Origin of the sequence: Campylobacter parajejuni, from assembly GCF_046764905.1 — a bacterium.
GTDB lineage: Bacteria > Campylobacterota > Campylobacteria > Campylobacterales > Campylobacteraceae > Campylobacter_D.
On the sequence record NZ_JBKORB010000002.1, the window covers coordinates 230,138 to 287,502 of the forward strand.

The 57,365-nt window shown below is 34.8% G+C and carries 55 protein-coding genes, 6 tRNA genes, 3 pseudogenes and 1 riboswitch (2 of these 65 running past the window's edge); of the genes and pseudogenes, 14 read left to right on the top strand and 50 right to left on the bottom strand.

Annotated features, from left to right (window positions below; all coding sequences use genetic code 11):
* The 19 genes and pseudogenes from trpC to ACLL8X_RS02930 form a co-directional block, all read right to left on the bottom strand.
* Nucleotides 1-378 carry the 5' end (the start) of an indole-3-glycerol phosphate synthase TrpC gene (gene trpC, locus ACLL8X_RS02840; protein ID WP_411989445.1) on the bottom strand. 399 nt of this gene lie to the left of the window's left edge, so only the first 378 of its 777 coding nucleotides appear in the window; its start codon is at nt 376-378; its stop codon lies off the left edge, out of view.
* Nucleotides 375-1,652 carry a tetratricopeptide repeat protein gene (locus ACLL8X_RS02845; RefSeq protein WP_411989446.1) on the bottom strand — a complete coding sequence of 426 codons (1,278 nt, stop codon included), beginning with the start codon at nt 1,650-1,652 and terminating at the stop codon, nt 375-377. The genes trpC and ACLL8X_RS02845 overlap by 4 nt, the downstream gene beginning before the upstream one ends.
* A pseudogene (locus ACLL8X_RS02850) lies at nt 1,625-1,998 on the bottom strand (YkgJ family cysteine cluster protein). Before ACLL8X_RS02850 ends, ACLL8X_RS02845 begins: the two are co-directional and overlap by 28 nt.
* Nucleotides 1,988-2,689, bottom strand: a complete 702-nt coding sequence (locus ACLL8X_RS02855) for a tRNA1(Val) (adenine(37)-N6)-methyltransferase (protein ID WP_411989447.1) — start codon at nt 2,687-2,689, stop codon at nt 1,988-1,990. The pseudogene ACLL8X_RS02850 and the gene ACLL8X_RS02855 overlap by 11 nt, the downstream one beginning before the upstream one ends.
* A gap of 2 nt (nt 2,690-2,691) precedes the next feature.
* Nucleotides 2,692-2,841 carry a hypothetical protein gene (locus ACLL8X_RS02860; protein ID WP_411989448.1) on the bottom strand — a complete coding sequence of 50 codons (150 nt, stop codon included), beginning with the start codon at nt 2,839-2,841 and terminating at the stop codon, nt 2,692-2,694.
* A gap of 16 nt (nt 2,842-2,857) precedes the next feature.
* Nucleotides 2,858-2,934 (bottom strand) — tRNA-Arg (locus ACLL8X_RS02865).
* Between the two features lie 28 nt (nt 2,935-2,962).
* Nucleotides 2,963-5,038, bottom strand: a complete 2,076-nt coding sequence (gene fusA, locus ACLL8X_RS02870; protein ID WP_411989449.1) for an elongation factor G — start codon at nt 5,036-5,038, stop codon at nt 2,963-2,965.
* 12 nt (nt 5,039-5,050) lie between these two features.
* Nucleotides 5,051-5,521 carry a 30S ribosomal protein S7 gene (rpsG, locus tag ACLL8X_RS02875; protein WP_411989450.1) on the bottom strand — a complete coding sequence of 157 codons (471 nt, stop codon included), beginning with the start codon at nt 5,519-5,521 and terminating at the stop codon, nt 5,051-5,053.
* 68 nt (nt 5,522-5,589) lie between these two features.
* A complete protein-coding gene (rpsL, locus tag ACLL8X_RS02880) occupies nt 5,590-5,976 on the bottom strand; it encodes a 30S ribosomal protein S12 (RefSeq protein ID WP_002782934.1) in 387 nt (128 codons plus the stop codon).
* A 230-nt stretch (nt 5,977-6,206) separates the two neighbouring features.
* A complete protein-coding gene (locus ACLL8X_RS02885) occupies nt 6,207-7,433 on the bottom strand; it encodes a Cj0814 family flagellar-dependent secreted protein (protein WP_411989451.1) in 1,227 nt (408 codons plus the stop codon).
* Nucleotides 7,434-7,532: 99 nt separating this feature from the next.
* The gene (gene aldA / locus ACLL8X_RS02890; protein ID WP_411989452.1) at nt 7,533-8,972 is read right to left on the bottom strand and encodes an aldehyde dehydrogenase; all 1,440 of its coding nucleotides are present in this window, start codon (nt 8,970-8,972) and stop codon (nt 7,533-7,535) included.
* A 12-nt stretch (nt 8,973-8,984) separates the two neighbouring features.
* Complete coding sequence (locus ACLL8X_RS02895) at nt 8,985-9,302, bottom strand: L-rhamnose mutarotase (protein ID WP_411989453.1); 318 nt, start codon at nt 9,300-9,302, stop codon at nt 8,985-8,987.
* Entirely contained in the window at nt 9,303-10,052 is a 750-nt protein-coding gene (locus tag ACLL8X_RS02900; protein WP_411989454.1) for an amidohydrolase family protein, read from the bottom strand. It abuts the gene before it with no gap.
* Between the two features lies 1 nt (nt 10,053).
* Nucleotides 10,054-11,295, bottom strand: a complete 1,242-nt coding sequence (gene fucP / locus ACLL8X_RS02905; protein ID WP_411989455.1) for an L-fucose:H+ symporter permease — start codon at nt 11,293-11,295, stop codon at nt 10,054-10,056.
* A gap of 11 nt (nt 11,296-11,306) precedes the next feature.
* Nucleotides 11,307-12,092 (bottom strand): SDR family oxidoreductase, encoded by a 786-nt coding sequence (locus ACLL8X_RS02910; RefSeq protein ID WP_411989456.1) that lies wholly within the window; start codon nt 12,090-12,092, stop codon nt 11,307-11,309.
* Nucleotides 12,076-13,380, bottom strand: a complete 1,305-nt coding sequence (locus ACLL8X_RS02915) for an MFS transporter (RefSeq protein WP_411989457.1) — start codon at nt 13,378-13,380, stop codon at nt 12,076-12,078. The genes ACLL8X_RS02910 and ACLL8X_RS02915 overlap by 17 nt, the downstream gene beginning before the upstream one ends.
* Nucleotides 13,381-13,389: 9 nt before the next feature.
* Nucleotides 13,390-14,556 (bottom strand): UxaA family hydrolase, encoded by a 1,167-nt coding sequence (locus ACLL8X_RS02920; RefSeq protein ID WP_411989458.1) that lies wholly within the window; start codon nt 14,554-14,556, stop codon nt 13,390-13,392.
* A 3-nt stretch (nt 14,557-14,559) separates the two neighbouring features.
* Complete coding sequence (locus tag ACLL8X_RS02925; RefSeq protein WP_411989459.1) at nt 14,560-14,823, bottom strand: UxaA family hydrolase; 264 nt, start codon at nt 14,821-14,823, stop codon at nt 14,560-14,562.
* Nucleotides 14,820-15,725, bottom strand: a complete 906-nt coding sequence (locus ACLL8X_RS02930; RefSeq protein WP_411989460.1) for a dihydrodipicolinate synthase family protein — start codon at nt 15,723-15,725, stop codon at nt 14,820-14,822. Before ACLL8X_RS02930 ends, ACLL8X_RS02925 begins: the two co-directional genes overlap by 4 nt.
* A gap of 528 nt (nt 15,726-16,253) precedes the next feature.
* Here ACLL8X_RS02930 and ACLL8X_RS02935 point away from each other — a divergent pair.
* Together ACLL8X_RS02935 and ACLL8X_RS02940 are read left to right on the top strand one after the other, a co-directional pair.
* Nucleotides 16,254-17,405, top strand: a complete 1,152-nt coding sequence (locus ACLL8X_RS02935; protein WP_411989461.1) for an MFS transporter — start codon at nt 16,254-16,256, stop codon at nt 17,403-17,405.
* Complete coding sequence (locus tag ACLL8X_RS02940) at nt 17,384-18,139, top strand: IclR family transcriptional regulator (protein ID WP_411989462.1); 756 nt, start codon at nt 17,384-17,386, stop codon at nt 18,137-18,139. Before ACLL8X_RS02935 ends, ACLL8X_RS02940 begins: the two co-directional genes overlap by 22 nt.
* Nucleotides 18,140-18,152: 13 nt before the next feature.
* On the opposite strand, the gene rpoC is transcribed toward ACLL8X_RS02940, so the two are convergent.
* The 15 genes from rpoC to ACLL8X_RS03015 form a co-directional block, all read right to left on the bottom strand.
* Nucleotides 18,153-22,706 (bottom strand): DNA-directed RNA polymerase subunit beta', encoded by a 4,554-nt coding sequence (gene rpoC / locus ACLL8X_RS02945; RefSeq protein ID WP_411989463.1) that lies wholly within the window; start codon nt 22,704-22,706, stop codon nt 18,153-18,155.
* Complete coding sequence (gene rpoB / locus ACLL8X_RS02950) at nt 22,699-26,826, bottom strand: DNA-directed RNA polymerase subunit beta (RefSeq protein WP_489671746.1); 4,128 nt, start codon at nt 26,824-26,826, stop codon at nt 22,699-22,701. The genes rpoC and rpoB overlap by 8 nt, the downstream gene beginning before the upstream one ends.
* A gap of 110 nt (nt 26,827-26,936) precedes the next feature.
* Entirely contained in the window at nt 26,937-27,314 is a 378-nt protein-coding gene (rplL, locus tag ACLL8X_RS02955; protein WP_411989465.1) for a 50S ribosomal protein L7/L12, read from the bottom strand.
* Between the two features lie 19 nt (nt 27,315-27,333).
* Nucleotides 27,334-27,813, bottom strand: a complete 480-nt coding sequence (rplJ, locus tag ACLL8X_RS02960; RefSeq protein WP_411989466.1) for a 50S ribosomal protein L10 — start codon at nt 27,811-27,813, stop codon at nt 27,334-27,336.
* A 152-nt stretch (nt 27,814-27,965) separates the two neighbouring features.
* Entirely contained in the window at nt 27,966-28,667 is a 702-nt protein-coding gene (gene rplA, locus ACLL8X_RS02965; protein ID WP_411989467.1) for a 50S ribosomal protein L1, read from the bottom strand.
* Nucleotides 28,668-28,721: 54 nt separating this feature from the next.
* A complete protein-coding gene (gene rplK, locus ACLL8X_RS02970) occupies nt 28,722-29,147 on the bottom strand; it encodes a 50S ribosomal protein L11 (protein WP_002779452.1) in 426 nt (141 codons plus the stop codon).
* A 26-nt stretch (nt 29,148-29,173) separates the two neighbouring features.
* Complete coding sequence (gene nusG, locus ACLL8X_RS02975; RefSeq protein ID WP_411989468.1) at nt 29,174-29,707, bottom strand: transcription termination/antitermination protein NusG; 534 nt, start codon at nt 29,705-29,707, stop codon at nt 29,174-29,176.
* 9 nt (nt 29,708-29,716) lie between these two features.
* Entirely contained in the window at nt 29,717-29,896 is a 180-nt protein-coding gene (gene secE, locus ACLL8X_RS02980; RefSeq protein WP_002780792.1) for a preprotein translocase subunit SecE, read from the bottom strand.
* Between the two features lie 18 nt (nt 29,897-29,914).
* Nucleotides 29,915-29,990, bottom strand: a tRNA-Trp gene (locus ACLL8X_RS02985).
* Between the two features lie 11 nt (nt 29,991-30,001).
* Nucleotides 30,002-30,160 carry a 50S ribosomal protein L33 gene (gene rpmG, locus ACLL8X_RS02990; RefSeq protein WP_002793551.1) on the bottom strand — a complete coding sequence of 53 codons (159 nt, stop codon included), beginning with the start codon at nt 30,158-30,160 and terminating at the stop codon, nt 30,002-30,004.
* A 51-nt stretch (nt 30,161-30,211) separates the two neighbouring features.
* A complete protein-coding gene (gene tuf, locus ACLL8X_RS02995) occupies nt 30,212-31,411 on the bottom strand; it encodes an elongation factor Tu (RefSeq protein ID WP_066777275.1) in 1,200 nt (399 codons plus the stop codon).
* A 67-nt stretch (nt 31,412-31,478) separates the two neighbouring features.
* Nucleotides 31,479-31,553: transfer RNA gene (locus ACLL8X_RS03000), tRNA-Thr, on the bottom strand.
* A gap of 101 nt (nt 31,554-31,654) precedes the next feature.
* Nucleotides 31,655-31,731: transfer RNA gene (locus ACLL8X_RS03005), tRNA-Gly, on the bottom strand.
* A 6-nt stretch (nt 31,732-31,737) separates the two neighbouring features.
* Nucleotides 31,738-31,823, bottom strand: a tRNA-Tyr gene (locus ACLL8X_RS03010).
* A 48-nt stretch (nt 31,824-31,871) separates the two neighbouring features.
* A tRNA-Thr gene (locus ACLL8X_RS03015) sits at nt 31,872-31,947 on the bottom strand.
* 189 nt (nt 31,948-32,136) lie between these two features.
* Here ACLL8X_RS03015 and ACLL8X_RS03020 point away from each other — a divergent pair.
* Nucleotides 32,137-32,865, top strand: a complete 729-nt coding sequence (locus ACLL8X_RS03020) for a glycosyltransferase family 25 protein (protein ID WP_411989507.1) — start codon at nt 32,137-32,139, stop codon at nt 32,863-32,865.
* Here the strand turns inward: ACLL8X_RS03020 and ACLL8X_RS03025 are convergent.
* From ACLL8X_RS03025 to nssR, 5 genes are read right to left on the bottom strand one after another with little or no spacing between them, the layout of a single operon-like run.
* Complete coding sequence (locus tag ACLL8X_RS03025; RefSeq protein ID WP_411989469.1) at nt 32,840-33,622, bottom strand: glycosyltransferase family 25 protein; 783 nt, start codon at nt 33,620-33,622, stop codon at nt 32,840-32,842. The two genes, ACLL8X_RS03020 and ACLL8X_RS03025, sit on opposite strands and share 26 nt — an antisense overlap.
* Before the next feature lie 13 nt (nt 33,623-33,635).
* A complete protein-coding gene (locus ACLL8X_RS03030; RefSeq protein WP_411989470.1) occupies nt 33,636-34,373 on the bottom strand; it encodes an amino acid ABC transporter ATP-binding protein in 738 nt (245 codons plus the stop codon).
* 1 nt (nt 34,374) lies between these two features.
* Entirely contained in the window at nt 34,375-35,031 is a 657-nt protein-coding gene (locus ACLL8X_RS03035) for an amino acid ABC transporter permease (RefSeq protein WP_411989471.1), read from the bottom strand.
* Nucleotides 35,024-35,725: an amino acid ABC transporter permease gene (locus ACLL8X_RS03040; RefSeq protein ID WP_411989472.1), complete on the bottom strand. Its 702-nt coding sequence runs from the start codon at nt 35,723-35,725 to the stop codon at nt 35,024-35,026. Before ACLL8X_RS03040 ends, ACLL8X_RS03035 begins: the two co-directional genes overlap by 8 nt.
* A gap of 15 nt (nt 35,726-35,740) precedes the next feature.
* Nucleotides 35,741-36,337, bottom strand: a complete 597-nt coding sequence (nssR, locus tag ACLL8X_RS03045; RefSeq protein ID WP_411989473.1) for a nitrosative stress-sensitive transcriptional regulator NssR — start codon at nt 36,335-36,337, stop codon at nt 35,741-35,743.
* Nucleotides 36,338-36,431: 94 nt separating this feature from the next.
* Here nssR and ctb point away from each other — a divergent pair, with 94 nt between their 5' ends.
* Entirely contained in the window at nt 36,432-36,815 is a 384-nt protein-coding gene (ctb, locus tag ACLL8X_RS03050) for a truncated hemoglobin Ctb (protein ID WP_411989474.1), read from the top strand.
* On the opposite strand, the gene recG is transcribed toward ctb, so the two are convergent.
* From recG to ACLL8X_RS03065, 3 genes are read right to left on the bottom strand one after another with little or no spacing between them, the layout of a single operon-like run.
* The gene (gene recG / locus ACLL8X_RS03055) at nt 36,812-38,635 is read right to left on the bottom strand and encodes an ATP-dependent DNA helicase RecG (RefSeq protein ID WP_411989475.1); all 1,824 of its coding nucleotides are present in this window, start codon (nt 38,633-38,635) and stop codon (nt 36,812-36,814) included. The two genes, ctb and recG, sit on opposite strands and share 4 nt — an antisense overlap.
* Entirely contained in the window at nt 38,625-39,845 is a 1,221-nt protein-coding gene (locus tag ACLL8X_RS03060; RefSeq protein WP_411989476.1) for a M16 family metallopeptidase, read from the bottom strand. The genes recG and ACLL8X_RS03060 overlap by 11 nt, the downstream gene beginning before the upstream one ends.
* The gene (locus tag ACLL8X_RS03065; protein ID WP_411989477.1) at nt 39,845-40,891 is read right to left on the bottom strand and encodes a dehypoxanthine futalosine cyclase; all 1,047 of its coding nucleotides are present in this window, start codon (nt 40,889-40,891) and stop codon (nt 39,845-39,847) included. Before ACLL8X_RS03065 ends, ACLL8X_RS03060 begins: the two co-directional genes overlap by 1 nt.
* Before the next feature lie 67 nt (nt 40,892-40,958).
* On the opposite strand from ACLL8X_RS03065, the gene ACLL8X_RS03070 reads away from it, so the two are divergent.
* Nucleotides 40,959-42,146, top strand: a complete 1,188-nt coding sequence (locus tag ACLL8X_RS03070; protein WP_411989478.1) for an MFS transporter — start codon at nt 40,959-40,961, stop codon at nt 42,144-42,146.
* Between the two features lie 15 nt (nt 42,147-42,161).
* On the opposite strand, the gene nusA is transcribed toward ACLL8X_RS03070, so the two are convergent.
* Nucleotides 42,162-43,244 carry a transcription termination factor NusA gene (gene nusA / locus ACLL8X_RS03075; RefSeq protein ID WP_411989479.1) on the bottom strand — a complete coding sequence of 361 codons (1,083 nt, stop codon included), beginning with the start codon at nt 43,242-43,244 and terminating at the stop codon, nt 42,162-42,164.
* 128 nt (nt 43,245-43,372) lie between these two features.
* Here nusA and ACLL8X_RS03080 point away from each other — a divergent pair, with 128 nt between their 5' ends.
* The 6 genes and pseudogenes from ACLL8X_RS03080 to ACLL8X_RS03105 all read left to right on the top strand — a co-directional run bounded on the left by ACLL8X_RS03080 (nt 43,373) and on the right by ACLL8X_RS03105 (nt 47,502).
* Entirely contained in the window at nt 43,373-43,615 is a 243-nt protein-coding gene (locus tag ACLL8X_RS03080; RefSeq protein ID WP_411989480.1) for an HP0268 family nuclease, read from the top strand.
* Entirely contained in the window at nt 43,612-44,913 is a 1,302-nt protein-coding gene (miaB, locus tag ACLL8X_RS03085) for a tRNA (N6-isopentenyl adenosine(37)-C2)-methylthiotransferase MiaB (protein WP_411989481.1), read from the top strand. Before ACLL8X_RS03080 ends, miaB begins: the two co-directional genes overlap by 4 nt.
* Nucleotides 44,897-45,527 (top strand): annotated as a pseudogene (locus ACLL8X_RS03090) (lysophospholipid acyltransferase family protein). The gene miaB and the pseudogene ACLL8X_RS03090 overlap by 17 nt, the downstream one beginning before the upstream one ends.
* Before the next feature lies 1 nt (nt 45,528).
* On the top strand, nt 45,529-46,470 hold the full coding sequence (locus tag ACLL8X_RS03095) for a clan AA aspartic protease (RefSeq protein ID WP_411989482.1): 942 nt from the start codon (nt 45,529-45,531) through the stop codon (nt 46,468-46,470).
* Nucleotides 46,467-46,994 carry a hypothetical protein gene (locus ACLL8X_RS03100; RefSeq protein WP_411989483.1) on the top strand — a complete coding sequence of 176 codons (528 nt, stop codon included), beginning with the start codon at nt 46,467-46,469 and terminating at the stop codon, nt 46,992-46,994. Before ACLL8X_RS03095 ends, ACLL8X_RS03100 begins: the two co-directional genes overlap by 4 nt.
* Nucleotides 46,984-47,502: a hypothetical protein gene (locus tag ACLL8X_RS03105; protein ID WP_411989484.1), complete on the top strand. Its 519-nt coding sequence runs from the start codon at nt 46,984-46,986 to the stop codon at nt 47,500-47,502. The genes ACLL8X_RS03100 and ACLL8X_RS03105 overlap by 11 nt, the downstream gene beginning before the upstream one ends.
* A 245-nt stretch (nt 47,503-47,747) precedes the next feature.
* Here the strand turns inward: ACLL8X_RS03105 and ACLL8X_RS09340 are convergent.
* The 4 genes and pseudogenes from ACLL8X_RS09340 to rpe form a co-directional block, all read right to left on the bottom strand.
* Nucleotides 47,748-48,862, bottom strand: a pseudogene (locus tag ACLL8X_RS09340) (Cj0814 family flagellar-dependent secreted protein).
* A 140-nt stretch (nt 48,863-49,002) separates the two neighbouring features.
* The gene (thiC, locus tag ACLL8X_RS03120; protein WP_411989487.1) at nt 49,003-50,301 is read right to left on the bottom strand and encodes a phosphomethylpyrimidine synthase ThiC; all 1,299 of its coding nucleotides are present in this window, start codon (nt 50,299-50,301) and stop codon (nt 49,003-49,005) included.
* A gap of 38 nt (nt 50,302-50,339) precedes the next feature.
* Nucleotides 50,340-50,444: riboswitch (TPP riboswitch) on the bottom strand.
* Between the two features lie 22 nt (nt 50,445-50,466).
* Nucleotides 50,467-51,231: a 3'-5' exonuclease gene (locus ACLL8X_RS03125; RefSeq protein ID WP_411989488.1), complete on the bottom strand. Its 765-nt coding sequence runs from the start codon at nt 51,229-51,231 to the stop codon at nt 50,467-50,469.
* Nucleotides 51,228-51,875, bottom strand: a complete 648-nt coding sequence (gene rpe, locus ACLL8X_RS03130; RefSeq protein WP_411989489.1) for a ribulose-phosphate 3-epimerase — start codon at nt 51,873-51,875, stop codon at nt 51,228-51,230. The genes ACLL8X_RS03125 and rpe overlap by 4 nt, the downstream gene beginning before the upstream one ends.
* Before the next feature lie 131 nt (nt 51,876-52,006).
* On the opposite strand from rpe, the gene rpmB reads away from it, so the two are divergent.
* The 3 genes from rpmB (at nt 52,007) to ACLL8X_RS03145 (ending at nt 53,732) form a co-directional block, all read left to right on the top strand.
* Nucleotides 52,007-52,201 (top strand): 50S ribosomal protein L28, encoded by a 195-nt coding sequence (rpmB, locus tag ACLL8X_RS03135; RefSeq protein ID WP_411989490.1) that lies wholly within the window; start codon nt 52,007-52,009, stop codon nt 52,199-52,201.
* A gap of 196 nt (nt 52,202-52,397) precedes the next feature.
* Complete coding sequence (locus ACLL8X_RS03140) at nt 52,398-52,613, top strand: HP1242/YdcH family protein (protein ID WP_411989491.1); 216 nt, start codon at nt 52,398-52,400, stop codon at nt 52,611-52,613.
* Between the two features lie 9 nt (nt 52,614-52,622).
* Entirely contained in the window at nt 52,623-53,732 is a 1,110-nt protein-coding gene (locus tag ACLL8X_RS03145; RefSeq protein ID WP_411989492.1) for a methyl-accepting chemotaxis protein, read from the top strand.
* Between the two features lie 32 nt (nt 53,733-53,764).
* On the opposite strand, the gene ACLL8X_RS03150 is transcribed toward ACLL8X_RS03145, so the two are convergent.
* The 3 genes from ACLL8X_RS03150 to accA all read right to left on the bottom strand — a co-directional run.
* Nucleotides 53,765-54,349, bottom strand: a complete 585-nt coding sequence (locus tag ACLL8X_RS03150; protein ID WP_411989493.1) for an NUDIX domain-containing protein — start codon at nt 54,347-54,349, stop codon at nt 53,765-53,767.
* Between the two features lie 52 nt (nt 54,350-54,401).
* Nucleotides 54,402-56,429: a TonB-dependent receptor domain-containing protein gene (locus ACLL8X_RS03155; protein ID WP_411989508.1), complete on the bottom strand. Its 2,028-nt coding sequence runs from the start codon at nt 56,427-56,429 to the stop codon at nt 54,402-54,404.
* A gap of 376 nt (nt 56,430-56,805) precedes the next feature.
* Nucleotides 56,806-57,365 carry the 3' portion of an acetyl-CoA carboxylase carboxyl transferase subunit alpha gene (accA, locus tag ACLL8X_RS03160; RefSeq protein ID WP_411989494.1) on the bottom strand. The gene runs 379 nt beyond the window's last position, so only the last 560 of its 939 coding nucleotides appear in the window; its start codon lies beyond the right edge, outside the window; its stop codon occupies nt 56,806-56,808.

Genomic DNA, 57,365 nt, shown 5'->3' on the forward strand with positions numbered 1-57,365 from the left:
TTGATACTCATCAAAAATAAAATCCTTCCTTAACAAAGGAATTTGCGTATAGCGGCGTATCAGACTTAGGTATTCTAAAGAACCTTGAAAAAAATGCGGCTCTGTTAAAACAGAAATCGCCACAGCTTTGTTTTTTTCATAATTTAAAGCGATATTTAAAGGCTCAAAATCCTTTCTAATCACACCCTTACTAGGACTTGCTTTTTTCACTTCTGCGATGATTTTAACTTCTTTTTCCACTCTTTTTAAAGCCCCTATCACATCCTTAGGAAAAAAAGGATTTGAAGCCAAAGAACGCCCTAGCATATCGTAAGGGAGTTTTATTTTGCGTTCTTTTAAATCTTCTTTTGTTTTTTGAAAAATTTTCTCTAATATCATAGTTTCAAACACGCCTTTATCGCTTTTATATGAGCCTTACTTTCATCAGAATTTGCAAATTCTTTATCCTTTAGCGTTTGTTTTAAAACTTCCCACGCTTGATTACAAGAGCCTAATTTATAATATCCCCAAGCCAAAGAATCCAAATAATACAAATTTTGCGGTTCTTTTTCTAGGGCAAGTTCAACTAGCTTTATACCCTTTTTCACATCCAAATCATAATCAATAAGTAAATATCCATAATAATTTAAATACAAAGCATTGCTGTCTTTATCAATGCCAAGTTCAAATTTCTCCTTAATCGAATTAAGAATTTTTGGGCTTATTTTTTTAGCTGCGTTTGCGGCTTCAAATTCGAAAATTGCAGCTTTTAAAAGGTATTCTTTATTTTTTGTTTTATCAAAAAGCGTTAAACTCATTTTTTTAGCTTCATCAAAGCGTTTTAAATTTTGATACAAAGCAAGTTTAATATCAGGGTCTAAATCATACTCTAAAGCGATTTTTAAAGCTTCTTCAAATTGACCTTGAGAATTAAAAAGCTCTATTAAAGCCAGTGCGAAAGTTTTATCCCCACTAAGCTTATAAAGTTCTTCATATAGGCTTTTTAACGCTTCTATATCTTTCTCATCAAAATAAATTTTAGCAAGTAAAACACAAGTTTTAAGGGTGCAGCCATTTGTCTTTCTTGAAAATTCTAAAATATTTTTGATATTTAAAGTATCATTTAAAATCGCATAAACTCCTATAAGCTTAAATAAAATTTCTTCATTTTGCACTTGATAATAAGCGGATTTATAGTATTTTACAGCTTCTTTTAAATCATTTTTTTTCACTAAAATATCCCCATAAAGCTCTAAATTTCTGGGGTCATCATCTTTTTTTGCCAAAAGCTCTTTAATGAGTTTTTGGGCATCGTTAATATTGTCTGAATTTAAAGCATAAAGAGCACTAAGCCGCTTAAGATTGTCATTGCTATTTAAATAAGGCTTTGCCAAATCATTTAACTCTGTTTGCTCATCAAGATTATTAATCAAGGCAAGTAAAAAAGCATTTTCTAAAAAATGGCTATTATTGTAGTCTTTATAAAGCTCTAAAAACGCAACTGTGGCTTCTTTATATTGTCTATAATACTCGTAATTATAAGCCTTCATTACTCTTAAATCAAAATCATTACTCTTGTATTTGGTATAATCAGCATAAACAATAGTGTTTTTTGAATTTCCACAAGCAACCAAAAAACAAGCCACTAAGACAAATAACAAATTCCTATACATTCTTTTTCTAATTCCTTTTGATGTGTCTTAAAATATTCCCAAAACGGAAAGGTCCTGCACTGCCTTGGGCGAAAATCATAAATGCTACAATTTCTTTTTTGAGTGTCGAAAAAAATACAAGCAAAACCCTCTTCAAACGCAAGCTCTTTAAAACTCATTCTAAAACCCATTTTTTTAAATACTTCTTAGCAAATTCCTTGCTTTGCAAATTTAAATGTTTTCTTAACGCTTCTAATTCTTCCCTACTCGCAAAAATATTACCACTTTCTCCAGTGCAACACTTTCCACCGCATTTTTCACAAGCATTTTCATCAAAAGCATAAGAAAAATTTTTATCAAATATCATAACTTTTTAACCTAAATCTTAAGTGAATTTCTTGCATTTGTTTGCTTAAAATTTCATTTTCATATACAAAAAAAGGGGGCAAAATCTCACAGGGCGATTTTGAACCTTTTTTTAGCTGTATTAAAACAAGCCTTGCTTTTTTGTTTTGATGAGTATGGACAAAACAAAGTTTTGTCATTTTCATCTTCATATCTTTTAAAATAAAACAAAGCTCATCTAAAGCCAAAACTTCATAGCAAAAATACAAAGTTCCATTGGGCTTAAGTATGGAATTTGCTTTAGTTAAAAAGCTATGCAAGGGTAAAAACTCCTGAAATTTGCTAATATTTTTATGCCTATTCTCACTCTTGCAGGCTTCTTGTCTATAAAATGGGGGATTGCAAACTATAAAATCAAATTTTTCCATACTTTCAAACTCGGCAAAATCGCTATGAAAAACATCGGCTTGTATTTGATTGGATTTTAAATTTTTGTTGATTAATTCTATATTTTCTTTTTGAATATCAATCAAAGATAAACTTAAATTTGTAATATTTTTTTTAAGCAAAATGCCTATAATCCCACAACCTGCACCCACATCAAGAATATTATTTCTAACGCCTTGTTTTAAAATAAAATCAGCTAGAAGCAAAGAATCACTATTATAACGATACCCCTTGGCTAATTGAGTTAGCGTAATCAAATCTGACATATTTAATGCGTTGGAATTTTAATGCGTTTTGGAGGCTGTTCTTTAAATATATTTTGTTCTTTTGTTATATTATCATCTTCTTTAAAATTTGTCGGGCTTTGTGCCACCAAAAAAGAAATTACAAAAGTCATAAAAAAAATAGTTTTTATCATATAAAGCCTTATAAACTGGTGTCCACGGCGAGATTCGAACTCACGGCCTCAAAATTAGGAATTTTGCGCTCTATCCTGCTGAGCTACGAGGACGCAAAGCGGGAAAAATCCCGCTTAAAAATCAACCATTTCTTTTTTTGATGATTTCATCAGCAACATTCTTAGGGACTTCATCATAATGGTCAAATTCCATAGAATAAGTCGCACGACCCTGAGTTTGGCTTCTAAGGTCTGTGGAGTATCCAAACATTTCAGCCAAAGGACAAAATGCTGTGATGATTTTATTTCCACCTCTTTCATCCATAGAATTAACCTGACCACGACGCTTATTTAAATCCCCTATCACATCACCCATATAATCTTCAGGAGTTTCCACTTCAACCTTCATCATAGGCTCTAAGATTACAGCACCTGCTTTTCTAGCACCTTCTTTAAAGCCCATAGAAGCAGCAAGTTTAAAAGCCATCTCAGAAGAATCCACTTCGTGATAACTTCCATCATACACGCTTACTTTCACATCTTCTACTGGATAACCTGCTAAAACCCCATTTTGCAAGGCTTCTTGTATGCCCTTATCCACAGCAGGAATGTATTCTTTAGGAATTACCCCACCCTTGATGTCATTAACAAATTCATAGCCACTGCCCGGCTCAAGTGGTTCAAGGCGTAAGAATACATGTCCGTATTGTCCGCGACCACCTGATTGTTTAGCGTATTTGTATTCTTGCTCAACAACTTTACGAATGGTTTCTCTATAAGCAACTTGAGGTTGTCCTACTTCGGCTTCAACCTTAAATTCACGAAGCATTCTATCAACGATAATTTCAAGGTGCAATTCACCCATACCCGAAATGATAGTTTGACCGCTTTCTTCATCTGTAGAAACTCTAAAACTAGGGTCCTCTTGGGCAAGTTTATTTAAAGCAATAGACATTTTTTCTTGGTCTGCTTTAGTTTTTGGTTCAACTGCAACAGAAATAACTGGATCTGGAAAATCCATTCTTTCTAAGATAACTTTATCTTTTTCACTCGCAAGTGTATCACCTGTAAGCGTATCTTTTAATCCTACAACAGCACCGATTTCACCCGCATAAAGCACCTTAATCTCTTCTCTTTTATTAGAGTGCATTTTCAAAAGACGACCTATTCTTTCTTTTTTATCCTTAGTTGAGTTATAAGCATAAGAACCGCTCTCCAAACAACCACGATAAACACGCACGAAAGTAAGCTGTCCTACAAAAGGGTCAGTCATAATCTTGAAGGCAAGTCCTGCAAATTCACCATCATCAGTTGATTTCACAGAAACTTCCGTGCCGTCTTCGTATTCACCCTTGATATTAGCCACTTCATCAGGAGCTGGCAAATAAGCCACAACAGCATCAAGTAAAGGCTGAACGCCCTTATTTTTAAAGGCTGTGCCACAAAGCATAGGAACGATAGAAAGGCTTAAACATCCCGCTTTAATCCCTGTTTTAATTTCTTCAAGGCTTAATTCTTCTCCGCCTAAATACTTCTCCATAAGCTCATCACTCGTTTCGCTTACAGCTTCTATCATCTTAGTGCGATATTCTTCTGCTTTTTCCTTAAGTTCGGCTGGAATTTCTTTTTCCACATAATCAGTTGGCTTAGTATCATCTTCCCAAACTAAGGCTTTCATCGTTACAAGATCAATCACGCCCTTAAAATTATCTTCAGCACCAATTGGAATTTGAAGTGGGACTGGATTAGCTTTCAAGCGGTTACGAATTTGCTCTTCTACATTGTAGAAATTTGCACCGATTCTATCCATTTTATTGACAAAAACTATTCTTGGAACGCCGTATTTATTAGCCTGTCTCCACACGGTTTCACTTTGAGGCTGAACCCCACCTACTGAGCAAAATACCGCCACAGCCCCATCTAAAACACGCATAGATCTTTCAACTTCGATTGTAAAATCCACATGTCCGGGAGTGTCTATAAGATTGATTTGATGGTCTTTCCAAAAACAAGTAGTCGCCGCAGAAGTGATGGTAATCCCACGCTCTTTTTCTTGTTCCATCCAGTCCATAGTCGCAGCCCCATCATGCACCTCGCCGATTTTATGACTCATACCCGTAAAGAAAAGAATTCTCTCACTTGTAGTCGTTTTACCCGCGTCAATGTGAGCGGCAATACCGATATTTCTAACTTTTTTTAAAGGAGTATTTCTAGACATTTTTTCTCCTTTTTACCAGCGATAGTGAGCAAAAGCTTTATTTGCTTCAGCCATTTTATAAGTATCTTCTTTCTTCTTAAATGAAGCACCTTTACTATTAGCCGCATCCAAAAGTTCAGCCGCTAATTTTTCAATCATAGTTCTTTCGCTTCTTTTTCTAGCATATGAAATAATCCAACGAATCGCCAAAGCTTGCTGTCTAGCAGGACGCACTTCCACTGGAACTTGATAGGTTGCCCCACCTACACGGCGAGATTTTACTTCTAATAAAGGCTTAATGTTTTCAATCGCATCGTTGAAAATATCAATACCTTTTTTCTCGCCACCTTTTTTATCAATAGCCTCTAAAGCACCATACATAATAGTTGTAGCTGTGCTTTTTTTGCCATCATACATTAAAGAATTAATGAATTTTGTGATTATTTTATTACCATAAATCGGGTCTGGCAAGACTTCTCTTACCGGAGCTTTTCTTCTTCTCATTTTTTTCCTTCAAATTTAAAATTTTACTCAAACAAAATCAAATCTAATGGATTTGTCTGTCTTATTTTTTACTTCGCAGCACCTGCTTTAGGACGCTTCGCACCATATTTAGAACGAGAAACCGTTCTTTTAGCAACGCCGGCTGTATCTAAAGCACCGCGGACAATGTGATATTTCACACCCGGTAAGTCTTTTACCCTACCCCCACGCACTAAAACAATGCTGTGTTCTTGTAGATTATGACCTTCACCGCCTATGTAACTAATCACTTCAAAGCCACTTGTAAGTCTTACTTTGGCAACTTTTCTTAACGCTGAGTTTGGTTTTTTAGGTGTTGTAGTATAAACCCTAGTGCAAACTCCCCTTCTTTGCGGACAATTTTTAAGCGCTGGAGATTTAGATTTTTCTAAAACTTTTTTACGCTCTTTTCTAACCAATTGATTTATGGTTGGCACATTCATTCCTTTCTTTAAAAATAATAAACTTAGGATTTTATCTCAATTTTACTTACAAAAATATAAACTAGAAATTATTTAAATCTTTTTGTGAAATTTCCAAAAATAAGGCAAATGCTAAAGAAAAGCTCTTAAAAATTTACCTAAGAAATAGCTGCAATATTAAAAGAATTTTTGACACTCTTTTTTTGCAAAGATTGATTTTATTTTAAACTAAAGTTTTTAATGTCTCACACTCTTATATCCACACTTTTATTTTGCAAATTCTTTTTTAAAAGGAAGTTGTTAAAGTTCTCTGTGTCTTCATCGCTTATTTTTATACCCAAAAGAAGTTCTAATTCTTTAGCCTTATTAAAGCTATTTTCTAAAAGCTTTTTTAGGAATTCATTTCTTATATCATTATCTTTATAAGTTTCTTTGTTTTTGCTTTCTGCTTGAATGGCTTTGAAGGGTTTTTCATCTGGGTTTTTATCGTTTTCAGCATAGACTAGCTTTTGCTCTGCTATTTCAGCTTTATATTTATCCCCCATAGCATCGCTTTTAGCCTTCATTTCTAGCCATCGTTTTTTAAATTCATTTATATCACTAATATTGCTTTTAAGTTTTAAAATATTTGTAAAATCCGTTCCTATATCTCCTGTTATACCATAATTAATGGGATTTTGTTTTATAAATTCATTCAAGTCCTCTATTTGACTTTGACCCATATTTTTATCATAGCCATTAAGTTTTCCTGATATGGTTGTTTCGCCTTCTATAAGAGGGTTTTGACCTGACATGCCTGCAAAGAATGCCATTAAAACGCCACCCTTGCCTATAAAGCCATTATCATTTTTATAGATTGATTGTCCTATATCTATGTGAGAGCTTGGAGCAAATATATCATCGTTCTTTTTGATATAATCACTAGGAGCTTTTTCGTTCCAACTAGGAAAGCTTAATGCCAACTGTTTAGAATTTTGATAGATTTGCAAATCATTGTTGGCACTTAAAGCATTTTCGAACTCTTTTTGAGTTTGAAAAATATTAGTTACTTGAAAACTTTTTTTATCATAATAAAATCCTAAAGGGATTTTATTTAAATCTTCAATAGTAAAATTTCCATTCGGTTCATCAATAAGTTGTGAAAAAACTTTATAGGCATTTCCTATGCTTTTAGCAATATCTATACTGGTAAAAGATTTAAAATTAAGGTTGGTTATATAACTAGCTAAATTTTCCACACCTTTAGCATAAATTTTATAATCCTTTGGTATCCCTGCTGCTTCATTAAAATCACTTGTGAAAAAGCCATCTTTATCCACTGAGTAGCCTAAGATTTTACTGACTGCTTGAGTTTTATCGCTTACAAGGTTTAAGTTATCGTTTGCAATATTAGATGATTTTGTATTTGAAGTATTGTTATTTAAAGCGTTTGTGTAATTATAATTTGAATAAGAATTTATACCATTAATCATCTTTGCCATCCTATAAATGAAATTTTTATAGGGTAAATCGGCAAATAAAAAATATTATGTATAAGCAAAATCCTATCTAAATTTAGATAGGATTAAGGATTATTGTTTATTTGTGTTGTATTGTAAATACACCATATGAGTGGCTAAATACTCTTCTAAGCCGTGTTTGCCATCAGCTCCGCCTATGCCGCTTTTTCTAAAACCTGCGTGAAAGCCCTGCATGGCTTCAAAATTTTCTCTATTGATATAAGTTTCACCAAATTTAAGCTCCCTGCTCGCTCTCATCGCTATGTCTAAATTTTGCGTATAAATAGAGCTTGTAAGCCCATATTCACAATCATTTGCCTTAGCAATAACCTCATCAAGCGTGTCAAATTTAGCAATAGGCAAAATAGGGGCAAAAATCTCTTTTTGCATAAGCTCATCTTCGTGCTTAACATTAGTAACAACACTCGCAGGAAAATAATACCCACTCGTATCCGTAACTTTTCCCCCACATTCTACAACCGCTCCTTTAGCAACAGCACGCTCAAGCATAGCTAGGGCATTATCAAGTCCAGCTTGATTGACAAGGGGTCCCATATCAAAATCACCCTTTAAGGTATTTCCCACGCTTACCTTACTCATCGCTTTTACAAATTTATCTACAAATTCATCATAAACACTTGTATGCACATAGGCTCTCTCAGCACAATTGCAAACTTGCCCGTTATTACAAATCCTACTTGCCTTAATCGCTTCTACGGCTAAATCAATATCCGCATCCTTACACACTATGGCAGGTGCCTTACCCCCAAGTTCTAAAGAAACCTTGATGATATTTTTAGCAGCCGCTTCCATCACCTTAACCCCCGCTTCAACGCTTCCTGTAAGGCTTACCATACCTATATTTTCATTGCTAGATAGTTCGTGTCCTACCACACTACCCTTACCAGCGACTAGGTTAAACACGCCTTTTGGCAACGAACTTTGTGAAACAAGCTTGGCAAATTCAAAGGCATTATTAGGTGTTTGGCTACTTGGCTTTATGACTATGGTATTGCCTGTAAGTAGAGCAGGTGCCATCTTTCTAGCGATGAGAAAGAAAGGGAAATTCCAAGGCAAAATTCCACCAATAACCCCAATAGCACTCTTATACAAATAAATATGCTCATTAGCCCTATCACTTTGTATGATTTCGCCCTCATACCTCCTAGCCCACTCTGCTGTATAATCAAAATAATCCGCCGTAAAATGAATCTCCACACTAGCCAAAGCTCTTACTTTGCCCTGCTCTTGCATCAAAACATCGGTTAAAAAATCAGCATTCTTGCGTATTAAATTCGCTATTTCTCTCAAATAAGAAGCTCTTTCAATCGCCGCTTTTGCTTCCCAAGCCTTTTGTGCTTTTTTAGCCGCATCAATGGCTCTTTGTGTATCTTCTAAAGAAGCACTTGCCACCCTAGAAATCACTTCCTTAGTCGCAGGATTTAAAACCTCGATAAATTCCCCATTATGTGGCACAAATTCCCCGTCGATAAAATTATAATAAGTCGTCATTTTCTCTCCTTTTTAGTCTAAATGAAACACTTCTTCCATATCCAGCCATTTTTGTCCAGCAAAACCTAGCGAAATTTGGCAAGGGTCCGTTACTTTCCACCATTTTTGCGTAGTCTCATCCCTTGCCATCTTAGCCATATCCGCTTCAAAATCAGCACCCACATACTCAAAATATGCAAACAAATATTCCCCAAATAAATAGATGGAATAATTTTGTATATTGCATTCTTTAATCATCTTACAAACCCCATCATAAGGCTTTGCGTGAAGCTCTTTATACTCTTTTATTTTTTCTTTTTTGATTTTTATGATTTGTCCAAATCTTTGCACTCAACCTCCTTTGTAAAAAGTTAAAGCATTTTGATAAAAAATGCCGTCTAAATTTTCAAATACTTCACTTTGCAAAATGCACTCCACCCACTGCTTAGGACTTAAATTTGCCACAGGAAAATTACTGCCAAAAAGCAATTTATGCTCACTAAAATTCTCCTTTAAAAAGGCAAAAACTTCTTTGGCAAATTGAGTATCAAACACATCAGGAGCACTGAGTTTTATCCATAAATTCTCATACTGACTTAAATTTTTTAAATCCTTTTTATAAGAATTAAATGTCGAAATTTTAGGACTTGCAAAATGATTTAAAACAATCTTAAACTCTTTATTATCCCTTAAGCTTTGCTCTAAAAGGCTCAAATCTTCGCTTTTCACACAAGCTTCAAAAGGCAATTTTCTTTTTTCAAGCTCTTTCAAAAGCTCTTTAAATTCACGCAGCTGGAGCCTTTTAGCTCCCTTTTCATCAGCGTGTAAAACCTGTCTAAAAGAACTTATTCCTTGCTCTAAACTTCCCAAGCAAAGCTTTAAACCCTGCTTTTGCAACTCAAAGGCAAAACGAGCTTCGGCTTCTTTATCATCACAATTTGTCTCCACATAAAGCCCACCTAAGAATTCAAAGCCTTCATAAGCATCTTGTAAATCCTTTAAGCAAAAATTGCGTTTAAGGCTAGGCATATTCTCAAGCCAAGTTAAATTAAGTCTTTGCAAATCCCACAAATGCAAGTGTGAATCAAAAATCTTTTGCATACTAAGCCCTTATTTTTGAACCCAAAAAGCCATACCAAGCCACATATAAAAATAAAGGTGCCATTGCCAAATAGCCCACACCGGTGCCAAAATTATCATTAATCGCACCTATAATCATAGGAGAAATCGCCCCGCCTACTATACTCATTACCAAAAGTGAGCCGCCTAGCTTGACCTGATTAAGGGGTAAATTCTTAGTCGATACAGCAAAAATAGTAGGAAAGGATATACTCATAAAGAAAAACAAGGCTATGAGTAAAAGCACAGAGAAAAAGCCACTAGCAAAATAAAGCCCTACGCATACTAGCACATTGATAAAAGAATACAAGCCTAAAATATGCTCTGCCTTAATGAATTTCATCAAAGGCGTGGTTAAAATTCTACCCAGCATAAAGGCTATTAAGGCTACGCTAAAATAATACGCCCCTTGCTTATCGCTTAATCCTGCAAAATGTTCCACAGCATAATTGATAAAAAACGCCCCCGCTGCGACTTGATTGGCAATATATAAAAACTGCGCTAAAAGCCCGTAATTAAAATGTGCGTGTTTAAAAACTCCGCTTGGCTTACTCTTATCATCCTTAGCAAAGTCCTTGCTTACTGCTTCACCTTCTGGAATTTTATTCAACACAAAAAGCACTAAAATCAGCCCAACAACAGCCGCTATACCCACATAAACAAGCTGAACATTACCCATATTGGCTAACAATGCACTTTCAATTTGCTCAGCACTGGCTCCTTCTTCTTGCTTGGTAATAGATAAAAACAAAGCCCCGCCTATTAAAGGACCTACAAATTGCCCAAAGCCATTAAAGCTTTGAGCCGCATTGATACGAAAACTCGCATTTTTCTCATCGCCTAGCTTAACCATATAAGGATTGGCATTGGTTTCTAAGCAACCTATGCCACAAGCTAATATAAAAAAAGCAAATAAAAAAAGACTAAAAGAAGCCGCATTGGTCGCAGGTATGATGAGTAAGCACCCCAAAGCATAAAGAAAAAGTCCGCAAATAATACCCATTTTATAAGAATAACGACTCGCTATCCACCCCGCTGGCAAGGCTATCACAAAATACGCCCCAAAATAAGCCAACTGCAAAAAGCCACTTTCGTGCTGAGTGATGTGAAGATGGTTTTGAAAATTCTTATTCATCACATCAATAAGTCCATAACTCACTCCCCATAAAAAGAAAAGCGAAGTAACCAAAATAATAGCAATTTTAATATTTTTTGAACTTGTCATTTTTTCTCCTTTTATTCATCCCAGTTTAATGCCCTATCTAAATGCACATAGCCCCCATCAGGAAATAAAATTTGCCCTGTGGTATGCGAAGCTAAAGGACTAAGCGTAAAAACAGCCGTGTAAGCTATCTCTTCAATAGTCGTAAAGCGGTGACCTAGTGGGATAGCCTTAGCGATTTTTTCATACTGCTCTTTAGGATTGGCAAAATTATTCAGCCATTTTTCATAAAGTGGGGTCATCACTTCAGCAGGAGCTAAAGCATTAACCCTGACATTATCCTTAGCAAAGGCACAAGCCCACTCCCTTGTAAAGCCTATTTGAGCTGCCTTAGCTGAGGCATAGGCTGAAGTTCTACCCTGTCCTGTGAGTCCTGTTTTGCTGACTATATTGAGTATGCTACCTTGCTCTTTTTTGATATAAGGCAAAGCGGCTTTTGCACAAGTATAATAATGAAAAAGATTGTTTTCGTAAGACTTGATTAAATCCTTTGTGCTGGTGTTTTCAATATGTAAATTATCATTAGCCCCTGCATTATTAACCAGTGCGTAAATAGAGCCGTATTTCTTAGCCACCTCATCCACTAAGCCTTCTATGCTTTCAAAATCCTTTAAATCAATAGCATAAAAGCTAAAATTCTCATTTAAAGCTTTCAATTCTTGCAAAGTTTTCTCACTCATAGAACGCGAAAAAACCACAGGAATGCCTCCTTCTAAAGCCCAAAGTTTGGCAATGCCTAGCCCAATACCCTTAGCACCCCCTGTAATGATGCAAATTTTGTTTTTAATTTTTAAATCCATTATTTTCTCCCTTATCAAGTTGTAAAGTTCTTTTTAAATATAAAAGCATAAAAACGCCCAAAAAGGCTATTAAGGCTAGGATAATCAGCCCCCATTCCTGACCTAAGTTCGCTTCTATGTAATTTTTAAGATTTGGCGCTACAAAGCCACCTAAATTTCCCAAAGAGCCTATTAATGCAATAGCTGTGGCAGCTGATTTGCCCTTTAAAACCTGAGTGGGTAAATTCCAAAAAATAGGCTGGATAACTATAAATCCCACCGCTGCTAAACTAATGCAAAACAAAAAACTAATGAGATTAGGCATAAGGCTTGAAAGCAAAAGAAACAAAGCTCCTAAAAAAAGTAAAATCAAAGCAAAAAGATTCCACAAACGCCTTTTATCCGCTTGAGCGGTTAAAAAAGGCAAGGCAAAGAAGACCACCACCCAAGGAAGAGCATTCAAAAGCCCCACTTCAAAGCCTATACTAATGCCTAAAAACTCAGCTATTTTACTAGGCAGATAAAAAAGCACTCCATAAATACTTAGCTGTATGCAAAAATACACAAAAACAAAGCACCACACCAAAGGATTTAAAAAAGTAGCTCCCACAGAATGCTCTTGTGCTTTGGTATTAGCAAATTCTAAGTGCGTTAAAAGAAGTTTTTTCTCTTCCACACTCAGCCATTTAGCGTCCTTTGGATGTGAGCTTAAATAACAAAAGGCAAAAATACCTACAAGCACAGTAAAACCACCCTGCCAAATAAACATCCACTGCCAAGATTTAAAATAAATTTCAGGCATATACTCTAAAATAGCTCCTGTGAGTATGGAACCAAAAACGAAGGCTATGGGAACGCCCATTTGATAAATTCCATAAGCCTTAGAGCGAAACTGGGGCGGAAAAAAATAGCTAAGATACAAAATCACGCCCGGACTAAAACCCGCTTCGCTAAGTCCTAACAAAAAACGCAAAAAATAAAAGCTCTTTTCTCCTTGTATGAAAATCATCGCCATAGTAACCAAGCCCCAAGTTATCATAATGCGTGAAAGCCAAATTTTAGCCCCAAATTTATGCAAAAGCAAATTTGAAGGCACTTCAAAAAGAGCATAGCCTATGAAAAAAATCCCCGCTCCCAAAGCATAGGCTGCATTGCTAATACCCACATCAATTTCTATGTGGCTTTTGACAAAGCTGATATTGGTTCTATCAAGCATAGCCAGACAAAACATCAAAACAATCAAAGGCAAAATACGCCACGAAATTTTTTTACAAACTAGCTCTAATTCTTTGGAAGTTAAGGCTCTCATCTTTCATCCTTAGCAAGTAGTGGCAAGTCTCCACACTGAAAAATCGTTTTGCTCATTAAGCTCTGCTTTGACAAGTTCGCCCTGTGAAATTCTTACTATCAAAGCAATAAGCTCATCTCTAATGTCTTCTTTGCTCTTTAGCCCATCGATAATGGCTCCTGCGTTAATGTCTATGCAATCTTGCATATTTTCATAGCAAAAGCTATTAGAACTTAGCTTAATCGTAGGCACTATGGCTGAACCTGTGGGTGTGCCGCGTCCTGTGGTAAAAACACACACATTAGCCCCGCCAGCTACCATGGCGCTTAGCTGTTCTATATCATTGCCCGGAGTATTCATAAAGGTAAGTCCCTTAGAAAGCACAGGTTTAGCATAATCAATCACATCCATTAGCTCTCTTGTGCCTGCCTTATACACACAGCCTAAGCTTTTCTCTTCTATGGAGCTTAGACCCCCTGCTATATTTCCGGGACTTGGGTTTGCCCCACGAATATCGGCGTGAAAGGACTTAACTAAATCTTCAAAGCCCAAAATTTTCTCATAGACCTTTTTAGCCACTTCTTCGTTTTTAGCCCTCTTAGCCAAAATAGCCTCACAGCCTATGAGTTCAGTCGTTTCAGCCAAAATCACAGCCCCGCCCTCATCGATGACAAAATCACTCAAACTGCCTAAGGCTGGATTAGCACTAAGCCCACTATAACTATCGCTTCCTCCGCATTCCGTGCCTAAAATAAGGTCTGAAAAATCGCCCTCGCTCATAGGCATTTTAGCCGCTTCTTCTAACATAGCCTTAACTAGCTCTATGCCTTTTTGAGTGGTTTTGAGTGTGCCACCTTCTTCTTGTATGACTAAAAATTCCACTCTTTTATAGGGTGTGGCTTCTTTGATTTTCTCAGCCACAGCCTTAGCTTGAATGACTTCACAACCTAGCCCTACGATTAAAATCCCATAGACATTAGCATTAGTGCCGTGTCCTATTAAAACATCTCTTGTTTGCAAGGCATCAAATTCAAGCTGGGAGCAGCCGTGCTGATGATTGATATACACAGCACCCTGACATTTTCTAGCAATATTTTCGCATACTTTATTAGCACAATGCACACTAGGCACTACAATAACCTTGTTGCGTAAGCCAAATTTATTATCTTTTCTTCTGTAACCTTGTAATTTTATCATTCCTTACTCCTTATCCCCGCGACCGCGAATTCCTGCGGTATTGTGTATATGCACCCACTGCCCTGCTTTTATGGCTTTACTGGCTAAGGCTATGGGTTCTGCGTATTTGATAATCTTTTCTCCTTCTTCTATGTCCTTAAGAGCAAATTTATGTCCGCTTTTAAGCTCTTCTTGTATGCTTATACCCGCTAGCACTTCATTTTTTTTAATATCTCTTAAAGCTGTGGCGACATTGTCTTTTTCGCTTACTATGATATAACCTTTCATAAGCTCACACCTGTTTCTTTTTCTATAAGCTTAATGAGTTCTTTAGCTTCATTAAGACGGGTGTTTAATTCTTCTTTTGTGATGGAAGATAAAGGATGGATGCTAGTATTTGCAAATTCAAATCCCCTAGCCTTTAAAAGCAGAGCAAAACCCATAGGAAAAGCCATACTCATACCAAATCTTATAGCCTTTAATAAGCTTTTTTGAATGAGCAAGGCTCTATCGTAATTTTTTTCATTCATTGCCCTATAAATTTCACTCATTAATTCAGGAAAAACACCACCAATAGCCGTCATAGAGCCTTTTGCACCCGCAAATAAGCCTCCTGCATAAAATTCTTCCCTTCCCACAAAAACAGCAAAATCGCTTGGCACCACATCTAAAATATGATTTAAAAGCAAGGCATCCCCACTACTATCTTTTATACCTACAATCTTATCAAGCTTGGCTACTCTTTCAATAAATTTAAGGCTTAGTGCGGGGGCAAAAAGCGGGATATTATAAACATATAGGGGAAGTTTTATTTTAGAAGCTAAGTCTTTTACATATTCAAAAAGTGCATCTTCGTTTAATTTATAATAATAAGGCATAGCAAGCAATAAGGCATCAAGCCCTAATTCATAGGCTTTTTGGGCTAAAATAAAAGTGTTTTGATAAATCGTTGAAGCAATGCCTGTAATAACAGGCACATCGTTTTTTGCAGCTTCTTTTGTGAGTTTCATAAGCCTTATTTGCTCTTCTAGCCCTAAAGCTTGAGAATCCCCCGCACTTCCGTTGCAAAATAAGCCATCTAAGCCCTTAGAAATCCCAAATTCACAATAACGCATAAATTCTTTTTCATTAACACTTCCATCGTTATTATAGGGCGTAAGTAAAGCAGGTAAGGTCCCTTTTAAAATCATTTTTTCTCCTTTTTCGTATATACAAAAATATATTTATATACGAAAAATATAACAAAAATATACTAATTTTTATGCTTAAATTTTAAGTTTATTCTAAGTAAAAATAAAACAAATCCCAGCAAAGCCCTAAATTTTCACAAAAAAATAAAAGCACTTTTTTACACAGGAAGTAACTTTTTGTAACAAAAATTTCTAAGCTTGATTAAAATTTTAAGTTAAAAAAGATGAAATTTTAGTAAAAATGTAAAAAATAAAGAAAAATTATATAGTATAGTCCTTATGAGTTTTAACGCAGTTAAAATGTGATAATCTAGTCTCAGGTAGATTATTTATTTCACTCACAATGACAAATAAAATCTTCTTAGAATGATGGCTAAAGATGAAAATCGAAATTTCAAGAAAAATCAAAAAAATAAATCTTAAATTCCTTAAAATTCTTAAGACTTTACAACACCCAACTCCATATTCAACTCATTTTTAAGCAAAAAACTTTATAATTTTTTCTTAAAATAAATTTAGGGTAAATAAATGCTTTTAAAACGCAATCTTAGACTTTTTTATGGGGCGAATTTTTTACTCATTTTAGCCCAAAGTCTGCCCCATTCCATACTAACCGTTTTGCTTTTAGCTAAGGGTTTGAGCTTAAGTCAAATTATGTTTTTAGCGGGAGCTTTTAGCTTGGCTGTCTTGCTTTTTGAGCTGCCTAGTGGGATTTGGGCGGATTTATATAGCCGTAAAATGCTTTATTTTTTAAGCGGGTTTTTATTAATCATTGATTGTGCTTTTATTTTATTTTTTGATAATTTTTATATTTTAGCCCTTGCTTGGTTTATTTATGGTATAGGCATAGCCTTATCTAGCGATACTCTAGAAACAGCACTCATCAACGCATTTAAAAGGCTTGAAAACGCTAAAAATCACATAGAAAGCTTTTACCGCTACAAAAACCAAATGCAATTTAGTGCTATGCTACTGGGTGCTGTGCTTGGAAGCTTTTTGTATTTTTTAATAGGAGTAAAAATTTATTTACTAGGCATAAGCTTCATAGTTCTAGCTCTTTTTTTGTGCTTATTTTTTAAGGAAGAAAGACTAAAAATTCAGCAAAAATCGCCCCGCAAACACCTTTTATTGGCTCTAAGAGAACTTAAAAAAAATCAAGCCTTGCGTTGGCTTTTTCTTTTAGCTCTTTGTTCGCAAATCTTTTTTCAAAGCCATTATCAGCTTTGGCAAGCCCTATTTTTAGAAAAGGCTTTGAATGAAAAATATCTTTTTTTACTCTATGTAGCCTTTCAAATTTTAGGCGTTTTAGTGCTTTTTAAAACTAAACCTTTAAGCTGCATTAAGCTTTGTTTTTTTGCTCTTTTTTTACTGCCTTTTTTATTTTTCAAGCTCTATTATGCTCTTTTTGGCTATATGCTTTTTGTGGGAATTTTTATTTATTTGGATTACCGCTTAAACTCTGCTTTTTCGCTTTTGGTTTCAAAGCGTAGAATTTCAGTGTTGATGGCAGCAAAATCAAGCTTTTCAAGGATTTGTGCCTTAGGAGTTTTAGGATGTTGTGCCTTGCTTTTGCAGTATTTTTCGGTAAGTTTTGTTATTTTTATGAATTTTTTTCTTGTGAGCGTTTTAATGCTTATTTTACTAACTAAAGGAGCAAAATGCCTCACCAACCCACTTTAAGAGTGCTAAAAATTTTAGAATTATTAGCCCATTTTCAAGGCAATTTAAGTCAAATTTCAAAAAAACTTGATATTCCCGTTGGCACACTTTCGCCCATACTTCAAACCCTGCAAGAAAATAATTATATTAGCTCTAAAGACAAAAACTACCATCTTAGCAAACAAATTTTAAAACTCAGTCTTAGCATAAAGGCTGAATTTTCAGCCTTTGAGCTTATTAAAAAGCATATGATAAAAATTAGAGATTTAAGCAAACAAACCTGTCAGCTTGGAATTTTAAAAGGGGGCGAGGTTTTGTATTTAGAAAAACTTGAAGCTCATAATGCTGTGCAAATAAAATCCTTTGTAGGCACGAGTTATCCAGCCTATGCTACTTCTTTAGGTAAGGCTTTACTGCAAAAAAAGAGCAAAAAAGAGCTTCACACTCTCTATCCTAAAAAGCTTGAAAAAATCACGCCCAACACCCTAGAGCATATCGATACGCTTTATAAACAATTACAAGGCATTAAAAAAAGCAAAATCGCCTTAGAAAGTGGAGAAATGAATACTCAAATTGAATGCATGGCAATAGGCTTAGAGCATAGGGCTAAAATCGTAGCTGCCATTAGCATTTCTTATCTTATTTTTGATTCCAATGCCAATTTCAGAAAGAAAAATGAAGAAATTTTGCTAAAACAAAAAGCAAAGATAGAAGAAGAGCTTAAGCTTTATTTTCCTGAATTAGAACGGCTTTAAGAAAAAAGAGAGTTTATTCTCCCTCTTTTATTCTTAATTCTCTTTCGCCATAAAGCCCAGTTCCCACAGGTATCATTCTACCTAAGATGACATTTTCTTTTAAATCTTCTAAGTAGTCAAATTTACCCGCTATACTGGCTTCAGTTAAGACCTTAGTGGTTTCTTGGAATGAAGCTGCTGAAATCACACTATCACTTCCAATGGCTGCTCTAGTTACCCCTAAAAGCACAGGTTCAGCAATGGCTGGTTCGCCACCCATTTTAATAATCCTTTCATTTTCTTCACGGAATTTGCGTCTTGAAACCAAATCCCCTTCTATGAATTTAGTATGTCCGCTATCTACAACCCTAACCTGTCTTAGCATTTGAGAGACTATGACCTCGATATGCTTATCCGAAATCACAACCCCTTGACCGCGATAAACCTGCTGAATTTCACTGATAAGATAATAATGCAAAGCCTTTTCGCCTAAAATTTTAAGCACATCATGACTTGAAACCACCCCATCAGTAAGCTTCTCTCCTGCGTGAATAAATTCCCCATCTCTTACTTGAATGTGCTTTGCTTTATCGATTAAATATTCAGCACTCGTGCCATCTTCTGCTTGAATGATAATTCTCTCCTTGGAACGCAAAGGCTTATCAAAACGCACCACTCCGTCAATTTCTGCAATCACAGCCGCATTTTTAGGTTTTCTTGCTTCAAAAAGCTCAGAAACTCTAGGAAGACCCCCTGTAATGTCTTTTGATTTTGCAGCGGCTTTTGGAGTTTTGGCTAAAATATCAGCCTGAGAAATTTTATCGCCATCATGCACGAAAATAACAGTTTTTGGTTCAAGCTGATAACGCACTGCCTTATCATTTTTTCCAGCTATAACCAAAGTCGGTCTTACACCACTTGGCAAATACTCATTGATAACCAAAGAACGCTTGCCCGTAGCCTCGTCAATTTGCTCATCAGCACTATAACCTGCTTCAATATCTTCAAAGCTTACCACACCATCGATTTCAGCGATGATAGTATTATTATAAGCGTCCCATTCTGCAATGATTTTTCTTTCTTTTTTAGGCGCACTTACGATGATAGTATTTGCATCTTCGATTTTTTCACTATCATTAAATTCAATCTTTGATTCTCTTGGGATATAATGCCTTTTTGCCTCTCTATCATTTTCATCAGCAATTACCACAAAGAAGCCTTTTTCTTTAACAATATCGCCCTTTTTAACCTTTTTCACCCTATCTAAGCCATCGCCTTTAAGGATGTAAAATTTAAGCGTTCCTTTTTCTCCTGCTTTGATATTTTGCACCACAGGTTCGCCATCTTGGACTAGAATTTCACTCGCAAAAGGGATACGATTAGGCACATTCCAACCCTCTTTAATCACCTCAACTATGCTCTCATTTTCATCCACTTGCATACCACTTTGATAAGGCAAATAAAGTTTTCCATCTATGCTACCGCTTACACCGGCTAATTCATTAGGCTTGGCTAAATCGTATTTTCTTAGTATAAATTTAGCTTCTTGCTTTTTATCCTTGATAGAAACAATCACATCTTCGTGGATATTTTCTATATTAATAAGCCCTTTAAAAGGAGCTTTAATCTTAGGCTCTACAAGCAAAATCGCTGCATTTCTGCGATTAGCCACTATATTTTTACCTTCTTTATTTTTATAGGTCTTAAGATTGTAAAATCTTATAAAACCTTCTTTTTGTGCGCTTACTTGTCTATCTTGCAAATCTGTGCTAGCTGTTCCTCCGCTGTGGAAAGTCCTTAAAGTCAGCTGAGTTCCCGGCTCCCCAATAGACTGAGCTGAAATAATACCCACCGCTTCGCCCGGTTTTACTAATTTACCTTCGCCAAGGTTGATACCATAGCATTTTGCACAAATTCCCTTTTTAGCCTTGCAAGTAATAGGAGTGCGTATATTGACACTCTTAATACCACTTTCGCCTAGAATTTTTGCCTTTTCTTCATCCATCAAAGTGCCTTCTGCAAAAAGCACAGAATTTGTAATAGGGTCTATCACATCTTCAGCTAAAACCCTGCCTAAAATTCTTTCTTCTAAGGTTTCGATGATGGAGCTATCGGCGGTAATTTCATTGATTTCAACGCCTTCGTGCGTTCCGCAATCTTCAATGGTAATTTTTACATTTTGAGCCACATCAATGAGCTTTCTAGTAAGATAACCCGCATTGGCTGTTTTAAGAGCCGTATCGGCAAGTCCTTTTCTAGCTCCGTGCGTAGAAATAAAATACTCAAGCACATTAAGCCCTTCACGGAAATTTGAAATAATAGGCGTCTCGATAATGCTTCCATCAGGCTTAGTCATAAGCCCTCTCATCGCTGCAAGTTGAGAAATTTGAGCCGCAGAACCCCTAGCACCACTATCTGCCATCATATAAATAGAATTAAAACCTTCCTTGTCCTTTTCCACAAGTTTCATCATATCCTTAGAAAGGCTATTGTTTGTGCTTTTCCAAATATCTATGATTTTATTATATCTTTCGCCTGAAGTAATCAAACCAAGATTATAAGAATTTTGAATTTCACGCACCTGTTTTTTGGCTTCATCAATCGCTTTTTGCTTATCATCAGGGATAATAATATCTGTAATAGATATAGAAATACCCGCCTTAGTTGCATACTCAAAACCTAAATTTTTAAGTCTATCTAAGAAACTAGCTGTAATTTCCAAGCCACCTTGTTTATAAACATAATCTACAAGTGCGGCAATGTCCTTTTTCTTTAGGACCTTATTCCAGCTATTTTCAGGCACAAAATCAGGCAAGATGGATTTGATGATTAAACGCCCTGCTGTGGTGGTGATTTTCCTTCCATCTACCATAGTTTGAATACTAGCATGAATATCCAAGCACTCACTTTGAATAGCCATCATCACTTCATCGATGCCTGTGCAAATTTTATGCGAACCTTTTGCCCCCACTTTTTCCAAAGAAAGATAATAAATTCCCAAAACCATATCTTGAGAAGGCACGGTTACAGATTTGCCACTTGCGGGTAGAAGTATATTCATCGAAGAAAGCATAAGCACCTTACACTCTGCAATGGCTTCTTGAGAAAGTGGCACATGCACTGCCATTTGGTCCCCATCAAAGTCCGCATTAAAAGCTGCACAAACCAAAGGATGCAACTGCATAGCCTTACCTTCGACTAAAACAGGGTGAAAAGCTTGTATGGAAAGTTTATGTAAGGTTGGCGCACGGTTAAGCATAACAGGATGCCCTTTTACCACTTCTTCTAAACACTCCCAAACTTCATTGGTTTTATTTTCTATCATTTTTTTAGCCTGTTTTACCGTAGTAGCATAGCCCTTTTCTTCGAGCTTGGCTAATAAATGGGGCTTAAAAAGCTCTAAAGCCATCTTTTTAGGCAGACCACACTGATCCATTCTAAGTTTAGGACCTACAACGATGACGCTACGACCTGAGAAATCCACTCTTTTACCCAATAAATTTTGTCTAAAACGCCCCTGCTTGCCCTTGATAATTTCACTAAGAGATTTTAAGGGGCGTTTATTCGCACCCTTTACGGCATTAGCACGGCGACCATTGTCAAAAAGTGCATCCACAGCTTCTTGAAGCATTCTTTTTTCATTTCTAATAATAATCTCAGGAGCATCAAGCTCCATTAATTTTTTAAGACGGGTGTTTCTATTGATAACACGGCGATATAAATCATTCACATCAGAAACTGCAAATTTGCCCCCATCTAAGGCTACTAAAGGTCTTAAATCCGGTGGCAAAACAGGTAAATTTGTAATCATCATCCACTCAGGACGATTTGGCACGGCTTCATCGCTACCTACATTAGCATTTAGATTGGAATTTAAAAAATTCTCTACAACTTTTAAACGCTTGATAATAGTCTTTTTCTTAGCCTCTGAATTAGTCGCCGCCATTTCTTCTTTAAGCTGATTAAGCAAAGAAACCAAATCAAGCCCAGCAAGTAAATCACGGACAACTTCTCCACCCATTCTAGCTTTAAAGCCACTATTTTCATAGCGTTGCATTAAATTTTGATATTGCTCTTCGTTTAAAACATCGCAAAATTCCACTTTTTTAGTGCTTTCGTTATCATAAAAGGCATCCCCGGGATTTTCAACAATATAAGCTTCATAATAAAGCACGCGTTCAAGGTCTTTCATCTTAACACCCAAAAGCGTTCCTATACGGCTTGGCAAGGAATTGACATACCAAATATGAGCCACAGGAGTTACAAGCTCTATGTGTCCCATTCTGGAGCGGCGCACCTTAGAATTTGCTACTTCAACCCCACATTTTTCACACTTAACACCCTTAAAACGCATTTTTTTATACTTGCCACAAAGACACTCATAATCCCTAATAGGTCCAAAAATCTTTGCACAAAAAAGCCCATCTCTTTCAGGTTTTAAGGTTCTATAATTGATAGTTTCAGGTTTTTTAACCTCTCCATAGGACCAAGATTTAATCTTTTCCGGACTTGCAAGCCTTAGCTGAAAAGCATCAAAATCCCTAGGTCTTGCGTCTTCTTTAATTTCTATTATTTTAAATTTACTCATTATCTTCATCCTTATCAAAAATCTCAACATCTAAAGCAAGAGATTTAAGCTCATTGGTTAATACAAAAAAGGTCTCAGGAATTCCTGTTGCTGGAACATTTTCGCCTTTTGTTAATGCCTTATAAGCACTAAATCTACCTTCTACATCATCTGATTTGATAGTTAGCATTTCTCTTAAAGTATGAGCCGCTCCATAAGCTTCAAGCGCCCAAACTTCCATCTCTCCAAACCTTTGCCCCCCAAAGAGTGCCTTACCCCCCACAGGTTGTTGGGTAACTAGGCTGTAAGGTCCTGTGCTTCTTGCATGCACCTTCTCATCTACTAAGTGGTGTAGTTTTAGCATATACATACAACCCACATGCACACGCTCTGCAATTTTTTCGCCCGTGCGTCCATCATAAAGCTCACTCTTGCCATCCATATCTATTTTAGCCATTTCAAAAAGCTTACTAAATTCTTCTATACTCACACCTTCAAAAACAGGGGTGGCAAATTTAACCCCCCTACTCCAGTCTCTAGCATAATTTAAAAGCTCTTCATCGCTTAAATTTTTGATAAATTCTTTCTGGCTTGAAAGTCTTGGAAGAGAACAAATTTCAAGCATTTTTGTTTTGAGTTCTTTTATAAAATCTTTTTGCTTTTTATCAAAAATTTCTTGAATTTGCTCACCAAGTCTTAAACCCACAAGTCCTAAATGGCTCTCTAAAATTTGCCCTATATTCATACGGCTTGGAACGCCAAGTGGATTTAATACTATATCTACACTTTTGCCATTAGGCAAATAAGGCATATCCACTTCAGGAACTATGGTAGAAACTATACCCTTATTGCCGTGGCGTCCTGCCATTTTATCCCCTACTTTAAGCTTTCTTTTTGTAGCAATATAAATTTTAACAAGCTTAATCACTCCACTTGGCAAAATATCGTCTTTTTCTAAAATTTCAAGCTTTTCATCGTGTTCGGCTTTAAGCTTTTTCTTCTCGTTTTGGAAGTGATTTTTTAAGTCCTCATATTCTTTTTGAATATCTTTAGAATACGCCTTAATCAAGGTTGTCAAAGTAAAACGATTGATTTTTTCAAGGTCGCTAATATTAGCCTTTTGTCCTTTTTTATAATTTTTATCGCCAATTTTTTGGTCGCTGTTTAAAGGTGCTTTAGAAAGAAGGGCTAAGACGCGAAGCATTTCTTCTCTATCCATCATCAAAAGCCTATCATAATGTTCTTTTTCTAAAGCCATTTTTTCTTTATCATAAGATTTTATCGCTCGGTCGTCTTTTTCATAGCCTTTTTTGGTAAAAATTTTTACATCCACGACCACACCCTCTAAGGACGCCGTTGCGTAAAGGGATTTATTGACAACATGCCCTGCTTTTTCTCCAAAAATCGCTCTTAAGAGTCTTTCTTCTGGAGTTGGCTTTACTTCGCCCTTTGGAGAAACCTTACCCACTAAAATCATACCCGGTTTGATATGGGTGCCGATTTTAGCTATACCGCTTTCATCTAGGTGGGCGACATCTTCTTCTTTGACATTAGGAAGGTCCTTAGTGATTTCTTCTATACCATCTTTTAACTCTCTTGCTTCAATTTCTTTTTCATAAATATGAACGCTTGTAAAAGTATCTTCGCGAATAATCCTTTCGCTCACAACAATAGCATCTTCATAGTTATAGCCATTCCAAGGCATAAAGGCTATAAGGGCATTTTTACCGATAGCAAGTTCGCCTTGTTCCATAGAAGGACCATCTGCGATAATCTGTCCTGCTTTTACCACAGCTCCTTTTTTTACAATAGGATGTTGGATATAATTGGTGTTTTGATTGGTTCTTAAATTTTTCTCCATAGTATAGTGGTCTATAAAAGGACCCTTATCATCTTCGCCTAAAATGAAAATGCTTTTATTATCCACTTTTTCCACTACACCCGCACGCCTTGCCTTAACAGCTTCCCAAGCATCACGAGCTATAATTTGCTCCATACCTGTCCCAACTATAGGAGCTAAAGCACTAAGAAGAGGCACGGCTTGGCGTTGCATATTTGAACCCATCAAGGCTCTGTTAGCATCATCGTGTTCCAAAAAAGGAATCAAAGAAGCCGCAACCCCAACAACCATACCCGAGCAAAGGTCGATTAACTGCACTTCTTCGCGTCTTGCAAGTATGGTTTCACCATCTTGCCTTGCTTCAACAAATTCTTCTATGATATTACCCTTAGCATCAACCTTGGTTGAAGCTGGAGCGATAAACAAACCTTCTTCTTGTGTTGCTGTAAGATATACAACTTCGTTAGTTACCTTGCCATTTTCAACTTTTTTATAAGGTGCTTCTACAAAGCCCAGTTCATTTACCTTTGCATAAGTAGAAAGAGTATTAATAAGTCCTATATTTTGACCTTCTGGAGTTTCAACCGGACAAATTCTACCATAATGCGTTGCATGCACATCACGCACTTCAAAACCGGCTCTTTCTTTTACAAGACCCCCTTCGCCTAGTGCTGATAAACGGCGTTTATGTGTTACTTCGCTAAGTGGATTAGTTTGGTCCATAAACTGAGAAAGCTGACCGCCTGTAAAAAATTCTATGATAGTAGTCGTAATCATCTTAGGATTAATCAAATCATAAGGCATAACCTTATCAATATCCGCATTTAAAGAAGTAAATTTATCTCTAATTGCTTTTTGCATTTTCGCAAGACCTAAATGAAGCTCATTAGCCAAAAGCTCACCAATGGAGCGGATACGACGATTGCCTAAGTGGTCTCTATCGTCAATATGACCCTTGCCATTTTTGACCTTGATGAGATACTTAGCTGTTTTAATAATATCTTCATTGGTTAAAACGGTTATATACTCGGGCACTTCAAGGGCTAATTTATGATTCATTTTCATACGACCCACTTTGGTAAGGTCATATCTTTCAGGATTAAAAAACAAATCATTTACGAAAGCCTTTGCCGCATCTTTTACCACAGGCTCACCCGGACGCATAACCTTATAAATTCTAATTGCAGCCAAGTCATTTTCATCATCGATATTTTCACTTTGCTTAAGAAGCTTTAAAGTTTCACTATCTTGTGCAAAAGAGTTGATAATCGCAGCATCAACACCATTTGCCAAATCATTAGCTATATCAAAACTTTTCTGTTCTTTAATCTTAGTAAGCTTACTCTCATCAAGCAAGGTCAAAGAATCAAATAAAACCTCTCCGCTTTCTTTGTCAATGATAGGATTTGCCAAATAGCGATTTAACAACACTTCAACAGGATATTCTATCCATTTTAGTCCATCTTTGATAAGCTGTTCTGCCTTTTTCTTAGTCAGTCTTTTTCCAGCCTGATGAACAACTTTACCCTTTTCGTCTTTAATGTCATATTCTATTCTATCCATAAAATCACTTGGATTAAACTCAGTTAAAAATTTGTCTTTTTTGACATGTAGAGTTTGTATAGGATAAAACAACTTAATAATATCTTGCTTTTTATAGCCCAAAGCCCTAAAAAGCATAGTTACAGGAACTTTCCTACGCTTGTTAATCCTTACATAAAGCACATCTTTAGCATCATATTCAAAATAAAGCCAAGAGCCTCTATCAGGGATAATTTGTGCTGTATAAACAAGCTTATTTGCGACGGTTGAGCTTTCTTCTTCCTTGAAAATAACACCCGGACTTCTATGAAGCTGATTAACAACCACCCTTTCTACTCCATTGATGATAAAGGAGACCCTATCCGTCATCAAAGGAATTTCACGGATATAAATTTCTTGCTCTTTAATGTCTTTTATACCAACTTTTTCACCCGTTTTTTCATCTTTTTCATGCAGAGTAAGACGGATTTTCATTTTTAAATTTACAGAATAAGTCAAACCTCTTTCCATACACTCACGAATGGTGTATTTTGGCTTACCAATTTCACTGCTAACATATTCCAAAGAAAGCCTATTTTGTGGGTCGTGAATAGGAAAAATAGATTTAAAAACCTTTTCTATACCACTTTCGCCCTTATCAAGATTTAAAAAATAATCAAAACTCTTTTTTTGTAATTGTAGAAGATTTGGGATTTCTATTTGTTTTGAACCGTTTGAGAAATCTACTCTTAAACGATTTCCTAATTTATTATCTAACATAGCACACATACCTCATGGTAAATTTTGTAAATTTAAAAAAGAAGACCTAAAAAATAGGTAAAAATAAAAGAAGACTTGCCTTAGCAAGTCCTTCTTCAAAACTTCAAAGCTTACTTAAGTTCTACTTTAGCACCCGCTTCTTCAAGTTGTTTTTTAGCTGCTTCAGCATCAGCTTTAGCTACACCTTCTTTTAGGGTTGAAGGAGTTTGCTCAACTGCATCTTTTGCTTCTTTAAGACCAAGACCTGTAAGAGCACGAACGATTTTAATCACTTCGATTTTTTTAGCACCACCATCTGTTAAAACGATGTCAAATTCAGTTTTTTCTTCAGCAGCCCCAGCACCGCCACCTGCTACCGCAGCTCCTGCTACCATTACAGGAGCAGCAGATACGCCAAATTTTTCTTCAAATTCTTTAACAAGTTCTGATAACTCAAGAACACTTAAATTTGAAATATACTCTAATACATCTTCTTTAGAAATTGCCATTTTTTATCCTTTGTTGATTTTATCTAGATTCTTTTTTATTTTTAAGCGCATTCAAACCTATTGTGAAATTGGTAATTGGCGCATTCCAAACTTGCAAAAGCATAGCAAGCAACTCATTGCGTGAAGGCATTTTAGCAAGAGCTTTAACCTTGGAAATATCCGCAACTTCGCCTTCAATATGAGCTGCTTTAATTTCAAATTTGTCATTGTTTTCTTCAAATTTAGCCGCTACTTTTGAAACACTAAGTTGGTCCTCGCCCCAAAGATAAATATTTGTATCTTTAAGAGTTAAGCCTGATTTACCGGAATTGTTAAGAGCAATGCTAGCCAAAGTATTTTTAACGATTTGAACTTTTACATTGTTTTCTCTTGCGTTATTTCTAAGCTCTTCTAGTTTTTTTGTGCTAAGACCTCTGTAATTACAAACTACAATGGCTTCACTAGCCTTAAAACCTTCTTCAAGCTTAGCAATAAGCTCAACTTTTTCGTTTCTAGTCACTTCTTCTCCTTTCCGATTGAGATTTCAAGTAGAGCGGAAAATCCAATTAAGCTTACGCCTCGACTATCTTCAATCTAAAATAAACATCTCAAAAAATCAAAAATTTTTTCAAATGTTTATTTTAAAACAAGAGAGTTGCAAAAAAGCAACTCTTATTTCATATCAAGTAATTCCTGTGTTTCAAGTTTTACAGAAGGACTCATTGTCAAAGATAAAGCCGCATTTTTAATATATCTACCTTTAGCTGCAGCAGGTTTGTGTTTATTAATCGCTTTTACAAAAGTGCTAATATTATCCCATAATTGTTCCTTAGAGAAACTTACCTTGCCAAGACCTGCGTGGATATTTCCTTGCTTATCAACACGGAAATTTACCTGACCACTCTTTGCGTTATTTACCGCCTGAGCTACATCCATAGTAACTGTTCCTGTTTTTGGATTTGGCATTAAACCTTTTGGACCTAAAATTCTACCTACTTTACCCACAAGACCCATTAAATTCGGTGTGGCAATTAAAACATCAAAATTCATATTGCCTTTTTGAATTTCTTCTACTAAATCATCGCTACCCACAATATCCGCACCGGCATTTTTTGCTTCATCGGCTTTTGCATCTTTTGCAATTACAGCAACGCGAACTTTTTTGCCTGTTCCTGCTGGAAGCACCACAGAACCTCTAACCATTTGGTCAGCGTGTCTTGGATCAACATTAAGCTTTAAAGCAATTTCTACGGTTTCATCAAATTTAGCAGACTTTAAAGTCTTTACCGTATCAATCGCCTCATTTAAAGCGTATTCTTTATTTGAATCAATTTTTTGTGATAATTCTTTTAATCTTTTTGCTATTTTAGCCATTTATTTTCTCCGCATTTTAAAGTGCTACCGCCTTTTACCTTGGCGGTGAAAGGTTTAATCTACGATTTCAACACCCATAGAACGAGCCGAACCTGCAATAATTTTAGCAGCTTGGTCTCTATCTTTAGTATTTAAATCTGCAATTTTTTTATCCACTATTTCTAAAACTTGAGCACGGGTTAATTTACCCACTTTGTTTTTAAGTGGATTATCTGTTCCCTTAGAAATTCCAGCTGCTTTTTTAATTAAATCCGTAGCTGGTGGTTGCTTTGTAATAAAAGTAAAACTTTTATCTGCATAAACAGTAATCACAACAGGAATATTAAAACCTGCCATATCTTTTGTTCTTTCATTAAAAGCCTTACAAAACTCCATAATATTAACACCCTGCTGACCCAAAGCAGGACCAACAGGTGGTGATGGGTTTGCTTTTGTGGCAGCAATTTGCAATTTAATTTCGCCTACGACTTTCTTAGCCATAACAAATCTCCTTAACTTAATATAAATTAAATTATTTTCTCAACTTGAGAGTATAAAATCTCCACTGGAGTTGAGCGTCCAAAAATAGAAACATTGAGCTTCAATAAACCACGAACCATATCATATTCTTCCACAACTGCGGTAAAATTTGCAAAAGGTCCTTCTGTGATTCTTACATTTTCCCCTTCTTCAAAAGAAATTTTTGGCTTTGGAGCAGCACGATTGTGTGCCTTTTCTAAAATCAAATTAATATCTTTTTCTGTCAAAGGAGTGGGTTTTTTGGATTCTCCAATAAAACGCCCCACTTTTGGAAGAGATTGAATGCGATGCCAAAGCTCTGTATTTAAGTCAAGAAGTGCAAAAACATATCCTGAATACAAGCTTCTTTCGCTAATCTTTTCTTTTCCATTTTTAAATTCAATAACATCTTCAGTTGGAACAACAATTTCTTTAAGTTGTTCTTCAATTCCGTTATCTTTTACTAAATTTTCAATGGCTCTTTTAACTGCCATTTCACTGCCAGCATAAGTTTGAATTGCATACCATTTATAAGTACTCATTTACTCTTCCTATACAATCGCAGAAACAATAGAGGACATAATCCAATCCACTAACGCCAAAAACAAAGAAATTACCGCAACGACTACAAAAACCGTGATATAAGCATTTCTTACCTGTTCTTTTAAAGGAAAAATTACTTTCCTTAATTCGGCTTTCGATAATTTAAAATAAGTTATTAATTTTTCCATTTATTTAAACCTTAATTATGGCAGGGCAAGAGGGATTCGAACCCCCAACCATCGGATTTGGAATCCGGCGCTCTACCGTTGGAGCTATTGCCCTAAGGCACAAGCTTAACTTTTTAGCTTAACTTCTTTGTGAAGTGTGTGTTTTTTTAATCTTGGGCAATATTTTTTCAATTCTAATTTTTCAGTAGTATTCTTACTATTTTTATAGGTGCTATAATTAATATCACCACATTCTTCACACTTTAAACCAACTTTAATTCTCATTTTAATTTTCCTTAAAAATTTAAAGCCAAGCTTTTAACTTGACTTTATAAATTATTTAATAATTTTAGAAACAACACCTGAACCCACAGTTTTACCACCTTCACGAATAGCAAAACGAGTGCCTTCTTCAAGTGCTACTGGAGCAATCAAGCTTACAGTGATTCTCACATTTTCGCCCGGCATAACCATTTCAACACCATCAGCCAATTTGATTGAACCTGTTACATCAGTTGTTCTTACATAAAATTGTGGTCTATAATTGTTAAAGAATGGAGTATGGCGACCACCTTCATCTTTATTTAAGATATAAACTTCAGCTTCGAAGTCAGTATGAGGTGTGATAGACTTTGGTTTAGCAAGAACCATACCGCGAATAACTTCTTCCTTTTTTGTTCCGCGAAGAAGAACGCCTACATTATCCCCCGCTTCGCCTTGATCCATTTCTTTTCTAAACATTTCAACACCTGTTACAGTTGTTGTTTGAGTGTCTTTAATACCCACGATTTCAATAGTATCGCCTACTTTTACTATACCCTTTTCAATTCTACCTGTAACAACAGTTCCACGACCTGAAATTGAGAAAACATCTTCAATTGGCATCAAAAAGTCTTTTTCAGTATCACGAGTTGGAGTTGGAATATAGCTATCAACTGCAGCCATAAGGTCCATAACTTTTGCCGACCATTCTCCATCTTGTCCAGCTTTAGCTTCTTCAAGAGCTTTCAAAGCAGAACCTGAAATGATAGGAGTATCATCACCCGGGAAGTCATAAGAGCTTAATAATTCTCTAATCTCCATTTCAACTAATTCTAAAAGTTCAGCATCATCAACCATATCTGCTTTATTCATAAAAACAACGATATAAGGAACACCTACTTGACGAGAAAGAAGAATGTGCTCTCTTGTTTGTGGCATAGGACCATCAGCAGCAGAAACAACTAAAATCGCTCCGTCCATTTGAGCCGCACCTGTAATCATATTTTTAACATAGTCTGCGTGTCCCGGACAATCAACATGCGCATAGTGGCGGTTGTCTGTTTCATACTCGATATGAGAAGTAGCGATGGTAATACCGCGTTCTTTTTCTTCTGGAGCATTATCGATATTATCATAATCTTTAAGCTCTGCCAAACCTTTTCTAGAAAGAACAGCAGAAATAGCAGCTGTCAAAGTAGTTTTACCGTGGTCGACATGACCGATGGTTCCGATATTTACATGTGGCTTATTACGCGAAAATTTTTCTTTAGCCATTTTTTTCCTCCGTATAAAATAAATTGAGCAAAGCAAGTCTTAATATTTATATAATTTTTTCAATTCATGGAGCTCATAGCGGGAATTGAACCCGCGACCTCTCCCTTACCAAGGGAGTGCTCTACCTCTGAGCCATACGAGCGCTCAGAAAAATTATACACAATAATAGACAACAAAAACTCTTTTGGGATACTCACTGTAAGTTAAAAGTAAAATACAGCTCCCAGTTCTTTATAAATGATTTGGAGCGGGAAACGGGACTCGAACCCGCGACCCTCAGCTTGGAAGGCTGATGCTCTAGCCAACTGAGCTACTCCCGCAAAGCATGGTGGTGAGTCGTGGATTCGAACCACGGAAGGCGAAAGCCAGCAGATTTACAGTCTGCCCTCGTTGGCCACTTGAGTAACTCACCCTAAAAAATATTGCTTTTCAATATTCTGGTCAAACACTGCTAAAATAATGGAGCTGGTTAAGGGACTTGAACCCCCGACCTGCTGCTTACAAGGCAGCTGCTCTACCAACTGAGCTAAACCAGCAAAAAATTAAAAATGTGATTATATCTTAAAAAAAATGCTTTGTCAAGAAAAATTTATGATTTTTAAACTTGAAATTTTAAATCAAAATTTCAAGTTTTCTTATAAAATTAAAAATAACTTTATATAAAATTTCAGCTATAATTGTATTTTTTGAATTTTTACAAAGGATAAGGGAAGAAATTTTTTATCATTAATCTTAAAAGAAGCGCCCAAAGAAAAGAAAATTTGCAAAAAGTCATAAAAGATTTATTTCATCAAAATCCCCATTTAGAAAAGGAATTAAAATTCCACTTTTTTGAGGCTGTGGATGCTAAGAATAACGAGCATTTAGCTTTTAGAGAGTATTTTAACGATTTTGGCTCAAAACTCATCAGGGGGGGGGCATTAGGTGAGAGCGAGAAAGCTTGTTTTGCCAGTCATCTTAGTCTATGGAAAAAATGCTTAGAACTTGATGAGCCTATTTTTATACTTGAAGATGATATAACCTTTAATGAGCATTTTGCTAAATTCATACTTGAATTTAAGCACTGCCCTTATGAATTTGTGCGTTTAATGTCGCTTAAAAATCCCAAAACAAAGCCTATTGATAAGCATTTTGAACTCAGTTTTCACTCAGTTAGTGGAACTCAGGGCTATTATCTTAAGCCTAGTGCGGCTTCAAAACTACTTTGCAAGGCTAAATTTACCTTTGCAGCAGATGATTTTATAGACAGATATTATTTTCACAAGGTCTTAATCATCATCTTTAAACCCCAGCTCATTACCCTAAATCCTCAAGGAACAACCATCACTATGGGCAAGAAAAACATCCCTATACGCATACAAAGAGCGTGTTTAAAGGCGGTGTATCAATGCTATGGTGTGGCTTGGACTATTCTTAATTTAAGAAAGATTAAAAAGTCTTTAAATCTTTCTTAAATTGGGGAAAAACTTTCTTGGGATTATGAAAAAGCAAATAAAGGCTTTTATAGCAATGTGAAAAAAATTTTACAAAAAGACGGGTGATTTTTCGCATAATCTTTTCATAAAGCTTAAGCTTTGCATTATGTATAGTCGTCTTTGCGGATGTGGCTTTAAAGATTGCAATATCATACATCAAGTGCCAAACTCCGTGATAATAAAAAATATCTAAATGATAATCAACAGGAAAATACCATTTTTTAGCTTTGGCTAGTAATTTTTGCGCTCCTTTGGGATTTAAAAAATAAGCAAAGGCTCCAAAGGAGTTATTTTTTAAGACAAGTCCTATATTTTCTTCGATATAATACGCGATTTTGCCCTTTTTGTAATTAAATCTTACGCACTCATAAGTCATAGCAGCAATCTTATCAATATGTTCTACAATTTCATCTGCAAATTCTACATCATCTTCTAAAATGATAATTTTCTCATCAAGCTCTAAGCATTTTTTCCATAGTAAATAATGACTTGCAAAACAAGCTTTTTCAGGGCTGCTCATCCCTTCGCCCCCTGCATAAATTTTAGCAAGTGGGGTAAAATGTTTTTCAAATTTTTCAAGTTCTTGCTTATCCCCCCCCCCATCCACAGCTTGAAAAAAAATAAATTCCAACTTATCCTTTAAAGAAGGATATTTTGTAAATAAAATATCAATTCTTTCTTGCATAACTTGACGCCTGTCTTTGCTTCTTTCTAGGTTGATAATAAAAATTTTCATCTTTACCCCTAATTCACTGATGATAATCAAAAAGATTGAGAAATTTCTTAGCTCTCTCGCTTTTGGGATTTTCAAAAAAATCCTTAGGATTATTCTGCTCTATTATCCTGCCCTCATCCATAAAGACTATTCTATCAGCTACTGCCTTAGCAAAGCCCATTTCGTGCGTTACTATAAGCATAGTCATACCCTCTTTTGCAAGATTTAACATCACTTCTAAAACTTCTCTTACTATCTCAGGATCCAAAGCTGCTGTAACCTCATCAAAAAGCATAAGCTGTGGATTCATACAAAGGCTTCTTACTATGGCTATGCGTTGTTTTTGTCCTCCGCTAAGTTCTCTTGGATAAGCGTGAATTTTATGCGAAAGCCCTACTTTTTCAAGCCAAATTTTAGCCTCCTTTAAAATCTCATCTTTTTTTCTTTTTTGCACTTTCATAGGTCCTAAAAGTATATTTTCTTCAACACTTAAATGCTCAAAAAGCTCATAAGATTGAAAAACCATCCCCACCTTTTGGCGCATTCTAGGCCATTCTTTAAAATCCTTATCTATTTTTTCATTATCGATGTAAATATTGCCCTTTGCGATTTCTTCAAGTCCATTTATACAACGCAAAAGCGTAGATTTTCCACAGCCACTAGGTCCTAAAATCACCACAACTTCTCTAGCTTTAACTTCTAAATTAATATCTTTTAAAGCGTGGTGTAAGCCATAATATTTTTGCAAATTTTCTATTTTTAATATGCTCATTTTAGCTCCATTTTTTCTCTATTTTTTTTGAATATAAGGTAATAGGATAACAGAGTATAAAAAAGATGAAAAAAATCAAACCATAGATAATAAAGGGCGCAAAATCATTTTTATTATTAAACTCTATAATCTGCTGCCCTACTTTTACCAGCTCAATTGCTCCTATTAAATAAGCAAAGGTAGTGCTTTTTATCATGCGTGTTAGCAAATTCATACTCATAGGCGTAAGCCTTCTTAAGGCTTGGGGTATGATGATATAAACAAAGCTTTGTAAAGTGCTTAAGCCCAAAGATGCCGCACTTTCGTATTGGTGTTTGGGTATGCTTTGTAAAGAAACGCGAACCAAATCCATCATCTCAAAGCTACCCCAAATACTAAAAACAATAATAGCCGCACTCACAGAACTCAAATCCCACCCAAACCATCTAGGAAAACCAAAATACACCACAAAAAGCCAAACTAAAAGGGGCATTACTCGCACAAATTCCAAGCCAAAACGACAAAAAGTATAAATATAAGAATTTTTAAAACTCATTAAAATTCCTAAAAATAACCCAGCTATTGAAGTGATAACAATGCTCACAAAGGAAATTTCAAGAGTGATAAAAAACCCCTGATAGAGCCTTAAAAGCGTATCTGTATTTAAAAGTTCAAACATGAAGTAACCTTTTTTCAAACCTTGACAAAACAAAAGACAAAGGCAAAATAATACACAAATACCCCATAAATAGCAAAAATAATAACTCATCTGTTTTATAAGTCAAAGAATTGAGGCTCTTCATTAAATTAACCAAATCAGGCAAGGCAATAATGCTAACAACTGAAGTTTCTTTAATTAAAAATATAATATTTGCACTAATACTTGGCATAGAAATGGCTAAGGCTTGAGGTAAAATCACATAACGCAAATTGCTAAATTTTGAAAAACCTAAGGCTAAACCTGCTTCAAACTGCTGTTTTCTTATCGCTTCAAAACCCGCTCTTAAACTCTCTGCCATATAAGAACCGCCCAAAAAACTAAGCCCCACCACAGCACAAGCAAAAGAAGGTCTTAAGGTTTCTTCTACGCTAAGACAAATAAAATTAAGCGGTGGAATTTGCTCTAAGTGTATGTTGAATTTTGGCAAAGCATAGTATAGGAAAAAAAGCTGGATAAGCAAGGGAGTATTGCGTGAAAATTCTATATAAAGTTTGCAGAAATTTTTTATAATTTTTATTTTAAAATAGCTTATCAAAACACAAAACAAGCCTATAATGAAAGAAAAAATAATTCCAAAAAAACTCAATTTCATCGTAAGCCAAGCAGCCACCAAAAAAGCTGGAACTTGAGCTAAAATAAAATCAAAATCCATTGCTTACCTTAAAATTTACCAAAGTTCTTTCACAATCGCATTTTTGTCTAAAATTTCAATTCTACCTTTTTTTGTATCAATTAATTCTAAAATTTTAAGCTCTTTCAATATCCTTGATAAAGACTGCACTCTTACGTCTAAGTCTGTTGCGATTTGTTTTTGTGAAATTGTATCTAATTTTTTCTCATTTTCCAAAAGATATCTTAATAATCTTGTTCTTAAATCCAGAGTGTTTTGTGATAATTTCTTCTCCAAAATTCTAATTTTATCAAAGAGCGAACTGATAAGCAAAAAATTAAATTCCTTATTTTCACTGCATAAATTTTGAAAACGAACAAAATCAAGTTCTAAAATTTCACTATCTTCTTCAAAAACCGCATTAGCTGGATAATTGATTTGCTTAAAAGCAGGCATTTCTGCTATAAAATTTGGAGAATTAAAATAATGCAAAGTAATTTCCCTATCACTTGCTGTGCTTTTATAAATGCGTATTTTTCCCTTGAGTAAAATGAAAAATTTTTTAGCTTCTTCGCCTTCATAAAACAAAATACTATTTTTTTGAAATTTTTTTAATTTTCCCACACTAGATAAAAGCTCTAAATAATCTTTCATTAGTTATATCTTCCATTTTTAACTTATGTTAAATTTCATTTATTCTATTTTTGCTATATTAACGCCATAAAATTAATACTTAAGAAAGGTTTATATGAAATTTGAAACAATCAACCAAGAAAGTATAGCAAAGCTTATGGAAATATTTTATGAAAAGGTTAGGAAAGATAAGGATTTGGGTCCCATTTTTAACAATGCTATTGGCACAAGCTACGAAGAATGGAAAGAGCATAAAGCAAAAATAGGAAATTTTTGGGCGGGTATGCTTTTAGGCGAAGGGGATTATAATGGTCAGCCTTTAAAAAAACATTTGGATTTACCTCCTTTTCCACAAGAATTTTTCGAAGTTTGGCTAGGACTTTTTGAAGAAAGTTTAGATAAAATTTATAATGAAGAAATGAAGGCAGTAATTTTACAACGCGCACAAATGATAGCTTCGCATTTTCAAAATATGCTTTATAAATACGGCGGACATTAATTTGGCAATTTTTTTGCCAAATCTCTTTTTACCTTTTCTAAAATTTCTTCATCCTTAGAAAAATCAAAAAATTTAAACTCATTTCCGTGCTGGATAAAACCATCAAGCAAATCCCCGCTTAATCGATTTTTAAGGTCAAGTTCTGCGATTTTAAACCCGTCTAAAGTATTTGCAAATTCTTTTAGCCTATTTGGAATTTCTTTAAGTTTTGTATAAAGATAGCAAGTGCTTTTAAGCCCCACACGACCCACACGACCGCGAAGCTGGTGCAAGGTAGCAAGCCCTAAACGCTCTGCTCCTACAATCACTATCATACTAAGTCTTGGCAAAGAAATACCCACTTCTACAACCGTGGTGCTTAGTAAAATATTGCCTTCATCTCTAAAGCGTTTTAAAATTTCATCTTTTTGCTTATCTTTTCCGTGAGTTACAAAAACTTTTTCATAATGAGTTTCCCAATACTCTCTTGCCTGTTCTAAGGAAAGATAAGGAAGGGTGTCGCTTGCATTGACTAAGGGATAAATAATAATGATTTGATGATTTTTAGCTAGTTCTTCTTTAATCTTCTCACTCAGCCTAGCAAAACCCTCATTTTGTATGCAATAAGTCCTAATGTCCTTTTTAAAAGGCATTTCTTTGATAAAAGAAAAATTTAAAAGCTCTGATTGTATCATACTTAGGGTTCTTGGAATGGGCGTAGCGGAAAATTGTATAAAATGGGGTGCTAAGTCTTTTTTATTTAAGGTATAAATTTTCTCCCGCTGTGCCGAGCCAAAGCGGTGTTGTTCGTCTATCATCACAAGCACGGCATTATGGTGTTTTAAGTGGATTAAAGCGTGAGTGCCTATGATAAGATTTGCCTTTTGGATATTTTGCTCTAAATCTTTTTCTTTTTTACCCCCTTTGATAAATAAAATATCCATAAAAGCAGGTAAAAATTTTTTAGCTTCTTCATAAATTTGCCTTGCCAAAATACTAGTAGGAGCCATCAAAAGAGCTTGTTTGGGATAAACCATCAAAGCAGCCCCAAGCAAAACTAAAGTTTTCCCACAGCCCACATCGCCCATAATCACGCGTCTTTTAGCCTCGCTTGAGTGCAAATCCTGCTCTATGTCTTTTAAGGCATTAAGCTGGTCTTTTGTGAGCGAAAAGGGTAAATTTTTAAGCCAAGATGCTATGTTAAACACTTCTATATTATGGGCTTTAAAATGTGTTTTTTTACTCTGTAAGCGTTTTAAAAAATTATACATTTCTATATATTTTAAATCTTTACTAAAATTTTGCAAATTTTCAAATATAAAAAAACTTTTTTCATCATAAGCGTGTAAATTTAAAAGAAAATGTATATATTTATCTTCTATACCGCTTTCTTTTAAATTCTCATAATTAAGATATTGCCGTATAAAAGCAGCAATCTTTGTATCTTTTAAGCCTAAAATTTGATACTTAGGACTAAAACCCTCAAAAGAATTTAAAATTTTAGGATTGCTAAAGTGCCAAAACTCCTTAAAATGCGTAAGTTTGGCACTAAAAATAAGCTCTTTTCCAACCTTGCATACCCCAAAATGCCAAGCTCTAGGATGAAAAAAAACAAAGGAAATATTTTCATTCCATTCCTTACAAAAACCCAAACCAAAAAGCTGATTGTTTCTTGAATTGACACTTTTTATAGTGATTTTTTGAGTGCAAATTTCATTTTCTTTAGGATTTTTACTTGGATTTAAATTCTCAATTTTTTTAGGCAAAAGAAGGGCTAAATCAATAGCACTTCTAATCTTTAATTTTTTAAAAAATTCAAAATCACTTTCTTTAATCTTCATTTTGAATACTGGCAAAACTTATGTTTAAAAGCTCTTGATGTTTTTTGATATAGGCATTAAGCTCTTCAAGTGTAACACTTTGTATTTGTTTTAATTCTTCTTTATAATGTCCCAAATTTAGACCTTGATAAAATTCACTAAAAGCCATAGATAAACGCTTGCTTAAGCTTTCATAACGCAAAGGTGTTGAACCGATGAGAAAATTTTTAGCCTGATTAAGCTCATTTTGCGTCATACCCTTTTTTATAAAATTTTCAAAGACTTCACAGACAATTTTTTTTGCTTCTTTAGCGCTTTCGTTTTTAGTTTGTAAATATCCAAAAACACGGCAAAAGGACATATTCATATCAAGCATAGCATAAGCTGAATATGCAAGTCCTCTTTTGACACGAATTTCTTCCATAATCCTTGAACCAAAACCACCCTGTCCTAAAACAAACAAAGCTATCTTTGCTAAATGCAAATCTTTATCTTTAAAATTAGCAAAAAAAGGCGTGGCAAAATAAATATAAGCCTGTTTGCTCTCTGGACGCACTAGGATTTTATCCTTAGTTTTTTCACTCAGCTTATAATTTTTCCCAACACTTTTCTCGCCCAAAGCAAGTTTTGATAAAAATTTCAAAAGGCGTTCTTTTATTTGCTCTTCTTTTATATCCCCGCCTAAAACCACGGCAAGATTATTAAGATGTATGAATTTTTGATAAAAATTTTGCAAATGCTTTAAGGATATAGCCTTGATGCTTTTTTCATCTCCATCATTTGGACTTTGAAATTCTTTGCATTCAAAAATTTGAGCATTGAGTAAATTTTTTGCCAAATAATCAAAATCACTATTTTTACTCGCAAGTTCGCCTAAGGCATTGATTTTTAATTTTTCTAAAATCTTCTCTTCTATTCTTGGTTTTAAAAGCAATTTTTCTAAGCTATTTAAAGCAAAATCCAAATTTTCTTTTAAACAAGAAAGATTAAGCTCTAAATTTTCAAAACCACTACTTGCTTCCAAACTAATTGCCCTAAATTCCAAAGCTTTAAAAAATTTATCATCCACGCCCTCATTTAAAATGCGTGAAAACATCTTAGCCAAACCTGCTATTTCATCATAACTTCTAGCACAATTTCTAAAAACAAGTTTTAAAATAACAATGGGAAAATCTGAATTTTCTTCAAAAATAAAAGGGATTTTCACACCCTTGCTCTCTAAATACTGCATTAAAACCTTTCTAAAATTTCATAAGCGGTATTGCGTTTGGCAGGATTTTCGCCCAAACTTCTAATGAGTCTTATCATCTCATCTTGATTCATTTTATAACTTGCTCCTGCAGCACTTACAACATTTTCTTCCATCATCGTTGAGCCTAAATCATTAGCCCCAAATTTCAAAGCAAGTTGCCCTATGAGTGAGCCTTGAGTAACCCAAGAGCTTTGTAAATTTTGAAAATTGTCTAAATAAAGCCTTGCCAAAGCAAGCAATCTTAAATATTTATTAGAACTTTGTTTCATAATTTCAGGGTGTTTTTGGATTAAGGCTGTATTTTGACTTTGAAAACTCCACAAAATAAAAGCCCTAAAACCACCCGTTTCATCTTGTAGTTTTCTTAAATGCTCAAAATGCTCTATGATTTCTTCATCATTTTCAACCGTTCCAAACATCATAGTAGCTGTGCTTTTCATACCGATTTTATGAGCTTGTTTATGCACTTCAAGCCAAGTGGCTGTATCGCATTTATGAGGAGCGATTATATCCCTGACCCTATCACTTAGCACTTCAGCACCTGCACCCGGTATAGAAAATAAACCCTTAGCCTGAAGTCTTTGTAAAACTTCGCTAATAGAAATTTTAGACGCCTTTGCGATATAAGCAATTTCAACCGCAGAAAAACCATGCACCGTTATCTTAGGATAATGCTCTTTTATCCAAGAGATTAATTCTTCATACCACTGAATTTTCAATTTTGGATGCACCCCGCCTTGAAAAAGAATTTGCGTACCACCTATGGCTTCAAGCTCTTCTATTTTTTTACCAATTTCTTCAAAGCTTAAAATATAAGCATCATCTTCTTTATGATGGCGATAAAAAGCACAAAAAGAACAATCAATACAACAAACATTCGTATAATTAATATTTCTATCCACAACAAAAGTTGTAATCTTTTTGGGGTGTAATTCTAATTTTCTTTGATAAGCTCTTTCTCCAAGCTCACTCAAACTCGCATTATGAAGTAAATTTAGAGCTTCTTTTTTATCCAATCTTTTCAAAATTTTTCCTTGTTTTTTTGCGTAAAATTATAGCATTTAAAATATAAATTATGTTATAGTTTCGCTTATGAATTTCGTGGATTTATTGAAAAATAATAAAAATATTAGAATACTCGCTTGCGTTCAATTTATAGTTTATTTTGGAGCGTGGTTTTCACAAACGGGGGTTTTTACCCTTCTAGTTGAGCTTAACGCACCTACTTGGGCAACGGCTACAAGTGCTATGCTTGCTTTTTTACCCGGGGTTTTACTCGCTCCCATTAATGGCGTCATAGTAGAAAAAAACAAGCCCAAAAAACTTTTGCTCTCTATGATTAGCGTAGAGCTTATTTCTATTTTTTGCCTTATTTTTGTTACAAGCCTTAGTATGCTGTGGCTTTTATTTATTTTAATCTTTACTAGATTATGTGTAGCTTCGATTTATTTTCAAGCTGAAATGAGCTTACTAGCTAAAATTTTAACCCCGCAAGAGCTTAAACTTGCCAATGAAATGCATAGTGTAATTTGGGCAATTTCTTACACTGCGGGAATGGCGAGTGCGGGAATTTTTATTTATTTTTTAGGCGTGAAAACGGCTTTTTTATTTGACTGTGTGCTTATCCTTATAGGTATTTCTTTTTTAGTTAAACTTAGCATTCCTGATTTTACGCAAAAAACGAATGAGCGTTTTTATCTTATGATAAAAGAAGGTTTTTTTTATGTTTTAAACCATAAAATCATCTTTCATCTTATCCTGCTTCACGCCTTTATAGGGCTAACGGCTTATGAGAGCTTAGTTACGCTTTTAGCCCAGCACGAATATAAAGAACTTTTATCGGCTTCTTTGGTTATTGGATTTTTAAACGCTGTGCGTGCTTGTTCTTTGACCTTAGGACCCATCATTTTAAGTAAGTGGGTTAATGATAAAAATTTGTTTTATATGTATCTTGGTCAAGGTTTTGGCATTATATTTTGGGCTTTAACGCAGTTTAATTTTTACCTTTCTTTTTTAGGACTGCTTTGTGCAGGGTTTTGCACTTCTAGTCTTTGGGCTTATACTTATACTATGATACAAAAAAACGCAGCCAAAGAATACCACGGCAGGGTCATTGCCTATACGGATATGGTTTATCTTAGTTTTAGTGCTATGATTTCAATGCTTATGGGATTTTTGTTTGAAATAGGCTTTAGCTTAGGGCTTATCACGGCTTTATTGGGTATGATTTTTATCTTTGGGGCTTTTTATTGGAAGTGGTTTTATCAAAAATATTTGTGAAAAATCACAAATATTTTAAATTTTAAATAAATCTTGAAGATTTTTCATCGCTTCTTCGTGACTTAAATTTGCTTGTGAAGAGCCAAGTTCATTAAGCTCTATTTCATAAGCACTCAACATAGAAGCAAGGCGAATATTGATACCATTTTTACCTATGGCTTTGCTTTTTTGCTCGCTGTTTAAGCTCACAATGGCTTTTTTATCTTCAATTTTCACCGAATTTACAATAGCAGGAGCCAAGGCACGCGAGATTAAAATTTCGCTTTCATTTGTGAATTCTATACAATCGATATTTTCATTATGAAGCTCTTTGCTCACAGCATTTATCCTTACACCTTTAACACCCACCGCTGCACCCACAGGGTCAATATTGGCACTATTGGCTTGAAGTATGATTTTAGCTCTTTCACCGGGAATTCTCGCACATCCTACAATGCTAACATAGCCATCCTTGATTTCAGGCACCTCAGCTTCAAGTAAGCATTCTAAAAATTTAGGACTCGTGCGGCTTAGTTCGATTTTAATACCCTTATCCATATAAACACGGCGAATCACGGCTTTTACCACATCGCCTATTTTAAATTTTTCACCCTTAATGCGATTTTTTCTTGGCAAAAAAGCCCTTAGCTCATCGATTTCTATGTAAGTATTTTCTTCATTATCCACTCTTACAACACTTCCAAAAACCATTTGCCCCACTTTATTTTTATATTTTTCAAAAATAGTTTGCTCTAATAATTTTTGTATATGATACTCAAGTTCTTTGTGCAAGGTATTTACCGCAGTTCTTCCTAAATTTTCTAAGGAACACTCATAGGTTAATTCATCACCTATTTCAACATCAGGTGCCTCTGCTCTTGCCTTGCTTAAGGCGATAAAACTTTCGCTTTTATCTTGCAAACTCTCATCATTGTCTGCTACAATGGTAATTTTTTGATAAAGATTTAAATTTTTAGGATCTACAAAAAATTCATATTCTTGACCATAAATTCTTTTTGCGGTATTGATTAAAGCAATGCTTACCTTTTCTTTTACACTCTGGGGGTCCAAATTTTTTTCATTAGCAATGCTTTCTATGATGTCTGCCATTTTTTCCATATTTTTATAAAACCTTTTTTGTGGGAAATTTAAATAAAGTAGGTCAAAATTATATCCTTAATAAGTTTAATTAAAAGTAAAATTTGCTAGAATTGCGGATTAAAATGAAAATTCTTAAGGATTTAGCTATGGAATTAAAATTAGCAAGAACTTTAATCAACGAAAAACCCAAAAATATAAGTTTAGAGAAAATCGAAGAAGCCGTGCAAAAAGATGGGCAAAAGTTTTTTTATTTTGACAAAGACAATACACACAAGCAACTCATCGCCCTTGTGAATCATTTTGAAAAAAAGGGCATAAGTATCTATCATAGAACCATAAAATACGGGCTTGATGATAATGATTTTATGTATGAGGTGCATATTCTTTGAGTGCTAAAAAATTATTTATCCAGACCTTAGGGTGTGCGATGAATGTGAGAGATTCAGAGCATATGATAGCCGAACTGACACAAAAAGAAAATTACACCCTAACAGAGGACATTAAAGAAGCTGACCTTATACTCATCAATACCTGTTCAGTGCGTGAAAAGCCCGTGCATAAGCTTTTTTCTGAAGTGGGTGGTTTTGAAAAAGTTAAAAAAGAAGGAGCTAAAATAGGAGTTTGTGGCTGCACAGCTTCACATTTAGGAAAGGAAATTTTTAAACGCGCTCCTTATGTGGATTTTGTTTTAGGAGCAAGAAATATTTCTAAAATCACTCAAGCTGTCAAAACTCCAAAATTTATGAGTGTAGATTTAGGCTATGATGAGAGTGAATTTGCCTTTGCGGATTTTAGAAATAGTGTTTATAAATCCTATATCAACATCTCCATAGGTTGCGATAAACACTGCACTTACTGCATAGTCCCTCATACAAGAGGGGATGAAATTTCCATACCTTTTGACCTTATCTACAAAGAAGCACAAAAAGCCACTCAAAAAGGTGCTAAAGAAATTTTCTTGCTGGGACAAAATGTTAATAATTATGGCAAAAGATTTAGAAATGAACATAAAAAAATGGACTTTTCGGACCTTTTAGAAGAACTTAGCGGTATAGAAGGTTTAGAACGCATTCGTTTTACAAGTCCGCATCCTTTGCATATGGATGATAAATTTTTAAAAGTTTTTGCCAACAATCCAAAAATTTGCAAAGCTATGCATATGCCTTTACAAAGCGGTTCAAGCGAAATTCTAAAGGCTATGAAACGCGGTTATAGCAAAGAATGGTATTTAAATAGGGCTTTAAAACTTAGAGAGCTTTGTAAGGAAGTTAGTATTTCCACTGATATTATCGTGGCTTTTCCGGGGGAGAGTGAAAAGGATTTTGAAGAAACGATGGAAGTTTTAGAAAAAGTGCGTTTTGAGCAAATTTTTTCTTTTAAATATTCTAAACGCCCCTTGACAAAAGCCGCTTTAATGCCTAATCAAATCGATGAAGAAACAGCTGCGAAAAGACTTAGCACTCTACAAAATCGCCATAGTGAAATTTTAGATGAGATTGTAAAAAAACAAGAAAATAAAAGCTTTAAGGTTTTATTTGAAGAATTAAGAGCAAACAATAGCGTTGCTGGAAGAACGGATAATAATTTTTTAGTGCAGGTTGAAGGCAGTGAAGAGCTTTTAGGGCAATTTAAAGAAGTAAAAATCACTAATGCAAAGCGTATGGTTTTATATGGGGAAATCATTTAAAATTTATTGTATAACTTATATGGTTTTTATTTTACAATGGCTGATTTTTCTAAGTTGTAAAAAAAAATACAAAGGGGAAAAAATCGACCATAAACCCTATGTGATACTTTTTTGGCACGGCAAATTGGCACTTATGCCTTTTGCCTTTAAGCATTATAGACAAAAGGACAAAAAAGCCTATGTGATGATTTCGCACCATAAAGATGGAGAGCAAATCGCTAAAATCATTAAACTTTTTAGCTTAAATACGGTGCGTGGAAGCACTTCAAAAGGTGCTAGTGCCGCACTTAGAGCTGCTTTTAAAGTTTTAGAGCAAAATGACGATATAATCCTTACACCCGATGGACCAAGGGGACCTTATCATAGTATTTCAGATGGCTCCATCGTTTTAGCCCAAAAAAAGGGACTAAAGATAAGAATTTTAAACTATGAAGCAAGTCGTTTTTGGGAATTTAAAAGTTGGGATAAGATGATTTTGCCAAAGCCTTTTAGCAAAATTACTTATAGTCTAAGCGAACCTTTGGATATTTTATCTTTAGACAAAGAAAAAGCCAAAGAATTTCTAATAGAACAATTTAACAAAATTAGCTTGGCTGATTCAATTTAAGGAATAAAATGTTATTTTTACTTAAAAAAATACTTCCGCAACTTTTCATTAGCATTATTTTAGAAGAGAAAAAAAATACTTTAAAAGCTTCTATTTACAGGGGAAATAAACTCATTAGTAGCAATGAAAAAACTTTCGATAAAAGTGAAAATTTACTCGAATATGTGAAAAATTTAAGCAGACCTTTCTTATTTTATCATACCGCTTTATTTTTAAACGCCAACGAGCAAGGATTAATACCTAGCACAAATACCCAAGACAATACAAAAAAAATGAGTGTAAAGCACCTTTTGCTTAACAATGCTCTTATTTACACAGCCACAGAACATATAGAGTATTACAGCGAACTTTTTGAAACTTATAAGGGGCTTGATTTCTTGTATTCTCCTTTTGCTCTTCTTTATTACAAGATACAAGAAGAAAAGCAAAGTGATGATAAAATTTTACTTTATGGATTAAAACAAGAGCAGATTTTGGTGATTATCATCGCTAGGGGTCGTGATATTTTGTATGGGGATTTTAAAATATTTGAACAAGAATTAAGCTTAGAATTTGAACCTGAAGAAAATGAAAAAATCCAAGACAATCAAAATGATACCGAAGTTAGCTTAGATAATTTCAATGAAGTTTTAGATGATAAATTTAACCAACTTGACCAAGAAAACAATGATGAAAATTTGGCTAATGATGATAATTTTAATCTTGATGAACTGGGTCAATTTAGTAATGATATGGAGCTTTGCCGTTATATCATTGCTAATATTGAAAAATTTTATAATGATGATAAATATGCGGGAGTTTTTATTAACGATATTTTATTGTATAGCCAATCAGATATTAACAGGAGTGCTATTGATTTTTTGGAAAATGAGACTTTTTTAGAAATAAAAACTAAACAAATCAACATTCTTGAACTTATGATAGAATTAATGCGAAAGGAGCTTAAATGACTTACAGCTTCATACAACCAAGAAAAAAGCCCGTCATTACTCTATTTGATAAAATTTGGCTGGGACTTTTTGGCTTTAGTGTGATTTTTATTTTACTCATATATTTTGTCTATGCTATAAAAATAGCCTTGATTAATAGCTCTATTGACAACGAAAAACAAGAAATCATAACACTACAAAATCAAACGGGAGAAAATGATAAACTTTATGAAATTTTATTTGACCAAAGCCAAATAGCCAAAAATTTCAACACCCAAAATCAAATCATCAAAGAAAGTTTAAAAAATTTATTTGACATCATTGTAAAAACAGATAGCATCACCCTTGAAAGCTTAGAGCAAGAAGATTATTCTTTAAAGCTCATTGGGGTTACGCCTACAAGAGAAATGTTTGCCTTGCTTTTGGAAACTCCTTTAAAAAGCATTTTTGATGAGAGCAACACAAGTTATTACCGTCTTAATAATGGTTGGTATCGTTTTGTGAGTATAAGTAAGCAAATTCCGGGGGTTATAGATGAAAGATAAAAGCCTTGAAGAAACCGACTTACTAAAGCTTCTCATTTGTGCTTTAAGTTTTATCAGTGTTTGCACGGCTTTGATTTTATTTTTGCTTTTGCCAACATTAAAAAATTACAAACAAGCCAATCTTAGAGAAAATTCTCAACTAGCTGTATTAAAAAGCACTCAGGCTAAATTCAACTTAAGCGAAGATAAAATATCAACTCTAAGAAGTGAAAACAACAAAAGCTTAGAGCAATTTGAGCAGGGTTTTAATACAAAAAATTTGGAGTTTTTTTTACAAAAATATTTTCAAAATGTTAAAATCAAAGAAATCAAACCCGAAAAACAAGAAAAATATCTAAAAAACCAAGTTCTTATTCAAGCGACAATGAATAACCCTAGACGATTTTATGATTTTATCGATGCTTTAAAAAACTACGATAATCTCATCAAACTCGCTTATCCGCTCAAGCTCAAAGCAGGAAATAAGGACATTCAAATCAGCCTTACTCTTAAAATTTATGGAATTTAAAAATAGCTTGACAAAACTACCTTTTTTTGTCATTGCGAGAGTAGTCTTAAGCTAAGTCCGTCATTGCGAGAAGTCAAGGGCTTTGTGGCAAACTCTGTGTTTGTCATTGCGAAACTCGTTAGAGTTGAAGCAATCCCTTTAATTTTAAGAGCAGACGCAAAGGCCAATGGATTGCCACGAAGCTTGACAGCTTCTCGCAATGATAATTTTTTCAAGTCTTGTAATGACAAATAAAACAAAAATTCTCACACTCTTATATCCACGCTTTTATTTTGTAAATTCTTTTTTAAAAAGAAGTTATTAAAGTTTTCTGTGTCTTCATCACTTATTTTTATACCCAAAAGAAGTTCTAATTCTTTAGCTTTATTAAAGCTATTTTCTAAAAGCTTTTTTAGGAATTCGCTGCTTATATTGCTATCTTTATAAGTTTCTTTATTTTTGCTTTCGCCTTGAATGGCTTTAAAGGGTTTTTTATTTTCTTTAACTTTAAGATTTTCTTTTGCAATTTGCTCTAAGCTTTTATCACTTGAGCTTAAATTTGTGCTTAAATCTAACCATTTTTGTTTAAATTCTTCTATATCCAAATTACTACTAAATAAATCAAGTGCTTGCATAAGTTTTTCCATTGAACCATTGACGATAAAAGAATTATTGCTTATGAAGTCGTTTAAGGCTTGAATTTGGTTCTTATCCATATTTTTATCAATCCCATTAACTTACCGCCTATATTGCTTTCTCCATCAATGACAAAACCACCACCGAATTGATTAAATATTGTATTTGCGAAATTCATAAAAGTTTTATCTTCTAATTTCAAGTCTTTTAAACTGATGATTATTTTGTTTGCTTTGTAAGAATTTCTTTCGCTTAAGAAGTTATTTTCTAAATCTTGTTCGTTACTGTAAATTTTTGAAATTACAAAACTATTTTTATCCATTTCAAAACCTAAAGGAAGTTCATTTTTAGACAATTGCATTAAATTAGAAAATATTTCATAGGCATTTGCTAGTGTTTTGATAGAATTAATAGTATCAAAATTCTTATTTTGCGAAAGATTTTTGATAAATTCTTGCATTTGTGTTGCACTAATCTTATAATCCTTTGGCAAGCCCACTGCTTCATTAAAATCACTTGTGAAAAAGCCATCTTTATCTACTGAGTAGCCTAAGATTTTATCTACTGCCCCAGTTTTATCATTGAGTGAATTTAAAAGCTTGTTTGATGAATTTATTAAGCTCTCTTGGGATAATTCTTTTATAAAATTTTTAGAACTAGGTTTTGATAAATTACTTTCTTTATGGTTTAAATTTTTATTTTGAAGGTTTAAATTAAAATGATTAGAATTTAAGCTATTTATCATTGATATTTCCTTTTTCGCTTCTAGTTTTAAATTGGTATAAATTAAAATTTATTTTATATTCTTTTGGTTCAAATTTATAAGGTATGAGTGGATAAGATAAACTAGGGTACTCTCAATACTTAGGTCTAAGCCCAAAGGGCTTAGTCTTTCATGAGTTTTACTTCCTCTCCTTTTAAAATTTGATTCATAGTATTCATCGCACACATTTTTCCACACATAGAGCAGGAATTTAAGTCTTCAGGACGGCGTTCGTTAAACATCTTTTTCGCCTTTTCCCCGTCAATTGCCAGTTTAAACATACTCTCCCAGTCAATATCCTGTCTAGCCTTACTCATCGCATCATCCCTTGCTCTTTCTTTTGGCAATTTAGCAATATCTCCTGCGTGAGCGGCGATTTTAGTCGCTACTATACCATCTCTAACATCTTGCAAATTCGGCAGTCTCAAATGCTCGGCCGGGGTTACATAACACAAAATATCAGCCCCCGCAGCAGCAGCCACAGCCCCACCAATAGCCCCGCTAATATGGTCATACCCCGCTCCTATATCCGTTACCAAAGGACCTAACACATAAAAAGGCGCTCCTTTGCAAATGCGTTTTTCTATTTGCATATTGGCTTCAATCTCATTAATAGCCATATGACCCGGACCCTCTATCATCACTTGCACGCCTACATCCCACGCCCTTTGAGTGAGTAAAGAAAGCTCGATTAGCTCAGCAATTTGTGCCGCATCACTAGCATCGTGGGTGCAGCCCGGACGCAAAGCATCACCTAAAGAAAGGGTTACATCGTATTTAAGACAAATTTCAAGCAAATCATCATAATACTCATAAAAAGGATTCTCAGCCTCCTTCATCGCCATCCATGCAAAAAGCACCGAACCACCCCTTGAGACTATGTTTGTAATGCGTTTAGTCTGTTTAAAAACCCTAGCCGCACGGGAATTTATCCCTGCATGTATGGTCATAAAATCCACCCCACTTTTAGCGTGATGATAAACCACATCTAAAAAATCCTTAGCACTGATTTGCTTTAAATCCTTTTCTAAAAAGCCCACCGCATCATAAACTGGAACCGTGCCTATCATAGCCTTTGATTTTGCTATAAGCTCATCTCTAAAGCGACTGGTTTTGCCATAATTGCTTAAATCCATAATGGCTTCAATGCCAAATTTATGTGCCAAATCTACCTTTTGCATTTCTTCAGTATAATCGACACAATCATTAGAAACGCCTAAATTCACATTAACCTTAGTGCGAAGTCCCAGTCCTATGCCGTTTGGCTCAAGGGCTGTGTGATTGATATTAGCAGGAATGATAATCTTTCCACAAGCAATATTTTCAAGTAGAAAATCCTCACTAACTTGCTCTTTTTGGGCTACAACTTGCATTTGCGGGGTAAAAACGCCTTCTTTGGCGTAATTCATTTGAGTTTTCATTTTTATCCTTTAAAAAAATTTGGATAAATGAAGGGCAAAGTAGAAAAAGTAAATCTTCCCAACGCTAGCATTATCTAGTTCTGGTTCGGTCTAAGCTTTTAGCTTACTCTCAGCCTGTTCCACAAGCTCCCGTCATTTATGAAAAATATTATAAAATTTTTATCCTTAATGCTTTATTTTTGCACGCGAGGTTTTGGTAAAGTGGATTAGCTCTTCTGTGGTTTTGATGTGAAAGGGAAGTTTGCCAAGGCAGTATTTAAAAATTTCAGCTGCTGCTAAAGCATCATCTAATGCCCTATGGTGCGTATTTTCTATACCTAAAAATTCTTTTAAAACATCAAGTTTATATCTTGGGCTTTCTATGCAACATTGTGCAAATTCTATAGTGCAAATACGGCGGTTAAGCAAAATTCCAAAGCCACAATCGCTTAAAGCCTTTGAAATAAAGCTATAATCAAAACGCACATTATGGGCTATAAAAATACTATCTTTTAAAAAAAGTCTAAAATCATTTAAAACCTTTTTTAAGCTAGGGGCGTTTTTAACCATTTCACAAGTAATTCCCGTAAGCTCTGTGATGTTTTGTGGAATTTCTTTTACCTTAATAAAGCTTTGAAAACGCCCTAGTTCTTTGGAATTTTGAATTTTTACCGCCCCTATTTCTAAAATTTCGCCACTATTAATTCCGCCCGTGCTTTCAATATCGACTATGCAAAAAATCTCTTCTTTGATTTTTTTGGTGCGTGTGTTAAGGGTAAAAATATTGTCTTTATTTAAAGTTAAGCCCAAACCCAAAAGCTCAAAAGTCTCTAAATCTAAGTCAAAATTTCTTAATTCTTCAAGCTTAGAAAATTCTCTAATCACCCATTCATAAGGCTTACTTTGCTTATTTAAAACTGAAATAATTTTATCAATTTGCTGCAAACTCAAAATTCAAGCTTTAAAGATGAAATCGCACTCTTATAGTCGTTTGAAGAAAAAATATAACTGCCTGCTACCAAAATATCAGCTCCTGCTAGCTCTAAATCACTTGCATTGAGACCATTAACCCCGCCATCGACCTCTATAAAAATTTTAGCGTTTTTTTCATCAATCATTTGGCGTAATTCTTTGATTTTTTCATAGACTAAGGGCAAAAACTTTTGTCCTCCAAAGCCCGGATTTACACTCATTAAAAGCACCATATCTACAAATTCCATCAAATGCTTAAGCGCACTAAGAGAGGTGTGAGGATTTAAAACAATAGCAGGATGGATATTATGACTTCTAATATACTCACAAAGCCTTATAGGATGGGCATCTGCTTCTATATGAAAAGAAATAAACTTAGGCTTTAAAGGGATAAATAAATCCACGAAATTACTCACATTTTCAACCATCAAATGCACATCTAAAGGCAATTTACTAATGCTTGAAATTTTTTCTATCACACAGGGTCCAAAGCTTAAATTCGGCACAAAATGCCCATCCATCACATCAATATGCAATAAATCAGCCCCCGCATCTTCAACAGCTCTAATTTCTTCTTCTAATCTTAAAAAATTTGCAGCTAATAAACTGGGCGCTATATACATCAAACTAACCTTAAAGGAAAAATTAAAGAAAATATTCTACCCACTTATAGATTAAAAAAACTATAAATTATGGAATATTTTAAGCTTAAATTTGATAGAATCTCCCTTTAAAATTTTCATAAGGATAAAAAATGGCAAGAGTATGTCAAATCACAGGCAAAGGACCGATGGTGGGTAATAATGTCAGCCACGCTAACAATAAAACAAAAAGACGCTTTTTACCTAATCTTAGAACAGTTCGCATCACTTTAGAAGATGGCACTACAAGAAAAATGAGAATTGCCGCTTCTACTTTAAGAACTCTTAAAAAACAAAATGCTAAATGATTTTGAGGATTTATTCCTCGAAATTGAAATACTTTTTAATCTCAATTAATCTCAAATTTAACACCCATAAATCTTAAAGATATATTTAAAAATTATTGGGAATTTTTATTATTTTTTAAGCCAAAAATGCCCTTTAATAGTGTAAAATACCCTTGTTTAATAAATTTTAAATTTCTAAAATGCTAAAGGAGAGTTAATGCTACATGAATACAGAGAGTTGATGTCTGAACTTAAAGGCAAAGATGCACATTTTGATAAGTTATTTGAGCAACACAATGAACTAGACGATAGAATTAAAGATGCAGAAGAAGGCAGGAGTATGCTAAGCGGTATGGAAATTTCTAATCTAAAAAAAGAAAAACTCCGCGTAAAAGACGAACTCAATCAATATCTAGCAAATTACAAAAAATAAGGCGATACAATGTTTGGAAATAAAATAAACCATTCTGATCTTCAAAGACTTGAAGAAGAAAACCAAAGTCTTACACGTCAAATTGAAAAATTCCGCTCAGAAAATTTGGAATTAAAAAATAAAATTTCATCACTAGAACAAGCAGCTTTAGAATCTAAACTTAAAACTGACCTTTTAAATGTTTTACTGACAGGGGTTTTGAAAAATATTACCATCGTTCAAGGAGATATGCTAGAAAATGTCAATAAGGCGGAAATCATCTCTAATTACTCCAAAACTTCTCTTGCAGAAATGGACGAACTTAATCATATTGCCAATTCCATCAATGCTTCTCTAGGAAACATTACAGAATCCGCGAATAAAACAAGAGATGTTGCAGGAACTCTGCACAGAAGCGTAGATGAAATCACCAATGTCATCAATCTCATCAAAGATGTATCTGACCAGACTAATCTTCTAGCTCTTAATGCTGCCATTGAAGCCGCTAGAGCAGGAGAGCACGGACGTGGTTTTGCTGTTGTTGCAGATGAAGTTAGGAAACTAGCGGAGAAAACGCAAAAAGCTACCACTGAAGTGGAGATGAATATCAATCTTCTTAAGCAAAATGCTAATGAAATGTATACTCAAAGTGAGCAAGTAGAAAAAATTTCTATAGATTCTAATGCTCACATTATGAGTTTTTCTGAGAAATTTACCCATTTAGTCGGCGAAGCACATTCTACAAATTCCAATGCAGTAGGCATAGCAAGCGAAGCCTTTGTATCCTTAGCAAAGCTAGACCACATCGCTTTTAAACTCAACGGCTACAAAGAAATTTTTGCAAAATCAGGCAAACAACTTGCCGACCATACCAGCTGCCGTTTGGGAAAATGGCTTGCTAGCACAGGAAAAGAAAGATTTGGCACTAGTAGAAGTTTCCTAAAAATCAACGAACCACACGAAAAAGTCCATGAAAATATGAATATAGCTATAACAATAGCAAATGCAGAAGATATCAGCAAAGATATTACCCAACATAGCATTATCAATAAATGTGAAGTTGCCGAAAACGCTTCACTAGACCTTTTCAATGTGTTTAAAGAAATGCTTGATGAGTCTAATCATAAAAATTCAGATTAAGGCTCTAAAGCTTTAATCTGAAAAGATAATTTTTATTTGCTCCATTTTTCTCTTAAAAACCACAAATAAGCATAATCAAGCAAAGGAGTTCTCATCTCATCTTTAGTTTTTTTCTCAAATTCGCTTACCCTAATAAAAACGGCTTCGATTTGCTCACCATCTACACCGCCGCCCCCAGAAACTCTATCTTCTTCTTCAACCTCTGCAAAATAAAAACTTTGTTTGCTAACACCTGAGCCAAAACCTGTATAAAAATCCCCTATTTTTTCTAAGATTTTAGGTAAAAATCCCAACTCTTCCACGCATTCTTCTTTGGCAATTTCTTCTAAGGATAAATCTTTATCCACAAGACCCGAACAAAGCTCTAGAGTATAGCCCATATTTTCATCTTTTTTGTAATTTATATCGCGTCTTTGATGATACCAAAGTGGGATACGAAACTGACGCACCAAGATAAAACTCTCTAATTGCTTGTGATATAAAAGCACTGAGACGCTGTCTTTTGCTTCGATAAAATCCCAAGTGCAAATTTTGCCCCCACTTTCATAGCTAAATCTTTTAGGTTTTATATAAGCAGATTCTCTAAATTCAAGCTCTTTTAAATTCTTAAATGCCATTTTTGCTCCTTTATAAGATAGCAAATTCTAGCTAAAACTTATGAACTGGGACTTAAAAATCGTGCTTATAACTAAGCCAAAAGCTTCGTCCTTCTGTATAGTCTTGATAACGATTAGCATACCCTGCTGGATTTGAATCCACCCATCTTGTAACCTTTGGGTCAAAGAAATTTTTATCAAAGAGATTTTGCACTACAAAACTAAGGCTTGATTGCTTATCTATCTTATAGTTAAGCCCTAAATCCACTATATAAAAGGGTTTATATTTTTGCCAAGGCAAACTCCCATTTCCACCACCCTTAGCCCTAGCTATGGTATCAAGCCTTGCCCTAGTTTTTACATAAGAGCTAAATTTACCTTTTTCGTAATTTAATTTTAGCATTGCAATATGACGCGGTAAATTTTCAATTCTATCGCCACCAAACCAATTTTTCTGCCCGTCTTTATAACGATTATCCATAAAGGTATAGCTAGAATTTACACTAAAACCCTTATAGGCTTTGGTATCAAAGGCAAATTCTATCCCCTTAGTTTGTGTTTTTCCAAGATTAATAGGCCTTGTGCAAGTATCGTTATTGCAATCAATACCACTTTGCATTCCCGTTAAGTCTTCAGAACTGATTTGATTTTCAAAGTCTGTAATAAAACCCGTAATAGCATAATGTGCAAAATCATAAACTCTAAAATCCACACCCAGCTCATAATTAATGCTCTCTTCGGGCTTTAAATCAGGATTACCAAAAGAAGCACTTCCATTGCCGTAATTATAATAGCCATCGGTAAGCTGCTTGACAGCTGGAGTTTTATAGCCTCTTGCTATCCCACTTTTAAGAGCGACACTATCATTAAAATGATAGACAAGATAAACCCTAGGAGTAAATTCGCTATGAAATAAATCGCTATAAATATAACGCAAACCTGTAGTAAAAATCAAATCATCAGTGATAAAATACTCCCCTTCGCCATAAAGTGCGGCTGTGGTTTGATCTAAATTTTTACCTCTAATCTCGCTTCCAGCACTTGTTTGGTCATTTTTAAGCGTCTCATAATCCACCCTTAGCCCGAAAGAGCCGATTAAATTGCCGTATTTATCCAAATTCCAAGGCACAACAGCCTTGCTTTCTCCCACCCAAATTTGGCTATGTAAATCCTTATCCCTAGTGCTTCCGTATTGCAAATAAGAATTGGTGCTACCAAAGCCATAATTACCATCGTGATTTAAAACTATATTGTCTTTAAACAACTGCCTTTCGCTCTTTATAGCCCTTCCACTTGTGGAATTTACAGCGATTTCATTGATATACCGTTCTATATCAAAATAAACATTGTTTTTATCATCCACAGTGAAATTCAGTCTTGAACCAAAACCTAAACTTGTAAAAGCTCCAGCACTATGACTTGCGATTTGATAGTTATCGGGCTGTTGGCTTGTATTTCCATTGCTTTGACGCCAAACTGGAGTAGGCCATTTTAAATCCGTGCTTTGCTTATCATAATACTTAAGTCTAGCTGAAATAGAAACCCTATCTTCAATCAAAGGAGTGGCAACATAGGCATTAAAACCGCTGGCATTTCCGTAGCGACTAGAATGTTGTTGCAAAAGTGTGTTAAACTCGATACTTGCTTGCGTTTTATCGGGGTTTTTCTTGGTGATGATGTTGATAACGCCTCCCACAGCATCGCTACCATAAAGAGTCGATGCAGGACCGCGTATCACTTCTATGCGTTCTATCATCGATACGGGCGGCAAGTAGCCTGATTCACTTCCCCCAAAGCCATTATCATAAAAACCATTGGCAACACTTTGACGCTTTCCATCAATCAAAACCAAAGTATAAGTGCTACCAAAACCGCGAATACTAAAATCGTAAGTGCCTGTTTTATTCATCGTTACATCCACACCGGGAATATCAGCAATGGCTTCACCTATATCCTTAAAAGGCTTTTTCTCTAAATTCTCTTTAGTAATAACAGAAATACTAGCAGGAGCATCCACTAAATCTTGCTCAAAACCACTCGCACTTACTACCACTTCATCAAGCTGGTATTTTTCTTCTGCAAATAAAACATTTGAAAGCATTAAAAAACATATTAAACTGCCTTTTAATCTTGTTTTATGAAAATCCTTCAATTTTATCTCCTTTAAGTCAATATTTTGATATTTAAAATCAATTCGTGAATAATAGGGAAAATTTTCTTGAAGCTAACTTAATTTTGATAATAATTATAATAAAAAAAAAAAAAACGAATTTAACAAAGAATAAATATTTATCAAATATCATTTTATAGCTATTTAATCTACAAAATAAAATATCATAAATGCTAAGAAATATCAATATTGCTGAATAAAAATTGAGAAAAATGTAAAGTTTTACGCAGTAAAAGCGTGATAAGCTAACTTTATCATCGCAAAATAAGCAAAGGCGAACTAGGATTTGAGATTTGATTTATGAAGACTAATTTTCTTCGTAGGCTCCAAGTTTCAAAATTTTTTGCATACGATTAGCAGAAAGCTCTCTAAAATCAATATTATCAAGTTCATTTAAAGACTTTTTAACATAATCAGCGATAGCCACCGCAGCGGCTTCTTTATTGCGATGTGCACCGTTTATAGGCTCTTCTATCACATCATCAATCAAACCTTGAGCCTTTAAATCATCGGCTGTTACTTTCATAGCCTTGGTTGCGGCTTCACTTTTTGCAGGGTCATTCCAAAGTATTGCCGCACAACCTTCAGGAGAAATGACTGAAAAAACAGAATTTTTCATCATAGCCAATTTATCGGCTACACCTATGGCTAAGGCTCCACCACTTCCACCTTCGCCAATAACTATGGCTATGGTCGGAGTTTTTAAATCGCTTAACTCATATAAATTTCTTGCAATCGCCTCACTTTGTCCGCGTTCTTCAGCACCGATACCCGGATAAGCACCCGGAGTATCTATCAAAAACAAAATAGGAATTTGAAATTTCTCAGCAAGTCTTGCCACTCTTAGGGCTTTGCGGTAGCCTTCAG

Excerpts from the sequence above, each read along its gene's own strand:
- ACLL8X_RS02845 (WP_411989446.1), bottom strand. The coding sequence starts at position 1,652 with ATGTATAGGAATTTGTTATTTGTCTTAGTGGCTTGTTTTTTGGTTGCT.
- ACLL8X_RS02855 (WP_411989447.1), bottom strand. The coding sequence starts at position 2,689 with ATGTCAGATTTGATTACGCTAACTCAATTAGCCAAGGGGTATCGTTAT.
- ACLL8X_RS02860 (WP_411989448.1), bottom strand. The coding sequence starts at position 2,841 with ATGATAAAAACTATTTTTTTTATGACTTTTGTAATTTCTTTTTTGGTG.
- fusA (WP_411989449.1), bottom strand. The coding sequence starts at position 5,038 with ATGTCTAGAAATACTCCTTTAAAAAAAGTTAGAAATATCGGTATTGCC.
- rpsG (WP_411989450.1), bottom strand. The coding sequence starts at position 5,521 with ATGAGAAGAAGAAAAGCTCCGGTAAGAGAAGTCTTGCCAGACCCGATT.
- ACLL8X_RS02885 (WP_411989451.1), bottom strand. The coding sequence starts at position 7,433 with ATGATTAATGGTATAAATTCTTATTCAAATTATAATTACACAAACGCT.
- aldA (WP_411989452.1), bottom strand. The coding sequence starts at position 8,972 with ATGACGACTTATTATAATTTTATCGACGGGGAATTTGTGCCACATAAT.
- ACLL8X_RS02900 (WP_411989454.1), bottom strand. The coding sequence starts at position 10,052 with ATGCAAAAGATTTTTGATTCACACTTGCATTTGTGGGATTTGCAAAGA.
- fucP (WP_411989455.1), bottom strand. The coding sequence starts at position 11,295 with ATGACAAGTTCAAAAAATATTAAAATTGCTATTATTTTGGTTACTTCG.
- ACLL8X_RS02910 (WP_411989456.1), bottom strand. The coding sequence starts at position 12,092 with ATGGATTTAAAAATTAAAAACAAAATTTGCATCATTACAGGGGGTGCT.
- ACLL8X_RS02915 (WP_411989457.1), bottom strand. The coding sequence starts at position 13,380 with ATGAGAGCCTTAACTTCCAAAGAATTAGAGCTAGTTTGTAAAAAAATT.
- ACLL8X_RS02920 (WP_411989458.1), bottom strand. The coding sequence starts at position 14,556 with ATGATAAAATTACAAGGTTACAGAAGAAAAGATAATAAATTTGGCTTA.
- ACLL8X_RS02925 (WP_411989459.1), bottom strand. The coding sequence starts at position 14,823 with ATGAAAGGTTATATCATAGTAAGCGAAAAAGACAATGTCGCCACAGCT.
- ACLL8X_RS02930 (WP_411989460.1), bottom strand. The coding sequence starts at position 15,725 with ATGATTTTAAAAGGGACCTTACCTGCTTTACTTACGCCCTATAATAAC.
- ACLL8X_RS02935 (WP_411989461.1), top strand. The coding sequence starts at position 16,254 with ATGCTTTTAAAACGCAATCTTAGACTTTTTTATGGGGCGAATTTTTTA.
- ACLL8X_RS02940 (WP_411989462.1), top strand. The coding sequence starts at position 17,384 with ATGCCTCACCAACCCACTTTAAGAGTGCTAAAAATTTTAGAATTATTA.
- rpoC (WP_411989463.1), bottom strand. The coding sequence starts at position 22,706 with ATGAGTAAATTTAAAATAATAGAAATTAAAGAAGACGCAAGACCTAGG.
- rpoB (WP_489671746.1), bottom strand. The coding sequence starts at position 26,826 with ATGTTAGATAATAAATTAGGAAATCGTTTAAGAGTAGATTTCTCAAAC.
- rplL (WP_411989465.1), bottom strand. The coding sequence starts at position 27,314 with ATGGCAATTTCTAAAGAAGATGTATTAGAGTATATTTCAAATTTAAGT.
- rplA (WP_411989467.1), bottom strand. The coding sequence starts at position 28,667 with ATGGCTAAAATAGCAAAAAGATTAAAAGAATTATCACAAAAAATTGAT.
- rplK (WP_002779452.1), bottom strand. The coding sequence starts at position 29,147 with ATGGCTAAGAAAGTCGTAGGCGAAATTAAATTGCAAATTGCTGCCACA.
- nusG (WP_411989468.1), bottom strand. The coding sequence starts at position 29,707 with ATGAGTACTTATAAATGGTATGCAATTCAAACTTATGCTGGCAGTGAA.
- secE (WP_002780792.1), bottom strand. The coding sequence starts at position 29,896 with ATGGAAAAATTAATAACTTATTTTAAATTATCGAAAGCCGAATTAAGG.
- rpmG (WP_002793551.1), bottom strand. The coding sequence starts at position 30,160 with ATGAGAATTAAAGTTGGTTTAAAGTGTGAAGAATGTGGTGATATTAAT.
- tuf (WP_066777275.1), bottom strand. The coding sequence starts at position 31,411 with ATGGCTAAAGAAAAATTTTCGCGTAATAAGCCACATGTAAATATCGGA.
- ACLL8X_RS03025 (WP_411989469.1), bottom strand. The coding sequence starts at position 33,622 with ATGAAAATTTTTATTATCAACCTAGAAAGAAGCAAAGACAGGCGTCAA.
- ACLL8X_RS03030 (WP_411989470.1), bottom strand. The coding sequence starts at position 34,373 with ATGAGCATATTAAAAATAGAAAATTTGCAAAAATATTATGGCTTACAC.
- ACLL8X_RS03035 (WP_411989471.1), bottom strand. The coding sequence starts at position 35,031 with ATGTTTGAACTTTTAAATACAGATACGCTTTTAAGGCTCTATCAGGGG.
- ACLL8X_RS03040 (WP_411989472.1), bottom strand. The coding sequence starts at position 35,725 with ATGGATTTTGATTTTATTTTAGCTCAAGTTCCAGCTTTTTTGGTGGCT.
- nssR (WP_411989473.1), bottom strand. The coding sequence starts at position 36,337 with ATGAAAGATTATTTAGAGCTTTTATCTAGTGTGGGAAAATTAAAAAAA.
- ctb (WP_411989474.1), top strand. The coding sequence starts at position 36,432 with ATGAAATTTGAAACAATCAACCAAGAAAGTATAGCAAAGCTTATGGAA.
- recG (WP_411989475.1), bottom strand. The coding sequence starts at position 38,635 with ATGAAGATTAAAGAAAGTGATTTTGAATTTTTTAAAAAATTAAAGATT.
- ACLL8X_RS03060 (WP_411989476.1), bottom strand. The coding sequence starts at position 39,845 with ATGCAGTATTTAGAGAGCAAGGGTGTGAAAATCCCTTTTATTTTTGAA.
- ACLL8X_RS03070 (WP_411989478.1), top strand. The coding sequence starts at position 40,959 with ATGAATTTCGTGGATTTATTGAAAAATAATAAAAATATTAGAATACTC.
- nusA (WP_411989479.1), bottom strand. The coding sequence starts at position 43,244 with ATGGAAAAAATGGCAGACATCATAGAAAGCATTGCTAATGAAAAAAAT.
- ACLL8X_RS03080 (WP_411989480.1), top strand. The coding sequence starts at position 43,373 with ATGGAATTAAAATTAGCAAGAACTTTAATCAACGAAAAACCCAAAAAT.
- ACLL8X_RS03095 (WP_411989482.1), top strand. The coding sequence starts at position 45,529 with ATGTTATTTTTACTTAAAAAAATACTTCCGCAACTTTTCATTAGCATT.
- ACLL8X_RS03100 (WP_411989483.1), top strand. The coding sequence starts at position 46,467 with ATGACTTACAGCTTCATACAACCAAGAAAAAAGCCCGTCATTACTCTA.
- ACLL8X_RS03105 (WP_411989484.1), top strand. The coding sequence starts at position 46,984 with ATGAAAGATAAAAGCCTTGAAGAAACCGACTTACTAAAGCTTCTCATT.
- thiC (WP_411989487.1), bottom strand. The coding sequence starts at position 50,301 with ATGAAAACTCAAATGAATTACGCCAAAGAAGGCGTTTTTACCCCGCAA.
- rpe (WP_411989489.1), bottom strand. The coding sequence starts at position 51,875 with ATGTATATAGCGCCCAGTTTATTAGCTGCAAATTTTTTAAGATTAGAA.
- rpmB (WP_411989490.1), top strand. The coding sequence starts at position 52,007 with ATGGCAAGAGTATGTCAAATCACAGGCAAAGGACCGATGGTGGGTAAT.
- ACLL8X_RS03140 (WP_411989491.1), top strand. The coding sequence starts at position 52,398 with ATGCTACATGAATACAGAGAGTTGATGTCTGAACTTAAAGGCAAAGAT.
- ACLL8X_RS03145 (WP_411989492.1), top strand. The coding sequence starts at position 52,623 with ATGTTTGGAAATAAAATAAACCATTCTGATCTTCAAAGACTTGAAGAA.
- ACLL8X_RS03150 (WP_411989493.1), bottom strand. The coding sequence starts at position 54,349 with ATGGCATTTAAGAATTTAAAAGAGCTTGAATTTAGAGAATCTGCTTAT.
- ACLL8X_RS03155 (WP_411989508.1), bottom strand. The coding sequence starts at position 56,429 with ATGCTTTCAAATGTTTTATTTGCAGAAGAAAAATACCAGCTTGATGAA.